Annotated in this window: 44 protein-coding genes, 1 tRNA gene and 1 pseudogene (2 of these 46 cut by a window edge); 31 read left to right on the top strand and 15 right to left on the bottom strand. The window is 72.0% G+C overall.

Annotation, left to right across the window (positions count from 1 at the left end; all coding sequences use genetic code 11):
* From ACWCPW_RS33505 to ACWCPW_RS33440, 14 genes are all read left to right on the top strand, one after another.
* Positions 1–93 carry the 3' portion of a hypothetical protein gene (locus tag ACWCPW_RS33505; RefSeq protein WP_395859407.1) on the top strand. It extends 168 nt beyond the left edge of the window, so only the last 93 of its 261 coding nucleotides appear in the window; its start codon lies beyond the left edge, outside the window; it ends in the stop codon at positions 91–93.
* Between the two features lie 166 nt (positions 94–259).
* A complete protein-coding gene (glmS, locus tag ACWCPW_RS33500; protein WP_449765318.1) occupies positions 260–2083 on the top strand; it encodes a glutamine--fructose-6-phosphate transaminase (isomerizing) in 1824 nt (607 codons plus the stop codon).
* A gap of 429 nt (positions 2084–2512) precedes the next feature.
* A complete protein-coding gene (locus ACWCPW_RS33495) occupies positions 2513–4258 on the top strand; it encodes an AMP-binding protein (RefSeq protein WP_449765317.1) in 1746 nt (581 codons plus the stop codon).
* 11 nt (positions 4259–4269) lie between these two features.
* Positions 4270–4749 (top strand): acyl-CoA thioesterase, encoded by a 480-nt coding sequence (locus ACWCPW_RS33490; protein ID WP_449765316.1) that lies wholly within the window; start codon positions 4270–4272, stop codon positions 4747–4749.
* Between the two features lie 126 nt (positions 4750–4875).
* The gene (locus ACWCPW_RS33485; RefSeq protein ID WP_449765315.1) at positions 4876–7266 is read left to right on the top strand and encodes an oxidoreductase; all 2391 of its coding nucleotides are present in this window, start codon (positions 4876–4878) and stop codon (positions 7264–7266) included.
* 21 nt (positions 7267–7287) lie between these two features.
* Positions 7288–8337, top strand: coding sequence for a carbon-nitrogen hydrolase family protein (locus ACWCPW_RS33480; protein WP_449765314.1), 1050 nt, complete (start codon positions 7288–7290; stop codon positions 8335–8337).
* On the top strand, positions 8334–9443 hold the full coding sequence (locus tag ACWCPW_RS33475; RefSeq protein ID WP_449765313.1) for a cupin domain-containing protein: 1110 nt from the start codon (positions 8334–8336) through the stop codon (positions 9441–9443). Before ACWCPW_RS33480 ends, ACWCPW_RS33475 begins: the two co-directional genes overlap by 4 nt.
* 122 nt (positions 9444–9565) lie before the next feature.
* Positions 9566–10471, top strand: a complete 906-nt coding sequence (locus ACWCPW_RS33470; RefSeq protein WP_449765312.1) for a fumarylacetoacetate hydrolase family protein — start codon at positions 9566–9568, stop codon at positions 10469–10471.
* 117 nt (positions 10472–10588) lie between these two features.
* Positions 10589–11338: a maleate cis-trans isomerase family protein gene (locus tag ACWCPW_RS33465; protein WP_449765333.1), complete on the top strand. Its 750-nt coding sequence runs from the start codon at positions 10589–10591 to the stop codon at positions 11336–11338.
* On the top strand, positions 11335–12876 hold the full coding sequence (locus tag ACWCPW_RS33460; RefSeq protein WP_449765311.1) for a carboxylesterase/lipase family protein: 1542 nt from the start codon (positions 11335–11337) through the stop codon (positions 12874–12876). The genes ACWCPW_RS33465 and ACWCPW_RS33460 overlap by 4 nt, the downstream gene beginning before the upstream one ends.
* A 202-nt stretch (positions 12877–13078) precedes the next feature.
* The gene (locus tag ACWCPW_RS33455) at positions 13079–14584 is read left to right on the top strand and encodes a helix-turn-helix transcriptional regulator (protein WP_449765310.1); all 1506 of its coding nucleotides are present in this window, start codon (positions 13079–13081) and stop codon (positions 14582–14584) included.
* Between the two features lie 118 nt (positions 14585–14702).
* On the top strand, positions 14703–16034 hold the full coding sequence (locus tag ACWCPW_RS33450) for a serine hydrolase domain-containing protein (RefSeq protein WP_449765309.1): 1332 nt from the start codon (positions 14703–14705) through the stop codon (positions 16032–16034).
* A 364-nt stretch (positions 16035–16398) separates the two neighbouring features.
* The gene (locus ACWCPW_RS33445; protein ID WP_449765308.1) at positions 16399–17949 is read left to right on the top strand and encodes an MFS transporter; all 1551 of its coding nucleotides are present in this window, start codon (positions 16399–16401) and stop codon (positions 17947–17949) included.
* A gap of 251 nt (positions 17950–18200) precedes the next feature.
* Entirely contained in the window at positions 18201–18941 is a 741-nt protein-coding gene (locus ACWCPW_RS33440) for a DUF2637 domain-containing protein (protein WP_449765307.1), read from the top strand.
* Positions 18942–19299: 358 nt separating this feature from the next.
* Here the strand turns inward: ACWCPW_RS33440 and ACWCPW_RS33435 are convergent, their stop codons facing one another.
* The 5 genes from ACWCPW_RS33435 to ACWCPW_RS33415 all read right to left on the bottom strand — a co-directional run bounded on the left by ACWCPW_RS33435 (position 19300) and on the right by ACWCPW_RS33415 (position 23160).
* Complete coding sequence (locus tag ACWCPW_RS33435) at positions 19300–19773, bottom strand: Dps family protein (protein ID WP_449765306.1); 474 nt, start codon at positions 19771–19773, stop codon at positions 19300–19302.
* A 125-nt stretch (positions 19774–19898) separates the two neighbouring features.
* On the bottom strand, positions 19899–20528 hold the full coding sequence (locus ACWCPW_RS33430) for an isochorismatase family cysteine hydrolase (RefSeq protein WP_449765305.1): 630 nt from the start codon (positions 20526–20528) through the stop codon (positions 19899–19901).
* A gap of 27 nt (positions 20529–20555) precedes the next feature.
* Complete coding sequence (locus ACWCPW_RS33425; protein ID WP_449765304.1) at positions 20556–21347, bottom strand: MBL fold metallo-hydrolase; 792 nt, start codon at positions 21345–21347, stop codon at positions 20556–20558.
* 82 nt (positions 21348–21429) lie between these two features.
* Entirely contained in the window at positions 21430–22230 is an 801-nt protein-coding gene (locus ACWCPW_RS33420; protein ID WP_449765303.1) for an alpha/beta hydrolase, read from the bottom strand.
* 108 nt (positions 22231–22338) lie between these two features.
* Entirely contained in the window at positions 22339–23160 is an 822-nt protein-coding gene (locus tag ACWCPW_RS33415; protein WP_449765302.1) for an alpha/beta fold hydrolase, read from the bottom strand.
* A gap of 323 nt (positions 23161–23483) precedes the next feature.
* On the opposite strand from ACWCPW_RS33415, the gene ACWCPW_RS33410 reads away from it, so the two are divergent.
* From ACWCPW_RS33410 to ACWCPW_RS33400, 3 genes and pseudogenes are all read left to right on the top strand, one after another.
* Positions 23484–24323, top strand: a complete 840-nt coding sequence (locus ACWCPW_RS33410; protein WP_449765301.1) for an alpha/beta fold hydrolase — start codon at positions 23484–23486, stop codon at positions 24321–24323.
* 112 nt (positions 24324–24435) lie between these two features.
* A pseudogene (locus tag ACWCPW_RS33405) lies at positions 24436–24711 on the top strand (SpoIIE family protein phosphatase); the annotation flags it as partial.
* Between the two features lie 37 nt (positions 24712–24748).
* Positions 24749–25285 carry a PP2C family protein-serine/threonine phosphatase gene (locus ACWCPW_RS33400; RefSeq protein WP_449765300.1) on the top strand — a complete coding sequence of 179 codons (537 nt, stop codon included), beginning with the start codon at positions 24749–24751 and terminating at the stop codon, positions 25283–25285.
* Here the strand turns inward: ACWCPW_RS33400 and ACWCPW_RS33395 are convergent.
* Complete coding sequence (locus ACWCPW_RS33395) at positions 25200–26201, bottom strand: helix-turn-helix domain-containing protein (RefSeq protein ID WP_449765299.1); 1002 nt, start codon at positions 26199–26201, stop codon at positions 25200–25202. The genes ACWCPW_RS33400 and ACWCPW_RS33395 overlap by 86 nt on opposite strands.
* A 344-nt stretch (positions 26202–26545) precedes the next feature.
* Complete coding sequence (locus ACWCPW_RS33390; protein ID WP_449765298.1) at positions 26546–27376, bottom strand: alpha/beta fold hydrolase; 831 nt, start codon at positions 27374–27376, stop codon at positions 26546–26548.
* Between the two features lie 154 nt (positions 27377–27530).
* Here ACWCPW_RS33390 and ACWCPW_RS33385 point away from each other — a divergent pair, with 154 nt between their 5' ends.
* From ACWCPW_RS33385 to ACWCPW_RS33375, 3 genes are all read left to right on the top strand, one after another.
* Positions 27531–30272: an AAA family ATPase gene (locus ACWCPW_RS33385; protein ID WP_449765297.1), complete on the top strand. Its 2742-nt coding sequence runs from the start codon at positions 27531–27533 to the stop codon at positions 30270–30272.
* Positions 30273–30423: 151 nt separating this feature from the next.
* Positions 30424–33180: an AAA family ATPase gene (locus ACWCPW_RS33380; RefSeq protein WP_449765296.1), complete on the top strand. Its 2757-nt coding sequence runs from the start codon at positions 30424–30426 to the stop codon at positions 33178–33180.
* A gap of 294 nt (positions 33181–33474) precedes the next feature.
* Positions 33475–33741, top strand: a complete 267-nt coding sequence (locus tag ACWCPW_RS33375) for an integrase core domain-containing protein (RefSeq protein WP_449765295.1) — start codon at positions 33475–33477, stop codon at positions 33739–33741.
* A gap of 9 nt (positions 33742–33750) precedes the next feature.
* Here ACWCPW_RS33375 and ACWCPW_RS33370 read toward each other — a convergent pair whose 3' ends face one another.
* Entirely contained in the window at positions 33751–34140 is a 390-nt protein-coding gene (locus tag ACWCPW_RS33370; RefSeq protein WP_449765294.1) for a hypothetical protein, read from the bottom strand.
* 49 nt (positions 34141–34189) lie between these two features.
* A tRNA-Leu gene (locus ACWCPW_RS33365) sits at positions 34190–34273 on the bottom strand.
* 33 nt (positions 34274–34306) lie between these two features.
* Between ACWCPW_RS33365 and ACWCPW_RS33360 the strand changes: the two genes are divergently transcribed.
* From ACWCPW_RS33360 to ACWCPW_RS33345, 4 genes are read left to right on the top strand one after another with little or no spacing between them, the layout of a single operon-like run.
* Positions 34307–36226 carry a TIGR02677 family protein gene (locus ACWCPW_RS33360; protein ID WP_449765293.1) on the top strand — a complete coding sequence of 640 codons (1920 nt, stop codon included), beginning with the start codon at positions 34307–34309 and terminating at the stop codon, positions 36224–36226.
* On the top strand, positions 36223–37488 hold the full coding sequence (locus ACWCPW_RS33355; protein ID WP_449765292.1) for a TIGR02678 family protein: 1266 nt from the start codon (positions 36223–36225) through the stop codon (positions 37486–37488). The genes ACWCPW_RS33360 and ACWCPW_RS33355 overlap by 4 nt, the downstream gene beginning before the upstream one ends.
* Positions 37489–37534: 46 nt before the next feature.
* Positions 37535–41662: a TIGR02680 family protein gene (locus tag ACWCPW_RS33350; RefSeq protein ID WP_449765291.1), complete on the top strand. Its 4128-nt coding sequence runs from the start codon at positions 37535–37537 to the stop codon at positions 41660–41662.
* A complete protein-coding gene (locus ACWCPW_RS33345) occupies positions 41659–42915 on the top strand; it encodes a TIGR02679 family protein (protein WP_449765290.1) in 1257 nt (418 codons plus the stop codon). Before ACWCPW_RS33350 ends, ACWCPW_RS33345 begins: the two co-directional genes overlap by 4 nt.
* A gap of 146 nt (positions 42916–43061) precedes the next feature.
* On the opposite strand, the gene ACWCPW_RS33340 is transcribed toward ACWCPW_RS33345, so the two are convergent.
* The gene (locus ACWCPW_RS33340) at positions 43062–44033 is read right to left on the bottom strand and encodes an NAD-dependent epimerase/dehydratase family protein (protein WP_449765289.1); all 972 of its coding nucleotides are present in this window, start codon (positions 44031–44033) and stop codon (positions 43062–43064) included.
* A gap of 151 nt (positions 44034–44184) precedes the next feature.
* Here ACWCPW_RS33340 and ACWCPW_RS33335 point away from each other — a divergent pair, with 151 nt between their 5' ends.
* A complete protein-coding gene (locus tag ACWCPW_RS33335; RefSeq protein ID WP_026218136.1) occupies positions 44185–44394 on the top strand; it encodes a helix-turn-helix domain-containing protein in 210 nt (69 codons plus the stop codon).
* Positions 44394–44966 carry a Clp protease N-terminal domain-containing protein gene (locus ACWCPW_RS33330; RefSeq protein WP_449765288.1) on the top strand — a complete coding sequence of 191 codons (573 nt, stop codon included), beginning with the start codon at positions 44394–44396 and terminating at the stop codon, positions 44964–44966. The genes ACWCPW_RS33335 and ACWCPW_RS33330 overlap by 1 nt, the downstream gene beginning before the upstream one ends.
* A 171-nt stretch (positions 44967–45137) precedes the next feature.
* Here ACWCPW_RS33330 and ACWCPW_RS33325 read toward each other — a convergent pair whose 3' ends face one another.
* Complete coding sequence (locus ACWCPW_RS33325; RefSeq protein ID WP_449765332.1) at positions 45138–47630, bottom strand: Tex family protein; 2493 nt, start codon at positions 47628–47630, stop codon at positions 45138–45140.
* A 415-nt stretch (positions 47631–48045) separates the two neighbouring features.
* The gene (locus ACWCPW_RS33320) at positions 48046–48597 is read right to left on the bottom strand and encodes an Lrp/AsnC family transcriptional regulator (RefSeq protein ID WP_449765287.1); all 552 of its coding nucleotides are present in this window, start codon (positions 48595–48597) and stop codon (positions 48046–48048) included.
* Between the two features lie 200 nt (positions 48598–48797).
* On the opposite strand from ACWCPW_RS33320, the gene hppD reads away from it, so the two are divergent.
* From hppD to fahA, 4 genes are all read left to right on the top strand, one after another.
* Positions 48798–49877 carry a 4-hydroxyphenylpyruvate dioxygenase gene (gene hppD, locus ACWCPW_RS33315; protein ID WP_395859891.1) on the top strand — a complete coding sequence of 360 codons (1080 nt, stop codon included), beginning with the start codon at positions 48798–48800 and terminating at the stop codon, positions 49875–49877.
* Between the two features lie 87 nt (positions 49878–49964).
* The gene (locus ACWCPW_RS33310; RefSeq protein ID WP_449765286.1) at positions 49965–51167 is read left to right on the top strand and encodes a homogentisate 1,2-dioxygenase; all 1203 of its coding nucleotides are present in this window, start codon (positions 49965–49967) and stop codon (positions 51165–51167) included.
* Positions 51164–52036, top strand: a complete 873-nt coding sequence (locus ACWCPW_RS33305; RefSeq protein ID WP_449765285.1) for a hypothetical protein — start codon at positions 51164–51166, stop codon at positions 52034–52036. Before ACWCPW_RS33310 ends, ACWCPW_RS33305 begins: the two co-directional genes overlap by 4 nt.
* A gap of 24 nt (positions 52037–52060) precedes the next feature.
* Complete coding sequence (gene fahA / locus ACWCPW_RS33300) at positions 52061–53281, top strand: fumarylacetoacetase (protein ID WP_449765284.1); 1221 nt, start codon at positions 52061–52063, stop codon at positions 53279–53281.
* Positions 53282–54144: 863 nt separating this feature from the next.
* Here the strand turns inward: fahA and ACWCPW_RS33295 are convergent.
* The 3 genes from ACWCPW_RS33295 to ACWCPW_RS33285 form a co-directional block, all read right to left on the bottom strand.
* Complete coding sequence (locus ACWCPW_RS33295; RefSeq protein ID WP_395859377.1) at positions 54145–54636, bottom strand: hypothetical protein; 492 nt, start codon at positions 54634–54636, stop codon at positions 54145–54147.
* A 196-nt stretch (positions 54637–54832) separates the two neighbouring features.
* Entirely contained in the window at positions 54833–55720 is an 888-nt protein-coding gene (locus ACWCPW_RS33290) for a CAP domain-containing protein (protein WP_449765283.1), read from the bottom strand.
* Positions 55721–55742: 22 nt separating this feature from the next.
* Positions 55743–57380 (bottom strand): ABC-F family ATP-binding cassette domain-containing protein, encoded by a 1638-nt coding sequence (locus ACWCPW_RS33285; protein ID WP_449765282.1) that lies wholly within the window; start codon positions 57378–57380, stop codon positions 55743–55745.
* Positions 57381–57464: 84 nt separating this feature from the next.
* Here ACWCPW_RS33285 and ACWCPW_RS33280 point away from each other — a divergent pair, with 84 nt between their 5' ends.
* A protein-coding gene (locus ACWCPW_RS33280) for a PIG-L deacetylase family protein (RefSeq protein ID WP_449765281.1) crosses the window boundary here: on the top strand, positions 57465–57671 show its start. 540 nt of this gene lie beyond the right edge of the window; 207 of the gene's 747 nt are visible here — the first part of the coding sequence; its start codon is at positions 57465–57467; its stop codon lies off the right edge, out of view.

Raw genomic sequence — 57671 nt, 5'->3', positions numbered from 1 at the left:
ATCTACCGCCTGATCGCCGCCGAACTCGGTGATCGCCTCGTCGCGCCACCGGAGTTGACCGAGCGTCAACTGCGGCGCGTCATCTACGGCTGAGCCGACCGGTCCCCCGGCCCGACCGGGGCCGCCGGGTCGACGGGGTCGCTTCGGCCGACCCGGTCGCCGGCGACCCGCGACGTGCCCGACGGACCGACCCTTCGACCCTTCGACCGCCCGGCGTGGCCGAACGGACCGACCTGCCAAGAGCAAGGAGCGCAGCAGCATGTGTGGAATCGTGGGCTACATCGGCGCGCAGCAAGCCGCCCCCATCCTGCTCGAAGGACTCGCCCGGCTGGAGTACCGAGGCTACGACTCGGCCGGCATCGCGGTGCTGGGCGCGCGCGGCGCGGCCAAGGTGGTGCGTCGGGTGGGCCGCGTACACGCGCTCGCGACCGCCGTACCGGCCAAGACCTCGGGCCGGGTCGGCATCGGGCACACCCGTTGGGCCACCCACGGCGTGCCCTCGGAGACCAACGCGCATCCGCACGCTTCGGCGGACGGCCGGATCCAGGTCGTGCACAACGGGATCATCGACAACGCGGCGGCGTTGCGGGCCCGGCTCACCGCCGAGGGGGTCGAACTGGCCTCCGATACCGACACCGAGGTGCTGGCGCACCTGATCGCCCGGGCGAACGAGGGCACCCTGGAGGCGGCCGTGGTGGCCGCGCTCGCGCAGGTGACCGGGACGTACGCGATCGCCGTCGTGGACGCGGCGACCCCGGACCGGATCGTGGTGGCCCGGAACGGGTCGCCGCTGCTGATCGGGGTCGGCGAGCGGGAGATGTTCGTCGCGAGCGACGCCGCGGCCCTGGTCCGGCACACCAGTTCGGTCGTGCACCTGGAGGACGGCGAGTTGGCGAGCGTCACCGCGACCGGCTTCCGCACCTTCACCCGCGAGCACGCGGACGTCGCCAAGACGCCCACCACGGTCGAACTCACCGTGGAGGAACTCGAACTCGCGGGCCATGAGCACTTCATGCACAAGGAGATCCACGAACAGCCCTCCTCCGTGGAGCGCATGCTGGGCGGGCGGCTCGACGACCGGTTCGGCTCGGCCCGGCTGGACGGACTGCGGATGGAACTGCGCGAGCTGCGCGGGTTCCGTCGGGTCAAGGTGCTCGGATGCGGATCGGCCTACTACGTAGGCCAGTTGGGGGCCGGGCTGATCGAGGACCTGGCCCGGGTGCCGGCCGACGCCGAACCCGCCTCGGAGTTCCGCTACCGCAATCCGGTGATCGAGCCGGACACGCTGTACGTCGCGGTCAGCCAGTCCGGCGAGACCGCGGACACGTTGTTCGCCGTGCGCGAGATCCAGCGCAAGGGTGGTCGGGTGGTCGGCCTGGTCAACGTGGTCGGCTCGTCCATCGCGCGGCAGTGCGACGGCGGCATCTACCTGCACGCGGGGCCCGAGGTCTCGGTCGCCTCGACCAAGGCGCTGACCCACATGTCGGTGGGCTTCGCGCTGTTGGCGCTGGCGCTCGGTCGGGTGCACGACCTGTCGCACGCGGACGGCGCGCGGATCCTGGCCGGCCTCCAGGCGTTGCCCGGCCAGATCGCGGAGATCCTGGCCGACGAGCAGACCATCGCCGAGGCGGGTCGGCGGCTCGCGGACGCGCGCAGCCTGTTCTTCATCGGCCGGGTACGGGGCTTCCCGGTCGCGCGGGAGGCGGCGCAGAAGTTCAAGGAGATCACCTACCGGCACGCCGAGGCGTACCCGAGCAGCGAACTCAAGCACGGTCCGCTCGCGCTGATCGACGCCGACCTGCCGACGGTGGCGATCATCCCGGACGACGGCCTGGTCGGCCGCAATCTCGCGGCGGCACACGAGATCCGCGCGCGCGGCGGCCGGCTGACCGTGATCACCCACCCGGGGGTGGACCTCGGCGACCTCGAAGCCGACCGGATCGACATCCCGCGCAACGAACCCGAACTCGACCCGATCCTGCTGACGATCCCCACCCAACTCCTGGCCTACCACGCGGCCCGAGCCCTTGGTGAGGACATCGACCGCCCCCGCAACCTCGCCAAGTCCGTCACGGTCGAGTAGGCCACTCGGTCCACCCGTCGCCCGTTGCCCACCCGGCCCGCTCGGCCCCTCCGAGCGGGCCGGACGCATGTCCGGGCCCGCCCGCCCAGGTCACACACGACGCCGACACGGCGGAACGGCAACCCGCGAACGCACGTCGGCGACCGATCGCGGGGCGGCCGGATCACCCGGAGAGACGACCTGCGGTGGGCAGCCCGGCCCGCGGCGGGGGAGTCTCGGGTGTGGACACCGCGCCCACCCTCGCAGCCCCGACGGCGCCACACATCTCCCCCGACCCGAGCCCGCCTCGGACCCGACCCGCGCCACCCCCGTCGCCCGCCCGAGGCGCACTCCGCCGACCGAGGGACTATCGCGTTACATTGACTGTCGTCAGGAATGATAGATACTGGCTCCGCGACTCCCGCTGACACCAGGATGAGGTGCGCGCACATGGAGCTGTTTCCCTCCGCTCATGTCGACACGTTCTGTCGTGATCGACTGCCACCGGCCGAGTTGTGGCCCGAACTGCGTTTTGAACTGCCGGAATTGCGCTACCCGACTCGGCTCAACTGTGCCCGGGTCCTGTTGGACGACACCGTGCGGCGACTGGGTCCCGACCGGCGGTGCCTGGTCACGCTCGATGACGAGTGGACCTACGGTGACCTGCTGCTTCGGGCCGATCAGGTGGCCCGGGTACTGACCGAGGACCTCGGCGTGGTGCCGGGCAATCGGGTGTTGTTGCGCGGCCCGAACAACCCGTGGCTGGTCGCCTGCTGGTTCGGCGTACTCAAGGCGGGCGGTGTCGTGGTCACCACGATGCCGCTGCTGAGGGCGCACGAGCTGACCACGCTGTGCGAGATCAGCGCGCCCACGGTCGCGCTGTGCGACCACCGCTTCCTGGAGGAGTTGGACGCGGCCCGGGTGCCGGGACTGACCACCCTCGCCTACGGCGGCGACGCGCCGACCGACCTCGCCCGGCGCTGCGCGGACAAGAGCGGCGGGTTCGAGGCGGTGGACACCTCGGCCGACGACGTCGCGCTGATCGCGTTCACCTCCGGGACCACCGGCCGGCCCAAGGCCACCATGCACTTCCACCGCGACGTGTTGGCCAACTCCGACACCTTCTCGCGGCACATCCTCAAGCCCACCCCGGACGACCTGTTCGCGGGCACCCCGCCGCTGGGCTTCACCTTCGGCCTCGGCGGCCTGGTGGTCTTCCCGCTGCACGTCGGCGCGGCCACCCTGCTGCTCGAACACGCGTCGCCCGAGCGGCTGGCCCGGATCATCGCCGACCACGGCGTCACCGTGTTGTTCACCGCGCCGACCGCCTACCGGGCGATCATGGGCGCGGGCCTGGCCGACCTGCTCAAGGGCGTCCGGCGGTGTGTGTCGGCGGGCGAGGCGCTGCCCGCGGAGACCTGGCACGACCTGCGCGCGGCGACCGGAATCGAGCTGATCGACGGGATCGGTGCGACCGAACTGCTGCACGTGTTCGTCTCCGCCGCCGACCAGGACATCCGCCCCGGCGCGACCGGCCGCGCGGTGCCCGGCTTCGAGGCCGTGGTGCTCGACGCCGACGGTCACCGCGTCCCGGACGGCACACCCGGGCAGCTCGCGGTCAAGGGGCCGACCGGCTGCCGCTACCTCGACGACCCACGCCAGACCAGTTACGTGCGGGACGGCTGGAACATCACCGGCGACACCTACATCCGCGACGCCGACGGCTACCTCTGGTACCAGGCCCGCAGCGACGACATGATCGTCTCCTCCGGCTACAACATCGCCGGTCCCGAGGTCGAACTCGCCCTGGCCGCCCACCCGGACGTCGCCGAGTGCGGCGTGGTCGGCGCACCGGACCCCAGGCGCGGCCTGATCGTCAAGGCGTACGTCGTGCTGCGCGAGGGAGTGGCCGCCGACGCGGACACCGCCACCCGCATCCAGACCTTCGTCAAGCAGGCCATCGCGCCGTACAAGTACCCGCGCGCCGTCGAGTTCGTGGCCGCGCTGCCGCGCACCGGCAACGGCAAGCTGCGGCGCGGCGAGCTGCGCGCCTGGGCCCAGGATGCCGCCGCGCCCGCACCGGCCGGACCGACGCCCCCGGCCCCGAATCCCTCGGCCCCGAATCCCTCGGCCCCGGACCCATCAGCGTCGAATTCATCATCAGCCCCGGACCCCCTTGCCCCGGAAACCTCGTGAAAGGCGACGAGATGCAGGACACCCGCCCGGCACAGACCGACCCGGCCGATCCGGCGGACGACTCGGCCGAGGCGGCGACGCTGCCCTCGGTGGTGATCGAGCGCCGGGTCGAATGGCAGGACACCGACGCCGCCGGCCACTACCACTACTCGGCGGTGCAGCGCTGGGTCGAGGCGGCGGAGGCGGTGCTGATGCGCCGGCTGGGGGTGGCCGACCTGTTCGGCCGGATCCCGCGCGTGCACTTCGAGGCGGACTACCGCGAGCGGCTGTGGTTCGGCGAGTCCGCGCACATCGCGCTGGCGATCGCCCGGGTGGGCACCAGCTCGCTGCACTACACGTTCGAGGTGCGCGGCGAGCACGGCGTCGCCGCGACCGGTCGGGTGTCCGTCGCGCACTGCCCGCCGGACGCGAAGGGCGCCTCGCCCTGGCCGGACGGGATCCGGGCCGCGCTCTCCAGCGGCGGCCCGCAACGACCGGAGTCGTACGCCTGACCGGCGCGCCGGTGCGAGGGCTCACAGGCCCCGCGAGCCCTCGACCCGCACCGGATATCGCGCCCTGTTGACGACCGTGGAATTTATTACATACGCTCGGGTAGGCCGGGAACATTGGAGGACGCTGTGCGCATCGCAGTCATCGGTGGCGGGCCGGGCGGGTTGTACTTCGCCGCCCTCGCCAAGCAGCTCTCGCCGGCTTCGGAGATCACCCTGTGGGAGCGCAACGCACCGGACGACGTGTTCGGCTTCGGCGTGGTCTTCTCCGACGAGACGCTGGACGGCATCGCGCAGGCCGACCCGGAGATCTTCGCCGCGATGTCCGCGGGCTTCGCCCGCTGGACCGACATCGACATCCGCTACGGCGGTCGCACCCTGACCTCCGGCGGGCACGGGTTCGCCGCGCTGGGCCGGGAGCGACTGCTGCGCATCCTCCAGGAGCGGTGCGCCGCGCTCGGCGTGGACCTGCGCTACCGAACCGAGGCACCCGACGTGGACGAACTGGCGCGCAGCCACGACCTGGTGGTCGCCTCGGACGGCGTGCGCTCCGCGGTGCGCGAACGCTACGCCGACACCTTCCGGCCCGATCTCGACGAGCGCGGCTGCCGGTACATGTGGCTGGGCACCGACAAGGTCTTCGACGCGTTCACCTTCATCGTCGACAAGTTCGACTTCGGCGTGGTGCAGGTGCACGCGTACCCGTTCGACGACCGGCGCAGCACCTTCATCGTCGAACTCGCCGAGGACGCCTGGCGGCGCGGCGGGTTCGCCGAGTTCGCCGGTCGCGACCTGCCGCGCGGGGCCAGTGACGACGCGGGCATCGCGCGGTGCGAGGCGCTGCTGGCCGAACACCTGGACGGCCACCGGCTGATCCCGAACAACTCGCGCTGGATCAGGTTCAGCACCGTGCGCAACGCCTCGTGGCACCACGAGAACGTGGTCCTGCTCGGCGACGCCGCCCACACCGCGCACTTCTCCATCGGCTCGGGCACCAAACTCGCGATGGAGGACGCGCTCGCGCTGGCCGCGTGCCTGAACGAGCACGCCGGTATCCCGGCCGCGCTGACCGCCTACGAGGCCGAGCGCAAGCCGGTGGTCGGCTCCACCCAGCGCGCCGCGCAGGCCAGCCTGGAATGGTTCGAGAACATCGACCGCGCGGTCGGCCAGGCGCCCGAACAGTTCGCCTTCAACCTGCTCACCCGCAGCCGCCGGGTCACCCACGCCAACCTGCTCGAGCGCGACCCCGAGTTCGTCGCCCGGGTGGACGCCGCGTTCACCGCCGGGCGGCCGGACCGGGTGGACGCCGCGCCGATGTTCCAGCCCTTCCGGCTCGGCTCGGTCCGGCTGCGCAACCGCGTGCTGGTGCCGCCGATGGCCACCTACGCGGCCCGCGACGGCATCCCGGGCCCGTTCGAGGCCGCGCACCTGGGCGCGCTCGCGCTCGGCGGGGCGAGCCTGGTCTTCGCGGGCATGACGGCCGTACTGCCGAACGGCCGGGCCACCGGGGCCTGTCCGGGCCTGTGGTCGGACGCGCACGAGGCCGCGTGGCGTGACGTGGTCACCCGGGTCAAGGAACAGGCGCCGGACGGACCGCTGTTGGGCATTCAGCTCAGCCACGCCGGGCGCCGCGCGGCGACCACCGTGCCGGACGCCGACGGTCGGAGCGTGCCGCTGGGCCCGAACGGCTGGCCGACGGTGGCGGCGTCGGCGATCGCGTGGGACGCCGCGAACGACTTCCGGCCGCGAGAGGCGGACCGCGCCGACCTGGACGCGATCACCGCCGCGTTCGCCGACGCCGCCGCACGGGCCGACCGGGCGGGCTTCGACGCGCTGGAACTCCAGTACGGCCACGGCCACCTGATCTCCGGCTTCCTGTCCCCGCTGACCAACCTGCGCGAGGACGAGTACGGCGGCCCGCTCGCCGGCCGGCTGCGCTTCCCGATAGAGGTGCTGTCCGCGGTGCGGGCGGTGTGGCCGACGAACAAACCGCTGGTGGTGCGCATCTCGGCGAGCGACTGGGCCGAGGGCGGCACCACCGAGGACGACGCGGTACGCATCGCCCGGGCACTGGCGGCGGCCGGCGCGGACGGGATCGACGTGTCCTCGGGCGAGGTGGTCGCGCACGAGCGGCCCGCCTACGGGCGCGGCTACCAGACCCCGTTCGCCGATCTGATCCGCAACGCGACCGGCGTGCCGACCATCGCGGTCGGCGCGATCTCCACCTATGACGACGTCAACTCGATCCTGCTCGCCGGTCGCGCCGACCTGTGCGCGGTCGGCCGCGCCCACCTGTACGACCCGATGTGGACGCTGCACGCCGCCGCCGAGCAGGGCTACACCGGACCCGGCGCGCCGTGGCCGAGCGCGTGGCGCCCCGGCAGCCGCAAGCCGCCCGGCGCGGGCAGCGACCGGGTGCCGCCGCGACTGCACCTGCTGCGCGAGAGCGTCGAAGCGGTGCCGCGCCGTTGGCGGCCCGAGCCCGATCCGAGCCTGGTGGCCGTACCCGGCCGGCGTTGACCCGGACACGAGGAGCCCGACATGGACAGTCCCACCCCGCCGATCGTGCTGACCGGTGAACAACGCGACAACCCGCCCCGGTTCAAGGCCGCCGCCGTGCAGGCCTCGCCGGTCTACCTGGACGCGGCCGCCACCGTGGCCAAGGCGGTCGCACTGATCCGCGAAGCCGCCGCCAACGGCGCCGCTTTGATCGTCTTCCCCGAGGTGTTCGTGCCGGGGTACCCGTACTGGAACTGGACGATGAACCCGGTCCAGGGCTCACCCTGGTTCGAACGCCTGTACCGCTCCTCGGTGGACGTGCCCGGCCCGCACGTGGAAGCCCTGCGCGCCGCCGCCCGGGCGGCCGGCGCGGTCGTGGTGATCGGCGTCAACGAGCGCGGCCCGCACAGCATGGGCGTGCTCTACAACACGATGCTGACCATCGACGCGGACGGCGAACTGATCGGGGTGCACCGCAAGTTGGTGCCCACCTGGGCGGAGAAGCTGACCTGGACCGGCGGCGACGGCAGCTCGCTGCGGGTGCACCCGACCGGGATCGGCCCGCTCGGCGTGCTCGCGTGCGGCGAGAACACCAACACGCTGGCCCGCTTCACCCTGCTCGCACAGGGCGAACTCGTACACGCCGCGAGCTACATCGCCCTGCCGGTGGCTCCGGCCGACTACGACATGGCGGACGCCATCGCCGTGCGCACCGCCGCGCACAGCTTCGAGGGCAAGGTGTTCTCGGTGGTCGCGTGCTCGACCATCTCGCCCGAGATCGCGGACGCCATCGCCGCCGACGACGACGAGGTGCGCAAGCAGCTCGGCCGCGAACGCAGCGCGCTCTCCGGGATCTTCGGACCCGACGGCCGCCCGGTCACCGAACCGCTGATCGACGACGAGGGCATCGTCTACGCCGACATCGATCTCGCCAAGTGCATCCAGCCCAAGCAGATGCACGACATCGTCGGCCACTACAACCGCTTCGACATCTTCCGACTGAACGTCGACAACCGGCCCAGATCACCGATCACGTTCACCCACGACAGTGCCCCCGCGCCCCTCGCACCTGCCCCCGAGGAGGAGAAATGACCACCCAGGACGACAACATGCTCGGCCGGGCCCGAGTCACCGACACCCCGGAACTGAGCGCCTACTACGCCGAGTTGGCCGACCGCGAGGCCGGCGCGCTGTGGACCGTGGCGAACGAGATCGAGCCGTGGTACCCACAGCCCAAGTCGGTGCCCACGCTGTGGCGCTACGCCGAACTGCGCCCCCTGGTGCGCAAGGCGCTGGACCTGGTCAAGGCGGACGACGCGGGCCGCCGGGTGGTGATGCTGGTCAACCCCGGGCGCCGGGACGTCAGCGCGGCGGCCGGCCTGCTGTACACGGGCCTGCAGATCATGGGCCCGGGCGAGTCGATGACCGCCCACCGACACCAGGCCGCCGCGCTGCGCTTCGTCCTGGAGGGCACCGGCGCGTGGACCATCGTGGACGGCGAGAAGCTCAAGGTCGGCGCCCGCGACTTCGCGATCACCCCGAACGGCACCTGGCACGAGCACGGCAACGAGTCCGACGACGCGCCGGTGATCTGGCAGGACGGCCTGGACATCCCGCTGGTCAACGCGCTGGACGCGGGCTTCTACGAGGTGCACCCCGACGTGTACCAGGTGCCCGGCAAGGTGGTGAACTCCTCGGTCCTGACCTTCGGCGGCAACCTGGTGCCCTACGGCGCCGAGCGCTGGACCCGGCCCTACTCGCCGCTGCTGGCCTGGCCGTGGGAGCCCACCTACCAGGCGCTGCTGGACCTGGCGAAGGCGAGCGAGGGATCGCCGTACGACGGCGTGATCATGGAGTACACCAACCCCGCCACCGGCGGCTCGGTGATGCCGACGATGAGTGCGCACATCCAACTCCTGCGGGCCGGACAGGCGACGAAGGCGCACCGGCACACCGGTTCGGTCGTGTACACCGCGGCCAAGGGCCACGGCGTCTCGGTCGTGGGCGGACAGCGCTTCGAGTGGCACGAGGGCGACGTGTTCGCGGTCCCGGCCTGGGCCTGGCACGAACACGCCAACCTCGACCGGTCCGAGGACGCGGTGCTGTTCTCCTTCAACGACTTCCCGGTGATGCGCTCGCTCGGCTTCCACCGCGAAGAGGCCTACCTCGGCAACGACGGGCACCAGCCGACCCCCTGATCACCGGGTGCCCGATCGCCGCGTGAGCACCGATCGCCGGCCCCGCGACACCCGACCCCCCCACGACGCCCCGGGCGGCGCGACCGCGTCGCCCGGACGGCAAGGACAGTGAGGACACTCCCATGCGCCTGGTCACCTACACCGTCGACGGCACGACGCCCCGCCTGGGCGCCGAGGACGGCGCGCACGTGATCGACCTCGTCGCGCTCGCCGCCGCGGCGGACACCGAACTCCCCGGCGATCTGCTGTCGTTCATCCGCGCGGGCGCCGAGGCGTTCGACGCCGCGCGCGAGCTGCTCGGTGGCGACCCGGCCGACCGGCCCGCCGCCGCCGTGCACGCGAGCGCCGACGTGCGGCTGCTCGCGCCGCTGCGGCCCGGGAAGATCATCGGCATCGGGCTCAACTACGTCGAGCACGTGGCCGAGTCCAGCCGCACCCTGGACACCGCGAAGGAACTCCCGGATCGTCCGGTGCTGTTCGGCAAGCCCGCGACCGCGGTCACCGGCCCCGGCGCGCCGATCCTGCACAACGGCGACCTGACCCGGCAGCTCGACTGGGAGTGCGAACTCGCGGTCGTGATCGGGCGGACCGCGTACAAGGTGAGCGAGGCCGACGCGTGGGACCACGTGTTCGGGTACAGCATCATGAACGACATCAGCGCCCGCGACCAGCGCCGGTCCGGACAGTGGTTCTTCTCCAAGGGCCAGGACTCCTACGCGCCGTTCGGCCCCGCGGTGGTCACCGCCGACGACATCCCGGACGCGCAGGCGCTGGACCTGTCGCTGCGGGTCAACGGCGACATCAAGCAGAAGTCCAACACGCGGCACATGCTCTTCGACATCCCGCGCCTGATCGCCGACATCTCCTCCGGGATGACCCTGGAGCCGGGCGACGTGATCTCCACGGGATCGCCGTCCGGCGTCGGCGCGGCCCAGGTCCCGCCGCAGTACCTGCGCCCGGGCGACGTGGTGGAGGCCACCGTCGAGCGGATCGGCACGCTGTCCAACCCGGTGATCGACGCCCGCTGACCCGCGGCTCGACCCCAACCCCACACTCTCGGCTCGCAGTCGGCATCCAGCAGGAGGACCTCCGTGCGTCAACACCCTTACCGCATCGGCCAGATCGTGCCGAGTTCGAACGTCACGATGGAAACCGAGGTACCCGCGATCCTGCGGGCGCGCGAGGCGGTCGCCCCGGAGCGCTTCACGTTCCACTCCAGTCGGATGCGGATGACGCACGTCACGCCCGAGCAACTCAAGGCGATGGACGCCGACTCCGACCGCTGCGCGGTCGAACTCTCCGACGCGCGGGTGGACGTGCTCGGCTACGCGTGCCTGGTGGCGATCATGAGCATGGGTCTGGGCTACCACCGGGTCTCCGAGGAGCGGCTGCACACCCGGACCGTCGAGAACGGCGCACCCGCGCCGGTGGTCACCAGCGCCGGCGCGCTCGTGCACGGGCTGCACACGATCGGCGCGCGCAAGGTCGCCCTGGTCGCGCCGTACATGCTGCCGCTGACCCGCACCGTGGTGGACTACCTGGGCCACGAGGGCATCGAGGTGCTCGACTTCGAGGCGCTGGAGATCCCGGACAACCTCGACGTGGCCGCGCACGACCCGCTGCGCCTGCCGGGCATCGCGGAGCGGCTCGCGCACGCGGACGCGGACGCGGTGGTGTTGTCCGCGTGCGTGCAGATGCCCTCGCTGGCCGCGATCGAGGAGGCCGAGCAACGGCTGGGCAAGCCGGTCGTCTCCGCCGCGGTGTGCACCGTGCACCAGATGTTGCGCGCCCTCGACCTGCCCGCCTTCGCGCCGGGGGCCGGACACCTGCTGTCCGGGAAGTTCGCCGAGGCGCCCCTGGGCGCCGCCTCCGCCGACGCGGGCTCGGCGACGTGAGCGCCCCGGGCCCGGACCACGCGCCGCTCGTGCGGCTGCCCGTCGGCACGCTGCGCGGGCGGACCGAGAACGGGCTCGCGGTCTTTCGCGGCATTCCGTACGCGGCGCCGCCGGTCGGCGAACTGCGCTGGCGGCCGGCCCGACCGCATCCGGGTTGGGCGGGGGTCCGGGACGCGGGCGAGTACGGACCCGGTGCCCCGCAGGTCGGGCTGGTCGATCCGGTCCTCGGCGGCCACGGCGCGCCGCCGTTCGACGAGGACTGCCTCACGCTGAACGTCTGGACGCCGGGCCCGGACGACGCCCGCCGCCCGGTCCTGGTCTGGATCCACGGCGGCGGCTTCGTCAGCGGCTCCGGCACACTGCCGATCTACGCGGGGGACACCTTCGCGCGCGACGGCGACCTGGTCGTGGTGAGCGTCTCCTACCGGATCGGCGCGCTCGGCTACCTCTACCTCGGGGCCGAGGACGACGCGGACGCCGGCAACTTCTGGTTGACCGACCAGCTCGCCGCGCTGCGCTGGGTCCGGGAGCACATCGCGGCCTTCGGCGGCGACCCGGACGACATCACCGTCGCGGGCCAGTCGGGCGGCGCCTTCTCCACGGCGGCGCTGGCCGTACACCCGCAGGGCCGCGGACTGTTCCACCGCGCGATCCTGCAGAGCCCGCCGCTGGGTGTGCCCACGCCCGACCGCGAGGAGGCGCTGCGGACCACGGCCGCGCTGATGGAGGTGGCCGGCGTCCCCGACGTCGCGCACCTGCGCGCGCTGCCGTGGGAGGCGCTGGTCGAGGCCACCGTCGGGATGTTCGGCGTGCAGGCCCGGTGGGGCCGATGGCCGGTGCCCTTCCTGCCCATGGTCGACGGTTCGACGCTGACCCGGCACCCGTTGGCGGCCCTCCTGGCCGGGGAGAATCCGGACCTGGACATCCTGCTCGGCTGGACCGCCGACGAGGCGGGCTTCGCGTTCGGGGTCGACGAGATGTACGCGAAGGCCACGTTCGAGCAGGTCCGGGCACGTTTCGACGAGGCGTTCGGCGCGCGGGGCGGGGAGGCGTACGAGATCTTCGCCGCCGAGCGCCCGGGTGGCGCTCCACTGGAGCTGTTGACCGACCTGGTCTCCGAGGAGTTGTTCCGGCTGCCGGGCACGGCCCTCGCGGAGGGTCGGGCCGAGCAGGAACGGCCTGTGTGGCTCTACCAGTTCGACTACGCGACGCCCGCGTACGACGGTCGGCTGGGCGCCGCGCACTGCCTGGAGTTGCCGTTCACCTTCCGCAACGCCCACCGGTGGGCGCACGCGCCGTTCCTGGCCGGGGTCGAAGCCAAGACCCTGGACGGGCTGGGCGCGGCGATGCACGACGCGTGGATCGCGTTCGTCCGGACCGGCGACCCCAACCACGCCGGGCTGCCCGCGTGGGAGCGGTACACGACGCCGACCCGGGCGACGATGCGCTTCGCGGCGGCCTGCGAGCCGGGAACCGACCCGGTCGGCGCGGCCAAGCGCGGGTTGTACGGGGCCGGCGTGGGCGACGGGAGGAGCTGAGCGCGGGCGGCGGGCCGGTGTCGGCCGGCCCCAGGGGGTGGGGAGCGGGGGGTTTCGAGGGGCCGCCGAACGGTTCGCGAGCGCGGCCGGGGTGTCGACGACCGGGTGGTTCGCGCGGTTCGCGCGTTTCGGCCGAATGATCGTCGCGGTGGAATACTGGCCGCCGCTCCGCATGGAGGCTCCCCACGGAAGGAGGCCCTGGATGGGCTTCGGCCCCAAGTCCATGGCCACGCTCGGCAAGGCGATCACCGGCCGTGACCTGATCGCCACGGACACCCCCGCGGGGTTCGGGTCGGCCGCCGCGCGCCGGACCCTCCCGGCGCGTACCCGCTCGGACCTCCTGGTCGCGCTCGTGGCGATGGCCGTCGACCTGCTCGGCTACGTGGTCACCGTCCGCGGCGACGGCGCCGGGGAGACCGTGACCTGCGTCGCGTTCCTGGTCGCCTCGGCGCTGTGCCTGGTGGCGCGCCGGCGCGCCCCGTTCCCGGTGCTGCTCGCGGTTCTGGTGCTTCAGGTGGGGTTGAACCTGTCGACCGACATCGGGCAGCGGTTCGGCATCTCGTTGGCGGTCGCGCTGTACACCGTCGGCCTGGCCTGCCGGCCCCGGACGATCGCGGTGGCCGCGGCGCTGACCATGGCCGCCCAGACCTCCGGCTACCGCAACGCCGACGAGTCGTTCTTCTGGGTGTTCAGCGGCGACCTGGTCGCGACCGCGCTGGTGCTGGGGGCGAGCGCGGCGGTGCGGCACTGGCAGGGGCAGGTCGAGGTCAACCGGGTCCTGCTGGCCGAGCGCGCGCTGACCGAGGAGCGCCGACGGATTGCCCGGGAACTGCACGACATCGTGGCGCACCACATCACCACCATGCATCTGATGTCCGGCGGCGCCCGGGCCAGTCTGGAACGCGACGTGGACGGCGCACGCGGCGCGCTGCTCACCCTGGAGGCGTCCGGTCGGGTCGCGCTGGACGAGATGCGGCAGTTGCTCGGCGTGCTGCGCAGCGACAAGGACCCGGAGACCGCGCCGTCGAGCCCGCAGCCCGGCGTCGACGACCTCGACCGGCTGATCGCCGAATCCTGCCTGGCCGGCCTGCCGACCGAGCTCCAGGTGCTCGGCACGCGCCGCGAACTGCCGCTGCCGGTCGGCCTCGCGCTGTACCGGATCACCCAGGAGGCGCTCACCAACGCCCGCAAGCACGCCGGCAGCGCGGCCATGGCCCGGGTGCTGCTGGAATACCTGCCGGACGCGGTCGCCATCGAGATCCGCGACGACGGCGGCGGCGACAAGGCCGGAGGCGGGTACGCGACGACCGGCGGTGGTCACGGGCTGCTCGGCATGCGGGAGCGGGTGGCGGTGCACGGCGGGTCGTTCCGGGCCGAGCACGTCGCGGGCGGCGGGTTCCTGGTCGCGGCGAGCATCCCGGTGACGGCGGCGACCGGGCCGGCCACCGAGCCCACGACGCCGTCGACGACCCCGGTTCCCGACGTCCTCGCGCGGCTGACCCCGGCCGAGATCGAGGTGCTGCGCCTGGTCGCGGCGGGCAAGGACAGCGGCGAGATCGCCGGGGCCATGCGGGTCGAGGACGCCACCGTGGAGCGGTACGAGAGCGACCTGCTGGGCAAGCTCGACCTGCGCGATCGTGCCCAGGCCGTGGTGGTGGCGTACGAATCCGGCCTGGTCCGGGTCGGCCACACCACGGTGCCGCGCTGACCGGTTGTGCGTTCGCACCAAGGGTTGCCCTCGGGTTCGTCGTCACGGCCATGAGCGGGAGCGGTTCGTCCGCGTAGCGTGCCGGTACGCCGCCGAGCCCACTCGCGAAAGAGGTCCCATGGCCGCAACCGTCGACTCCGCCCACTGGAATGCCCGTCTCGCCGAGCTGATCACCCGATACGACGTGCCGGGCGCGAGCCTGGCGTTCGCGCACGAGGGTGAGGTCCACACCTTTGTCGCCGGGGTGCTGAACAAGGACACGGGCACTCCCGTCTCGACCGATTCGCTGTTCCAGATCGGCTCGGTGAGCAAGGTGTGGACGGCCACTCAGCTCATGCTGCTGGCCGAGCAGGGCCGGCTCACCCTGGACACGCCGGTCGTCGACCTGCTGCCCGAGTTCAAGGTCGCCGACGCGCAGGTGACCAAGACGGTGACGGTGCGGCACCTGCTGACGCACACCTCCGGTATCGACGGCGACCTGTTCCTGGACTCCGGGCGCGGCGACGACTGTCTGGAGAAGTACGTCGCGGCCTGCGCCGAGCTGACCCAGAACCACCCGATCGGCGAGTCGTTCTCGTATTGCAACTCCGGCTTCGTGATCGCCGGACGGATCATCGAGCGGCTCACCGGCAAGACCTGGGACGCGGCACTGCGCGAGCAGATCTGCGAACCCCTGGGCCTGACGCACACCTGGACGCTGCCGGAGGACGTGCTGCGGTTCAGCGCGGCGACGGGGCACGTCGAGGACGGCAACCCCACCCCGGTATGGGGCCTGACCCGGGCGATGGGGCCGGCCGGGCTGATCTGCGCGCGCGCGAGCGACGTGGTCGCGTTCGGCCTGGCCCACCTGGGCACCGAACTGCTGGCCGAGCCGGGCGCGATGACCGAGCCGCAGGTGCGCCTGCCGAACCCGTACACGCTCGCGCCGGAGTGGGGGATCGGCTGGATCCTCGACGAGTGGTCCGGGCACCGGGTGATCCTGCACGCGGGCAACACCATCGGCCAGTCCGCGATGCTCTGGGTCCTGCCCGACACCGGCACGGTGGTCTGCCTGCTGGCCAACGGCGGTGAGACGTCCGCGCTGCAACGCACCCTGGGCGCCGAGCTGTTCGCCGTGCTCGCGGACGTCGAGATGCCCGAGCTGCTCGGCCCGCCCGACACGCCGGTGGAGGTGGACGTCGCGCGCTACGCCGGGACGTACGAGCGGGTGGGCTGCCTCGCCACGGTGACCGTCGAGGACGACGCCAAGCTGCACCTGAACATCCGGGTCACCGGCGCGCTGGCCGACATCTCGCCGCCGATGGACTGGGATCTGATACCCGTCGACGAGACCACGTTCGTGGGCCGCCGCGAGGGCAGCCCGCTGTGGGACAGCATGGTGTTCTACGAACTCGCCGACGGCTCGCGGTACATACACATGGGCGTACGGGCCACGCCGAAGACCGCCTGACCCGCGGCCGGGCCGCTTCGGGGAGCAGCGGAGCAGCGGGGAGCACCGGGGAGCACCGTCCGGTGGGCCCGGATCCGGTCCGCCGGTGGGCCCGGATCCGGTCCGCGTCATCCGGCGGGTGGCAGGCCGCCCGGGTGGTGCCGGTTCGGGTCCGGGCTTACGGTCGAACGAGTGAGCGCACCCCGTGCGATCGGGCGCACCATTGCCGGATCGCCGGGGTGGTCGACGCACACCGGATCGTCGGGACCGCCGAACCGCACCGGATCGGTCGCAGCCCGTCGATTCCCGCCGGACGGCGCCGCGTGGCGCGGCCTTCGGCAACCGGCCGCGTGGCGCGGCCTTCGGCAACCGCGGGACCCCCATCATGGCGAATCCTCACGCGAAACCCTCGCAGACCGCCGCCGGACCGAAACGAAGCGGCGGCAATGGCGCCGCGCTCGCGGTGATCGCCTCGTGCCAGCTCATGGTGGTGCTGGACATCACCATCGTGAACATCGCGCTGCCGCACATCCAGCGCTCGTTGGAGTTCTCCACCACCAGCCTGTCCTGGGTGCTCAACGCGTACACGCTCACCTTCGGCGGTCTGCTGCTGCTCGGTGGGCGCGCGGGCGACATCCTGGGCCGCCGGCGGGTGTTCATCTTCGGCGTGTTGCTGTTCGTGATCGCCTCGCTACTCGGTGGACTGGCGCAGACCGCGCCGCAACTGCTCGCCGCCCGGGCGCTGCAAGGCGTCGGCGGCGCCATCGCGTCCCCGACCGCGCTCGCCCTGATCACCACGACCTTTCCGGAAGGCCCGGCCCGCAACCGGGCCTTCGGCGTCTTCGCGGCGGTCTCCGCGGGCGGCGGCGCGATCGGGCTGCTGGCCGGCGGAATCCTGGTCGAATGGCTGGACTGGCGGTGGGTGTTCTTCGTCAACGTGCCGATCGGCGTGCTGATCGCGCTGGCCACGCCGCGCTACATCAGGGAGTCCGAGCGACATCCCGGCCACTTCGACCTGCTCGGCGCGCTCACCTCCACGCTGGGCATCGGCTCGCTCGTGTACGGCTTCATCCGGGCCGCCCAGGAGGGCTGGCGGGACAGCCTGACCCTCGCGGCGTTCGCGGCGGCCGTCGTCCTGCTCGCCGTCTTCCTCTCCATCGAGCGCAGATCCAGGCAGCCGATCACCCCGCTGGGGATGTTCGCGGACCGCAACCGGTCGGGCACGTACGGCATCATGTTGTGCCTGGCGGCGGCGATCTTCGGGATGTTCTTCTTCCTGACCCTGTTCGTCCAGGACGTCCTGGGCTTCAGCCCGATCGAGGCCGGTCTGGCCTTCCTCCCGATCAGCGCGGTGATCGCGATCGGCGCCGGCTTCGCGTCGCAACTGCTGCCGCGCTACGGACCCAAACCCTTCATGGTCGTCGGCGCCCTCCTGGCGGCGGCCGGCCTCGCCTGGCTGACCCGTACCGACGTGCACAGCACCTACGCCGGCAGCATCCTGGGCCCGACGCTGGTCTTCGGCGTCGGCATGGGCATGCAGTTCGTGTCGCTGACCCTGATGGCCGTCTCCGGCGTCGCCGCCCGCGAAACGGGCGCCGCCTCGGGTCTGCTCAACGCGACCCAGCAGGTGGGCGGTTCGCTCGGCCTGTCCATCCTGGTGACCGTCTTCGGCACCGCCAACCGCAACGAGGCCAAGGACCAGGTCCCGGAATTCCTCGCCCAGGCCACCCCGGCCGAACGCGCCGCCTTCGAGCGCACCGGCGACCTGCCCCCGCCCTGGAGCCACGAAGTGCTGACCACGGGCATCTCCGCCGCCTTCGTGACGGCCGCGATCTTCGCGGTGATCGCCGCCGTGATCGCGATGTTCGTCATCCAGGTCCGCGCCTCCGACCTGGAACGCCTCCGCGGCGACGGCCCCCCGAAGCCGGGAGGCTGACCAGACGCGGCCCGGCTCGCCGGAGAGCCGAGATCGGCCACCGCCCGGGGACGCTCGGGCTGCGTGTCCAGAGGGTGTGCCCAACAGACGCGTTCGGGCTGCAGCCCACGTACGGTCCCGGAACGCAAAAAGCGCGGGTCGAGGGAAGCCTCGACCCGCGCTTGTTGGAGTTGTGTTCTGTGTCCGAGGGTCGGACAAAACCACTACGCCCGCACCATGACCCAGCCCCTGCAGAAGCTGGTGGTGCTGTCGTGACCAGGCACTATGCCGTCACCAGCGCCTCGTCGAGCCACGATCCGGTCGTCCGCGCGGTCACCGGCCTGACGGGTGCCGTCGTGGGGCTCACGTTCCTGTTCGGCTTCGGAAACGTGTGGGCGCTCGCCCTACGCCTCGGTGTCTTCCCCTGGGTGGCCCCGCTGGTGGCGCCGGCCGTCGACCTGTCGATCCTTGGGCTGCTGCTCGCCATCCGACGTCTGGTGATCCAGGGCGCCGAAAGCTCCGTCATCGCTCCAGCCCGGCGCTTGCTCGTCTTCTCCAGCCCGATGACCCTCGGCCTCAACGTCGCCGAGCCACTGATCACCCACCACTACGGCCGTGCGGAGTTCGACGCTGTCGGCCCGCTCCTCCTGATCGGGTGGGCTGAGGTCGCCCCCGGGGGCCTCGAAGCTCTGCAGCGAACGGACCCGGCCCGGCCACAGGGCCTGTTGCCTACGGAAAGCCGAGTTGATGAGACCAACGTTGACAAGGATCGGCCAAGGACCGCTCAGCAAGCGACCAAGGCCTTGGAGGCGCCTGCTGTGGTGAGGGTTGCTCAGGGACACGACGATCTGATCACCCGAGCGCGCGAAGCCGACGCGCCGCACTGGCGGCAACATCGCCGCCCCATCTCGGCGGAGTCACTCCGCAAAGAGCTCAAGGTCGGCGCGACACGATCGCGGGAGCTGGTGACGCAACTCCGGGGTGCCGTGGATCGGCCCGGCCACGGCATGTGAGCTGGTCACGACCTGTCCGCTGTGCCCGCGCCGGAGTGTCCGCGGGCGGAGGGCGCGTACATGGTCAGCGTGGTGCGGGCCGTCTCCGCCTTCAGCCCCCAGGCGTCGGTCTGCGCGACCGAGCGGACCAGCAGCGCGGGCGAACCGTACGGTGTCCGATCAGGGTCGATGCCAAAAGGCTATGTCGGCAGGGGCAAGGGCCGTCCTTGGCAGCGGCGGGGGCCTGAGGTCTGCGCACAACGAGCAGCGTGGGGCCGGGTCTACGGCTCCGGCCCCACGCTGGGACGGGGGGTTGTGCGACCGGGCGTGGGCTTGTCCGGGCGGTGCGGCCGGGGGCGGTCGGGCGTGGCGGTGGTGGTCAGACGGTGTTTTCGGCGCGGAGCATCCAGTGGTGCTTCTCCAGGGCCGCGGTGGTCGCGATCAGGAGGTCCTGGGAGACCGCGTCCAGGCCCTCGGTGTCGGCGATGCGTCGGCGCATGCGCACGGACAGGTCCGCGACTGCGGTGGTGAAGGTGTCGACGACGTCGGTGTCGGACAGGGGGCCGGCCGGCACGTCTGCCGAGAAGCCCGCCTTGGCGGTGGCGTCCGGGCGGCCGTCCGGGGCGACTCCGATGGTGGCGGAGCGTTCGGCGACGGTGTCCGCGAAGGTCCGTGCCGTTTCGACGATTTCGTCGAGTTCGAGGTGTACGGATCGGAAGCGCGGGCCGTAGAGGTTCCAGTGGGCCTGCTTGGCGGTCGCGGCGAGGTGGAGCAGGTCCACCAACGTCTCCTGGAGTGCGGTGCCGACGACGTCGCGGTCGGCGGTCGGGAGGAGTGCGGAGGTGCCGGGCATTGAGTTTCTCCTGGGGGTGGGGGTCGGGAGCCGGGCAGGTCGGCCGGGGGCCGCGGGCCGGTCAGTTGGTAGCCGGGGCCGGTCGGCCGGGCACCGGGGCGGGTGGGGTCGTGCCGGCCACCAGATCAGCCCTGGTGCGACGGCAGCGCGTCAAGGAGCTCGCGGGTGTCCGGGATGGCGTGCGCGTAGGTGGGGGCGTTGAGTTCGACCGTCGCGTGCATCTCGTCGGGGTGGAAGGCGGCGATGGCGTCCTTGACGAGGGTTACGTGGTAGCCGAGTTCCTGTGCGAAGCGCGCTGTGGTGTCGATGCACGTGTTGGCGCGCATCCCGATCAGCACCACATGGCTGATGCCGCGCTGCTTGAGCTGCAGGTCGAGGTCGGTGTTGGCGAACCCGCTTGCGGACCAGTGCTCGTGCACCACGATGTCGTCGTCGGCGGGCTGGAAGTCGGGGTGGAAGGTGCCGCCCCAGGAGCCCTGTTCGAAGATCCGCGCGTCGCGGGTGGCGGCCTGGGAGGCGGACAGCCGGGCCCAGCCCTCGTAGTCGCCGGGGGCGGTGCGCCGGTGCGGGACGAAGAACACCCGGATGCCCGCGGCTCGGGCCGCGGCGAGGATGCGTCGCATGTGCTCGTGCAGGTCCACGCTCTTGGCGACGGCCTCGGCGTGCGGCCAGAGTTTGCCGCCCTCGGACAGGAAGTCGTTGTACGGGTCGACGATGAGCAGTGCGGTGGTGGCGGGGTCGTAGACAGTGGTCATGGCCGTGCCTCCTGGCTCAGCGGGGTGTCAGGCTTCGTGGTCGTGCGGCGCGCCGAGGGGCAGCCAGCGGATCCGGTCACGGGTCTCGGACGGGGCTGCCGCGAGCGCCCGTTCGATGCCGGCGCGGCCCTCGGCGAAGTGCCGCCAGCCCTCGTAGTGCACGGGAAAGGCGGTGTGCGGACGCATTTCGGTGCAGAGCCGCAGCGCTTGGCGGGCCGTCATGGTGTAGCGGACCGGGCCGGTGAGGGGGAACCGGACGCCGCCCAGGTGCAGCAGCGCGGTGCCCACGGTGAACCGCCGGGCGACCTCGCGTACGCCGCCGAACAGGACGGTGTCGCCGGAGATCCACAGCGCTCCGTGGCGCTGGCCCTCCCATGCGAGCGCGAATCCGGAGACCTGCCCCACGACCGGCCCGGAGAGCGGCGGGCCGTGGCGGGCGGGGGTCGCGGTGATCTCGATGTCCGGGCGGCCGGGTGCGCTCAGCCGGGTGGTCTGCCATGGCCGCAGCGCCCGGGCGTGCGCGCCGAGGCGGCGGGCCCCGGAAGGGGTGGTCACGAGCGTTCCCGCGGCGGCGGCGACAGTACGGCCGGCGTCGTCGAGGTTGTCCCCGTGGTGGTCGTGGGTCAGCAGCACGGCGTCGATGTCCGGGAGGTCGCCCGGGCGGAGGGCGGGGCCGGCCACCTTGCGGGACGAGGTGCCCCACCCGAACGCGTAGCGGCGGCCGGGCGGATCGAATGTCGGGTCGGTCAGCAGGGTCCAGCCCTCGGCTTCGATCAGCACGGTCGGGCCGCCGATGTGCGTGACGCGCACGTCGCTCACAGCAGTCTCCTCGGATGGTCCGGCCCGGGACGCGCACCCTGTGCAGGCGCCCCGGGCCCGGTGTGCGGCGAAGAGCCGGTCGTCAGGCGTGCGCCAGCGCCCAGTCCAGGGCGCGGTCGGCTACCTCTTCCCAGCCGTCCTCCGCGGGCATCAGGTGCGCGCGGCCGGGGATCACGACGTGTTCGGTGACGGTGCCGGGGGCCTTGTAGTGCTTGGCGTTGGACGCCTGGACCTTGGGCGGCATCAGGTTGTCGTTCTCGCCGGAGAGGAAGAGCAGGGGCTTGCGGTCCGCGTTGTGGTAGTCCACGTACGTGTCCCCGTGTCCGGGACGGACGTTGGCCAGGGCGCTGCCGAAGAACACGTGCCCCGAGGCGGGCACGTGGTAGCGCTCGTAGGTGGCCTTGGCCTGGTCCTCGGGGAAGGTGTTGGTGAAGGCGTAGCGCCACTGGTCGTAGGTCAGACCCACGGCCTTGTGCCGGTTGGCGGGGTTGCGCAGAATCGGGAACGTCGCCCGGATCTGGGACAGCGGGGTGACGACGACGCCTTCGGTGGGTGCCGAGTTGATCGCGACCCCGCAGGCACCGTAGCCGCGGTCGAGCAGGAGCTGCGTGAACACCCCGCCGGCCGAGTGCCCCATGAGGATCGGCGGCTTGTCCAGGTCGTGGATGAGGCCCTGCAACGAGGCGAGGATCTCCGCCACTTCGAGGTGCTCGACCGCGCTGGGGTCGGCGTTGAGCGCCTCGACCTCGATGTCGAAACCGGGGTAGGCAGGAGCCAGGACCCGGAAGCCCTTGGCCTTGTAGCGGGTGATCCAGTGCTCCCAGCTGCGGGGGGTGACCCAGAAGCCGTGGATGAGGACGATCGTGTCCGGCGTGCTGCTCATGTGGAATCCTCGCGAGTGGCGGTGGCGGAGCTGCGGTCTGGTGGACGGCGCCGGGGGATGCCGGGTGATGCCGTGCCGGTTGGTGCCGGTTGCTGCGGTGCGGGGGGTTCAGGAGGCGAGGAACGCCAGCAGGTCGGCGTTGAACTCGTCCTTGAAGTCGCCGTACAGGCCGTGCGGTCGGCCGGGGTAGACCTTGAGCGTCGCGTTCTTGACGAGTTCGGCCGACTTCAGGGCCGAGGCGCCGATCGGCACGATCTGGTCGTCGTCGCCGTGCGCGATGAGGGTGGGGACGTCGATGCGCTTCAGGTCCTCGGTCAGGTCGGTCTCTGAGAAGGCCTTGATGCAGTCCAGCGCGCCCTTGATCCCGACCTGCATGGACTGCGCCCAGAACGCGCGGGAGATCCCCTCGGACACCGGGGCGCCGTCCCGGTTGAAGCCGTAGAAGGGGAAGCTGAGGTCGTAGTAGAACTGCGAGCGGTCGGCGGCCACCCCGGCGCGGATGGCGTCGAACGCCTCGATCGGGAGGCCGTTGGGGTTGGCGTCGGTCTTGAGCATGAGGGGCGGGACCGCCCCGAGCAGGACCGCCTTGGCGACCCGGCCGGTGCCGTGCCGGCCCATGTAGCGGGTGACCTCGCCGCCGCCGGTGGAGTGGCCGACGAGCACGATGTCGCGCAGGTCCAGGTCTTCGATCAGCCGGGCGAGGTCATCGGCGTAGGTGTCCATGTCGTTGCCGGCCCACGGCTGCGCGGAACGCCCGTGGCCACGGCGGTCGTGCGCGATGGCGCGGTAGCCGTGCGACGCCACCAGGTTGAGCTGCTCGTCCCAGGCGTCGGCGTTCAGCGGCCAGCCGTGGCTGAACACGACGGGCTGCCCTTGGCCCCAGTCCTTGTAGAAGATCTCGGTGCCGTCGTTCGTCGTGATGAAGGGCATGGCTGTTTCCTCTCACGAGTGGCCTGGAGTGATCCGGCGTGTGGTGGTTCGCGGACCGCGGTGGTCCCCCGACGGCGTTCCGGCCGATCGGGCACGGAACGCAACGAGCGGTGAGGAGCTCGGTGCGGGGCGTCCGCTGCGCACCTCATCTCCTCCCGACTGACGCTAAGTCAGCCACGCGCGTTCTGCCATCGGACAGATGACTGCACCTGGGCCCGGGATCGGCGCCGCCGAAGTGCAGTAAGACGACAGAAGCGGAGTCGTGTCCCCGACCAGCAGTCTCGAAGCACGCCATCCGAGCTCGCCGACGTCAGGAGTACGACATGAAGCTCCCCCGCCGCTCCCACCGGACTCTGGCCGTGGTCACCACCTCGGTCGCGCTCCTCGCCGGGTCTGCCGGCGCCATCGCCTACGGTGCCCCGGACTTCTCCGAGCGCCACGGCGACTCCGCACCGAAGCCGACCGTCGTCCTCGTCCACGGCGTGTTCGCGGACGCCTCGGGATTCGACGAGGTGATCGGGAAGCTGCGGCGCGCGGGCTACCAGGTGATCGCGCCGGCCAACCCGCTGCGCGATCTCCCCGGAGACGCGGCGTACATCTCCAGCGTCATCGACAGCATCAGCGGTCCGGTCATCCTGGCCGGCCACTCGTACGGCGGCGCGGTCATCACGAACGCGGCTCGCGGCCACGCCAATGTCAAGGCCCTGGTCTACCTGGGCGCGTTCGCCCTCGATGAAGGCGAGACGCCGCTGGGCATCGCGCAGCAGTTCCCCGGCAGTGAACTCGGCGCGGCGCTGGAGGTCAGGCAATACCCGCTGGGCGACGAAAAGTACGGGCACGACGGCTACATCAAGGACGACAAGTTCCGAGCTGTCTTCGCCGCCGACCTGCCCGCGTCCCAGACCCGGGTCATGGCCGCGAGCCAGCGTCCGGGCAGCATCGAGGGGTTGTCCACCGGCAGCGGCGTGCCGGCCTGGAAGGCCGTGCCGTCCTGGTACCTGATCCCGCGCCAGGACAAGGTCATCCCGGCCGACGCGCAGCGCTTCATGGCCAAGCGCGCGAACAGCACAGTGCGGGAGGTCGATTCCTCGCACGTGGTGATGATGTCGCACCCCGACGCGGCGTACCGGATCATCGTCGACGCGGCCCGCGCGACCGACTGACGCGGTCGGCGGCTCCGGCGATTCCGCGGCGACACCGTGAACTGCAGCTTGTGATTCCGCTCTCTGGCCGGGCGCGCCGGAGCGCGCCCGGCCAGAGAGCGTAGGAGCGACCATGACTGCGCTCGATGCGTCCGCGGACCGCGCCGTCGCCGGCGGCGCCCTCGCCGGCATGCTGCGCCCGCCGGCGATGCCTGCCGTCCCAGGCGTCGAATTCGCGGCCTTCAGCAGCCCGTTCAGCGCAGCGGGGGTGGGCGGGGGCTTCTACTGTGTGTTCGGCCCGGGCCGCGGCCGATGGGCGGTCCTGCTCGGGGATGTGTGCGGGAAAGGTGCCGAAGCCGCGGCACTCAGCGTCCTGTGCCGCTCCGCGCTGCGGCTCGCCTTCGTCCGCAGCGGCGACCCCGCTGACGCACTTCGGGCGCTCAACCGTGTTCTCCTCCGGCAATTCGCAGGGCCGGACGAACCTGTGCACCGCCGTGTGCGCCCTGATCGAACCGACCGCGCAGGGCGCCTCGGCCACTCTTGTGGCGGCCGGGCACCCCGCCCCCTTGCTGCCGGCCTCCGCGCCGGCCCGCCGTCCGCAGCCGGTGAGGCTTGCCCCGGGCATGATGCCGGGGGTCTGCGACGACCTGGAATTGACCGCTTCCACGGTCGCCTTGGCCCCCGGCGACACACTCCTCCTCTACACCGACGGCGTCACCGACGTCCGGGCGGCGGACGGCTCGTACCTCGGCGGCGAGGAGTGGTTCATCCGCTCACTGGCCGCGGCCGCCCCGACCGGTGCCACCGAAGCCGCGGACGCCGTCGCGGAGTTGCTGCACCTTCCCGGCCACGTCGTCACCGACGACGCGGCGCTCCTGGCCTGCTCGGTCCCGCGCCCTACTCCGTCGGCGCCGGCGGCGGCTCCGACACCGGCCCCCGCATCGACGCCGTCCCGGCCACGGCGCGGCACACGCGCGGTGTGACGCCGTACGCGTCCCGGAAGCGGCGGGCGAAGTGGGACGGGCCGGCGAAGCCCCACGACCGCGCGATCGCGTCGATGGTCCGGTGTGCCTGCCCGGGATCCACGAGGTCCCGGCGGGCGGCCTCCAGGCGCCGCCGGATGATCCACTGCTCGAGGCCGACGCCGCCCGCCTCGCATGCCCGGTACAGCGACCGCAGCGAGACGTTGTGCACCGCGGCGACCCTGGCCGGCGTCAGCCCGGGATCGCCCAAGTGCGCCCGGACGTAGGCCAGGATGCGGACGAGCAGCGTCTCCTCCGCCACCGAGCGCCGCACCGGGCGTTCCGCCAGGGACGCCACCATGGCCCGGGTCAGCGCCAACGTCGACGCACCGATCTCGGCGGCCGCCGCGGTGTCCACCAGCCGGTCCGCATCGAGGCGCAGCGCGCGCAGGTGCGACAGCAGCAACGGGGTGACCGGGCTGTGCGCGATCAGCGGGACGGCGCTGTGGATCATCCGCTCGGGCAGCCCCACCTGTTCGGCGTCCACCATGAACGCGATGCTGGTGCCCGTTCCGGACCAGCGGGTCTCCCAGTAGCCGGCGCTCTTGGAGGTCAGCACGAGGTCGTCAGCGGTGACGACCTGCTGGTGGTCGTTCCAGATGAAGCCGCCCCGCCCGGCTGCCTGGGTGATGACCGAGACGGTGTTCCACGAGTCCATCCGCAGGTGTCGGGCGGTCTGCCAGTACCGCATGCCCGACCCGGTGGTCGCGAACAGCACCACGGGTCCGAACGTCCACGCCTCGACCCGCTTGCGGAAGTCGCCGCGCTGGTCCAGCTCGTGTTCGGCCGAACTTGCCCCTGTCGCACCGGTCGCCACCGCGTGGAACGCCTCGATCCGGTCCGCCGGCGGCACGTGTTCAGTGTCCAGGAGCAGCAAGCCGCCCCCTCGGACGGCTCCCGGCGGGGAGCGCGCTGCCTGCACTGACGAACGGCATGGACGTGCTCCCGCCTGCCGAGGAGATACCGACCGTCCGATGCTCCTCCTGCAGGTTGCCCGCGCAAACCACGTACGGCACGTAGTGGAGGACTCGGGTCGGACCGCCGTTCCCCGCCGGCACCGTGCGCGACGCGGGTGACGTGCCCGGATCGTTCCGCCGGGCGGCGGATGGCACGCAGGGTCGCGAACCTGGCAGCCAGGGGCAAGCGTGCGCACGCCCCGGCTTGCGACGATCTTGGGACGGTCCGGGACGCGGCTGCGGCCGCGCCTGCCGGCCGACCGGGTCACTCCGCCTCGGAGGCGCCTTCCGGCCCGGCCGGGGCACCGAGGAAGTCCATGACCGCCGAATCGAATTCGCGCTGATGAGTAAGGGGCATCGCGTGGGGGGCATTGCCGATCACGATCGACATCGCGCGCGGGGCCGCGGTGGCTGCCCTGGCCCCGGTCGTCGCGTAGGGCATGAACGCGTCGGCGCCCCCGTGCACGACCAGCACTGGCTGGACGACACGGGCCAGGTCGGCGAGAAGGTCCTCGGCGGACCAGCCGGCCAGCGCGTCCAGTGTGCTCTGCGCGGACGACGACGCCGCCTCGTGCACCAGGTGCCGCAGGGTCGGTTCGTCCAGCACCCGTTCCCCGTCGACCGAGAAACACCGGCCGATCAGGTCGTCGAGCATCGCGATCCGGTGCCGGCGCGCCGCGCCGGCCAGATCCTGGATCCGGCCGCCCGCAGCGGAGGCCACCACGGCCCCGGCCAAGACCAGCCGGTCGAAGCGCTCCGGCGCCAGCACCGCGGCGCGGGCGGTCTCGGCGGCCGCCGACCCGAAGGCCACCACCGAGACGCGGCCGACGTCCAAGTGGTCCAGGAGCGCGAGCAGATCGCCGGCCATCGTCTGCGGGTCGTGCCCGGTCCACGGGTGAGCGGATCCGCCGGTACCGCGCCGGTCGTAGCGGATGGCTCGGCAGCCGGCCTCGACAAGAGTGCGCATCTGCCCGTCCCAGAACCGCGATGTGAACGGCCAGCCGTGCACCAGGACCACCGCGGGCCCGGCGCCGACCGCCTCGTAGGCAAGGACGACTTCATCAGGGGCGCCGGGGTGGACGCGGACGATCGGCATCGCTGTGGCTCCTTCGCAGACTCGACCAGTCTGCTGCGGGGCCTCGGCGGTGCCATCAGTCATCTGACTGCATACAGCGGCGCGCGACCGATCACCGTGCCGCCACGTTGTCCAAGGACCGGTTTCCGCACCGGACGGGGGAAGGAGCGCACGCGTGCGCATCATCGGTCGTGAGCAGGAAATGGCGGCCATCCGGGCGACCGTGGACCGGGTGCCTTCGGCACCGCTCAACCTGACCCTGCACGGGGACCCGGGAGTCGGGAAATCGGTGCTGCTGCGCGAGGCGGTGGCCCACGCCCGGCAACAGGGCATGCGCGTCCTGGGCGGTACCGGCTACGAGACCGAGGCCCAGATGGCCTGGGCCGGCCTGCACCAGCTATTCGCCCCGGTGCTCGGCCACTTCGACCGGATCGAGCCGTTCCACCGCGACACGCTGCTCCGGGTGATGGGCTTCCAGGACGGTCCGACGCCCGACCGCCTGGCCGTGTCCATCGCCTCCTTGTCGGTGATGGCCGCGGTCGCCGAGGACGGCCCGGTGCTGATCGCGGTCGAGGACGCGCACTGGGTGGACCACCCGACGCGCGAAGTCATGATGTTCCTGATCCTGCGCCTGGAGCAGTACGACATCCGCGCCCTGTTCGCCCGCCGGCCGCTGACCGCGACCGAACGGGTGTCCCCCGGCATCGGCATGCTCGAGGTCCAGCCGCTGGCCCACGACGCCGCGCACGAACTCCTCGGCGAACTCCATCCAGACCTGCCTCCCGCCGTACGGGACCGGGTGCTCGCCGACGCCGCGGGCAACCCGCTCGCGATCGCCGAACTCCCGCACGCCTTCGGCACCGAAGCCGCCGACAGCCTGGACCTGCTGCCCTCCGGCGCACCGCTGCGCAGCCGCCTGGAGACCGGGTACGCCAGCCGCGCCCTGACGCTGCCCGCCCCGCAGCGCGCCGCGCTGCTGCGCACCGCGCTGGACGGCGACGGGCTGGAGAACGCCACCGACCTGCGCCGCCCCAGCGGTCTGACCGCGCACGACATCCTCGACATCGAGCGCCAGGGCCTGATCTCCCGCGACTCCACCCCCTCGGGCCTGCGGTTCCGCCACCCGCTCGTGCGCTCGGCGATCATCGCCACCGCCTCGCCCGACGAAGTCCGCGAGGCACACGCGACGCTGGCGGAGCAGTACCGGCGCGACCCGGAACGCAGGATGTGGCACCTCGCGGCCGCCACCGTCGAACCGGACGAGAACGTCGCCGCGGAGATCGAGAGCGCCGCCGACGCCCTGTCCACCCGCGGCGGCGCCGGGCTCGCGGTCACCGCGCTGCGCCGCGCCGCCGCACTCACCCCGGAACCCGGTCCCACCGCGCGCCGGCTCCAACGCGCCGCCGAACTGGCCAGCGAATCCGGGCAGATGGACATCGCGCAGCGCCTCGTGGACGAAGCCCGCCGCACCGTCGACCGGCCCGACCACCTGGCCCGCGGCCTGACCACCCGTGCCCGGGTCCTGCTACTGCGGGACGGCGACCTCGCCGCCGTCCGGCGGCTGCTCGACCGTGCCTCGGCCGCCGACGACGAACCCGCCCAGATCCTCCAAGTCCGGCTGGTCGCGGCCTCCTACGCCCAGGATCCGGCCGAATGGGATCGCCTGCACGGCATGGTGAAGCACCCGGCGGGCAGTCCCGACACGCTGACGGCCTTGCTCTACGACGTGCTCGCCGACTTGCCGCGCACCGCGCAAGGCCTAGCCGACCGCATCGGTTCACGACTCGCCGACGCGACCGGGAGCACGCCGCCCGGCCACATCGCGGAGCTGTGCCGGGCCGCCGCCTGGATCGACCAACTGCACGACTGCCGCCACCACTTCGCCCGGCTGGTCGAGCACGAGACCGGCCGAGGGGCACTCACGTACGCGGCCAGCGGATACTGGTTCCAGGCCCACGACCACACCCTCTCCGGGGAATGGGACGAGGCCGAGGCGGCCGCGAACGCCGGCTTGGACCTGTGTTTGCGGCACGATCTGGAACTGATCGCGCAGGACCTGCGCTGCGCGCTCGGCTGGGTCGCGGCGGGCCGCGGCGACGTGGACAGCGCCCGCGCCTACAGCCGCACCATCGAGCAGTGGGCGGAACCGCGCGGCAGCCGGTTCCACCTGGCCCTGTCGACCCGGAACCTCGCCCTGGCCGAACTGTCACAGGGCGACTACGAAGCCGCGTACGCGCAGTGCCTGCGCGGCGGCGTGCCGGACAGCGCAAGCGGCCCGGGCTACGGCCCCTGGATGCTGCTGGACCTGGTGGAGGCGGCGCTGCGCAGCGGACGTACCGCAGAGGCCGCGGCCCAGATCGCCGCCGCCGACGCCGCCCGGGTCGCGGACCGCACGCCGCGGTTGCGGCTGCACATGGCCGCGGCGCATGCACTGCTGGACACCAGCCCCGCCTCCGAGGCGGCTGCGGCACGACTGCGCGCCGCGCTCGCGCTGCCGGCGGCCGAGCAGTGGCCGTTCGACCACGCGCGGCTCCGGCTGCTGCTGGGCGAGCTGTACCGGCGCAACCACCGCCCCGGCGATGCCAGACCGGAACTCCAGCGCGCCGCCGACATGTTCCGCCGCATCGGCGCGACCGCATGGTGCCGCCGAGCCGAACAGGAACTGCGGGCCTCCGGCGTGGCCGTGCAGCGCGAACCCGGCAGCACACCGTCCACCGGCGGTGAACTGCTGACCGCGCAGCAGATGGAGGTCGCCCAACTCGCCGCGACGGGGCTGAGCAACAAGGAGATCGGCGAGCGCCTCTACCTGTCGCCGCGCACCGTCAGCGCCCACCTCTACCGAGTCTTCCCGAAACTGGGCATCACCTCCCGCTCCGCGCTGCGCGACGCCTTGGAGTCGCTGGACACCCGGCCCTGACGCCGGACCGCCCGCACCCACCATGAAGACGGCGGCTTTCCAGCCTGTTGGTACGCGTTGCTGCAGCGGCGCAGTTCGTGCTGCTTGAATGACCCACTGCGCGCGGATGCTCGGCACGGCACCGCGTACCTCCGTTCCGAGGGGTGACTGCATGGTCCTCAAAGGGCGTGCCCGCGAGACGGAGCTCCTCGACGGGTTCGTCGCCGAAGTACGCAGCGGAATGAGCCGGTCCGCCCTGCTGCTCGGCGACCCGGGGATCGGCAAGACCGCCCTTCTGGACCACGCGACACGGACCGCCGCCGATCTGCGCGTCCTGCGCGCCGCAGGAGTCGAGTCGGAGTCGGGGCTCCCGTTCGCGGGGCTGCATCGGCTCCTGCTCCCCGTCCTCGACGGCCTCAAGGAGCCCGGTGCCCTGCCCGCATCGCATCACGAGGCGCTGCGCGTGGCCTGCGGCCTGGCCGACGGCGCCCCGCCCGACGGGTTCCTGGTCGGCCTGGCCACGCTCACGTTCCTCGCCGACACCGCACGCGGGCGCCCGCTGCTGGTCTGCGCGGACGACGCCCAGTGGCTGGACGACGAATCACTCGGCGTCCTGGCCTTCGTCGCCCGCCGCCTGCAGGCCGAGGGGGTCGGCCTGCTGTTCGCCGCGCGCCCCGGGTTCGACGCACCGGCCGGCGTCCCCCTCGTGGAAATCACCGGTCTCACCGCCTCGTTCGCCCTCGAACTGCTGCACGAATCAGTGGCGGACGGGCCCCTCGACGCGCAAGTAGCCGCGCAGATCGTGGCCGCCACGGTCGGGAACCCTCTGGCTCTGGCGGATCTCGGCCGGTCGCTGTCGGCCGAGCAATTGTCGGGCGCCGTCGCCCTGCCCGACCCCCTTCCGGTCGGCGACCGGCTGGAGCGGCACTACCTGGAACAGGTCCGCCAACTGCCGCCCGCGACCCGGACCTGGCTGCTCCTCGCCGCCGCCGCGCCCGGCGGCGACCTGGCCTACATCTCCGCGGCGGCACGCATGTTCGGCATCGGCATGGACGCCGCAGCCCCTGCCGAGGCGGCACGCCTCGTCGTCCTGCGCAGCACTGCCGAGTTCCGGCACCCCCTGGTACGTTCCGCCGTCTACGGAGGCGCCACCGGCACCGCCCGCAGGCAGGCGCACCAAGCCCTGGCCGAGGTCACCGACCGCCCCGCGGACACCGACCGGCGGGCTTGGCACCTGGCCGCGGCCGCCCTCGCCCCGGACGCCGCGGTCGCCGACGAGGTCGAGCGCTGCGCCGACCGGGCCGGGGCCCGCGGCGGGCATGCGGCGCGCGCCACGTTCCTCACCCGCGCCGCCGAGCTGACCCCCGAAGGGGACGTACGCGCAAAGCGGTTGCTCGCCGCGGCCGAATCGGCGCTGACCGCGGGCGCACCGGTGCGCGCCGAGTCGCTGCTCGACGCGGTCGACGACGGCGCAAGTCCGCTCGACGACGTGGGCCGGGGCCGCGCCCTGCTGGTCAGAGCGCAGGCCGCCGCGCTGCAGGGCGGCGCCGGGTCGTTCGGCCAAGCCCCCGCCCTCTGCCTGCAGGCCGCACGCCTGCTCGCCGCCGAAGAGCCGGACCTGGCCCGGGTGGCGCTCGTCCGGGCGATCGACCGGGCCATCAGCGCAGAACACCTCATCCGCGGCACGACCGTGGCCGACATCGCCGCCGCCGTCGACGGCCTCCTGCCGCGCTCCCTGCCGGTCGCCGGCACCGACCTGATCCTGCGGGCGTTCGCCGTGCTGGCCACCGACGGATACGTAGCGGCTGTGCCGCACATCCGGGCCGCCTGCGCGATGCTGCTCGACCCGGCCACCGTCGACGACGCCGTTCTTCGCGCGTACGTGCCCGTCGTCACCCTGTCCATGGTCCTGTGGGACGAACCGACCCAGACCGCGGTCATGACCCGAGCCGCCGACGTCGCCCGCCGCGCCGGCGCGCTCCTGCAACTCGACACCGCCTTGTACTGCCTGGTGCTGAGCGAGACCAACCTGGGCCAACTCGCCCGCGCCGACGAACTCTCCGCTCAGGGAAACCAGTTGCGGGCGGCCATCGGCGCCACCGACGACATGTGGGCCCTGTACCGCCACCCCGAGTTGCTCGCCTGGCACGCCGACGCGGACGGCCTCGAAGCCGTCCTGCGCGACTCGCGGCAGGCGAGCACGTGGCTGGGCAACGGCGCGGTCGAATCGATCGCCCGCATCGGCATGGCCGTCCTGGCCCTGAGCAGCGGAGAGTACGCCACGGCCCGGGCGATCACCGAGGAACTGGTCGGCCACGACGTCTTCGCCTACCACTCGCGGCTGCTGCCGTACCTGATCGAGTCGGCGCTGCGCAGCGGCGACCGCATCGCCGCCGCGGCGGCCCTGCGCACCCTCGAAACCCGGGCGACCGCGGCGGACACCCCCTGGGCCCGGGGCGTGCTGCTGCGCTGCCGGGCCCTGATGGCCACCGGGGACGACGCGGACGTGCTGTACCGGGAAGCGATAGCGACCCTGGAGCAGACGCGGGCGCACGCCGACCTCGCGGTGGCGTACCTGCACCACGGGGAATGGCTCCGCCGCCGGCGACGCCGCAAGGACGCCCGCGATCCGCTTCGGAGCGCGCTGCAGATGTTCGACACCATGCAGGCCACCGCCTTCGCCTCCCGCGCCGCACAGGAATTGGCCGCCACCGGCGAGACACCGCAGCGCGGCGGGCCCGGCCCGGTGAACGTCCTGACCACGCAGGAATCGGCGATCGCCAGGCTCGCCCAAGCCGGCGCCACCAACGCCGAAATCGCCGAGAAGATGTTCATCAGTGCCAGTACGGTCGACTACCACCTGCGCAAGATCTTCCGAAAGCTGGGCCTGACCTCCCGCCGGCAACTGCAGAAGACGACGGACCTGTAAAGCCACAGCACCCGGTTTCGACGGGGATGTTCGCCGGATCGGATCATCGTCGGCCGTGGCTGTTCGGATGCGTCACTTGGCGGCCGAAGTGTCGACAAGGCCCAAAGCGCCTCTCGCCGGTCCGAGTCCCTGCTCCGCAATGGTGACAGCCATGCGCGCGACCGCCTCCGGCGGTAGCTGGTGTCGGTGTTCGCGTGGGCGCCGAGGCCATCAAGGACGACGATGATCTGAAGGGTCGTCACGTACGGGTCGTCCGTCCGGAACTCCCCGCGCGCCACGCCCTCGCGGACGCGGATGAACGCGTTCGCGGAACGCTGGATCGCCTCCGTCCGGCGTGAGTGCACCGACCGGCTCCTCATCACCGGCGAACACCACCTGAGTACGGTCCTCGATGCCTGCGTCGAGCACTACAACACCGGCCGCAACCACCAAGGCGACGGACCGCACCTGCACGCCCCGAACGACGACCCGAACGTGCTCACGTTCCCAGCCCAGCCCGGCCGAATACGCCGCCGCCAAGTACTCGGCGGCCTCCTCAACGAGTACCAGTCAGCAGCATGAAACCGCAGGTCAAACCCGGTAGCCGAGTTTTTGACCAGCACAGCCCTCGAGCACGTACCGCCCGAGAACGACCTGCAGGCCGACGCCGTACGCCAAACGATCGCCGAATGCGACCGGAAGCCGGCTCGTCATCGCGCCACGCTGGAGGCCGGAGCCGACGCGGCCCTCGTCGCCGGCTGGACCTGTGAGGTCCAGGGCCGGCGGACCACGGCGCAGCTCCAGCCGACTCGGATGACTGGAGGCAGCGGCGGGCAGGGGCGCATGAGCCGGGAAGAGATCCGGGCCCTCGTCGAGGCACTCGGCGGAATGCTGCAGATCCTCAAGAAGGCGGACCCGGATGGTAAGCGGGAGGTCTACGAGGCACTCGGCCTGCACCTGGTCTTCGATGACAAAACACAAACGGTGATGGTCGAAACTCGACCATCACCGACTGCAGGCGTACTGATTGTGTCCGAGGGGGGACTTGAACCCCCAAGCCCTTTCGGGCACTAGCACCTCAAGCTAGCGCGTCTGCCAATTCCGCCACCCGGACCGGGTGGTCTCCGCTGGTGTTTCGTGCGGCGACGTGGAGAACCATATCAAAGATCCTGAGGGGTGTCGGACCGGGATCAGGGGGGTTGACCTGGGGCTTGGCGCGGGTGGTCGGTTCGGGGGTGGGCGGGGCGAGCACGGTGGGCGGGGCGAGTGCGGTGGAGTTCGCGGTATCCCGTCGCCGGCTGGATGGGGTGCGGCAGAATGGTTGGCGATGTCGAGGGACAACGGGCTCGTGAGTCATAGGCCCTTCAGCTACCCGACTGCGCCGAACAGTTCCTTGTATCGGGCCGTCATGAGTGTCTTCGTCGAGGCCAAGCAGCGGTTTCTCGTGCATTTGCGGCCCGAGGACGTGCAGGCGGCGCTGGCGGAGCGGGTCGAGCTCCCGGTCGTGGCCACGGCGCTCGAGCGTCTTGCGGATTGGGGGAATCTGCGGGCGGACGCGGACACCGGGCGGGTCACGTCCGTCGAGGATTTCTATCGGCATCGGTACCTCTACCAACTGACGCGTGAGGGCGAGGCGGTCGAGGAGGCGCTCAGCGCGTACGACGCCGCGCTCGGCAGGAGGGGTGCGCTCCAGGCGGTGGCCTTGGAGGACATCGCGACGCAGTTGCGGGCGCTGATCGAATTCGGCGCGGCCGATCGGCTCGACGAGGGCAAGGTCCATCTCGCGCTCATCACCCTGGTGCATCGGTTCACCGACCTGGCCGACAATGCTCGTGCCTTCATGGGCTCGCTGCAGCGGACGATCGACCTGCACGATGCCGACGTCGAGATCTTCCTCGCCTATAAGGATCGGCTGATCGACTACCTGGAACGGTTCATCGCCGATCTGGTCACGCGCGGCGCGCGGATCGCCGGCCTGCTGGACGAACTGGGTGACCCGCGTCGGGCCGACGGTGACCTGGGGCGGCTTCTGAGCAGCGCCGCGGAGCGCGAGTCGGGTGATGCCGCGCCGGATCCGACGGAGATAGCTGCGAAGGGAGCCGACGCGGAGACCGCCGTCCGGCTCGCTCTGTATGAGACGTGGGTCGGGCGCTGGCAAGGGCTGCGTGCCTGGTTCATCGCCGAGGGCGGGCACGAGTCGCAGGCCCGGCTGCTGCGCGGCCGTGCGCGCAGTGCGATTCCGCAGTTGCTCACCGTGGTCGCGGTGCTCAACGAGCGCCGAGCCGGCCGTTCCGATCGCTCGGCCGATTTTCGTGCCCTCGCGGTGTGGTTTGCCCAAGCCCCCGACGATGCCGCCCGGCATCGGTTGTGGCGGTCGGCGTTCGGGTTGCACGCGTCCAGGCACCTGACCGTGGACGCGGAGACGTTGCAGGCTCGGGAGCAGGATCCGCCTGCCGCCACGACCTCATGGCACGATGCCCCGCCCATCCACATCAGCCCGCAGCTGCGCAAGACCGGGTCGTACGAGCGACGCGGCAAGCCGAACCGCATCGCGGATCGATCCGAGGCGCGCCGGTTCCTCGCCGAGCACGCGCGACGCGAACGCCTCCAACTCGCGGCGGCCCGGGCCCTGCTCGCCACGCGCGGGGTGACCCGGCTCGGGCGACTGCCGGAACTGGATCCCGTCACCTTCGGCCTGTTTCTGCAGCTTCTCGGCGACGCGCTCGCGCTCTGGCGTCCCGAGACCACCCACGTGGTGGCGACCGGCCACGACGGCTCGATGGAGATTCACCTCACCTTGCCCGATGACGACGCCCGCGCCGAAGTGCGCACCACCGTCGGGGTGTTCAGCGGCCCCGACTTTTTGATCGAGATCATCGACCTCGGGGAGACCGGGGAGACCGGGGAGACCATCGACCTCGGGGAGACCAGGGAGACCAGGGAGACCGCGGAGACCGATCCCGCAGGCCCGACCGGAGACGTCGGGCACACCGGCCAGGGCCGGCAACCCGTGGAGGATGCAGGCATGGCGGAGCCCGCCGGCACCGCGGAAGGGATCGGCGCGTGACGCGCGCGCTGGGATCGGCTCTCGACGAGGACCGCCAGGTCAAGCGGCGTCGGGCCGCGCGAGCGCTCCTGCGTGCTCCCCTGCTCCGCGCACGGGGAGAGGAGGGCGGGGAGTTCCGTCTCGTTCAGCAGTTCGCCGCCGAGTTGCGGCGCTGGTTCGAGCGCAACACCGGATGGCGGCTGTACGTCGACGCCGAGGTCGCACGCCTGTACAAGGTGCCCGCCGACGCGGACTCGGCCACCCATCCGGCACGTGATCCGCGTACGAAGCTGCCTTTCGGGGCCCGAAGGTACGTGCTCGCCTGCCTCGCGCTTGCCGCGTTGGAGCGTTCGGATCATCAGATCGCGCTCGGGCGCCTGGCCGAGCAGATCGTGATCGGTGCGGCCGATCCGGCTCTGAGCGAGGCCGGCGTCGAGTTCACGCTGGAGAACCGCGAGGAACGTGCCGACCTGGTGGCCGTGGTTCGCCTGATGATCCGACTCGGAGTGCTGACCCTGGTGGCCGGTGACGAGGAGGCTTACCTCAAAGCCACCGGGGATGCGCTGTACGACGTCGATCGTCGGGTACTCGCCGGGCTGCTCACCTCCAGGCGAGGTCCCTCCACGATCACCGCGGCCGGTTTCGAGGAGCGGCTCGCCGGGCTGGCCGACGATCCCGTGCTCGACAACGACGACCTGCGCAATCAGCGCATTCGGCACCACCTCACCCGCGCGCTCCTGGACGATCCGGTCGTGTACTACGCGAACCTGTCCGACACGGAATTCGCCTATCTCCAGAAGCAGCGGCCCCACATCACCGGAGCGATCACGGAGCTGACCGGATTGGTTCCGGAGGTGCGTGCCGAGGGCATCGCCATGGTGGATCCCGACGATGAGCTGACCGACGTCAAGATGCCCGACACCGGTACCGACGGGCACGTGACGTTGCTGCTTGCCGAACGGCTGGCCGCCGAACCGGCCACAGTGGTCACCGTCGCGGAATTGCGGGTGCGCGTGCGGGAGTTCGCGCGTGAGCACGGTGGATTCTGGCGCAAGGCCGCGAGTGAACCGGGCGCGGAGGACGAACTCGTCGAGCAGGCCGTGAGCCGACTGACCGCGCTGGGCCTCCTCGTTCGAATCGACGACCACGAGGCAGCGCCCGCCGTCGTCGCGCTGCCGGCACTCGCACGCTACGCCGTCGGGGAGCCCATCCTCCTCGAACCCGGGGCAAAGCCGCCGGCCCGGCGCGCCCGGCGAACACCGGCCAAGGGCACCCGCCGATGACCCCGACCCCGCGCACCCGGCGAACCGGACCGAAGGACAGCCGCCGATGAGCCCTTTCCTGCCGCAGCCCGCCCGCGAGCGCTGGCAGCCGTTGCGCACCGGCCTGGTGGACCTGTTCCACTACGACGCGGAGGAGTTCCACTTCCGGGACGGGCGCCTGCTGCTGCGGGGCAACAACGGCACCGGTAAATCCAAGGTGCTCGCGCTGACCCTGCCCTTCCTCCTCGACGGCGACCTGTCCGCGCACCGGGTCGAACCCGACGGCGATCCACGCAAGCGGATGGAATGGAATCTGCTTCTGGGCGGCGAACACCCGCACAACGAGCGACTCGGCTACACGTGGATCGAATTCGGCAGGCGTGCCGGGGACGGCACCGTCGAGTACCGCACGCTGGGTTGCGGGCTCAAGGCGGTGGCGGGTAGAGGGATCGTTCGGCACTGGTACTTCCTGACCACGCAGCGCGTCGGCGCCGGCCTGTCCCTGATCGACGGCACCCGCACGGCGCTGACCCGGGATCGGCTGACCGAGGCATTGGCCGGTCACGGGCTGGTCTACGACCAGGCGGGCAGCTACCGCCGGGCCGTGGACGACGCGCTGTTCGGCCTCGGTGAACAGCGCTACGCCGCGCTCGTCGACCTGCTCATCCAACTGCGTCAGCCTCAACTGTCCAAACGACCCAGCGAGAAGACGCTCTCCAGAGCGCTAACCGAGGCCCTCACGCCGATGGACCAGGCAGTGGTCGCGGACGTCGCGGAAGCCTTCCGCAGTCTGGACGAGGATCAGGCCCGGCTCGCCGCGATGGCCGAGACCGAGCAGGCGGCAACCGCGTTCCTGACTCACTATCAGCGTTACGCCCGGGTTGCCTCTCGCCGCCGTGCCCGGCTCCCGCGCAGTGAACAGGCCCGCTACGACGGGCTGCGCGCCGAGTTGACCCGGGCGCAGACGGAGGAATCCGAGGCCGAACTCCGGGTCGCGGCGGCCGAGGAACTGATCGCCGGGCACGCCGCCGAGGCGACTCGGCTCCAGGCCCAGGACGAAGCTCTGCGAGCCGGCCCGGAGATGCGCAGCGCCCGCGAACTGGACCGGGCCGCCGAGACCGCGCGCTCCGCCCGAGCGGATGCGGCCCGCGCCGAAGCGGACGCACGGCGCGCGGACGAGGACGAACGGCGCGCGGGCGACCGAGCGGCCGGCGCTGCCGCCCGGTCGGCGGCAGCCGTCGACGATGTCGCCACCGTGCGCGGCATGGCCGCCGCCGCGGCCGGGCAGGCCATACTGACCGCCGCACACGCCGAACACGTGGCCGGCGCCCTGGTCGACGAACCTCGGGTGCGCCGGGCAGCCGACGATCTGGTCGACCGCCGTCGGCGCACCGTCGAGCTGCTTGCCGAGCTGCACCGCGAGGCCGATCGTCTCGCCGGTGTCCGCGCGGCGGCTCGCCAACGACTCACCGACATCGAGGGTGAACTGGCGGCCCAGGCCGAGGAACACGAGCACAGCGCCGAAGCGGTCCGGGTCCAGACGCGCGCCCTTGTCGCGGCCGTGCGCGAGTACCTGGCCGCGTGTACCGAACTGCGACCTGCGGATCCGGTCGGCCTACTCGACGAACTCACCGTGTGGGCGGACACGTTGGCGGGCCCCGACCCGGTCCACGCGGCCACCGCCGCGGCGGTTCGCGAACGGCACGCGGTGCTCGCGGCGCAGGCGGCCGGCCTGGCCGCGGAACGGCGGGAAACCGAAGCCCGGGCCGAACGGTTGCGCGCCGAGCTGGCCGAGCTGCACGCGGGTGGGACCCGCCCGCCACGGCCGCCGCACACCCGCGACGACGCCGCCCGCACGTCGCGCCCGGGCGCGCCCCTGTGGCGCCTGGTCGACTTCACCGACGCGGTGCCCGACGGCGCCGTCCGAGCCGGGATCGAAGCGGCCCTGGAGGCTTCCGGGTTGCTCGACGCCTGGATCGACCCGGACGGTACGGCGACCTCGGCGAGGACCGGCGATCTGCTCGCCCGGCCCGGGCCGGACGTTGCCGGACACACCCTCGGCGACGTGCTGCGTCCCGCGGTCGACCGAGGTGACGAACGGGCCACGGCCGTGCCGGACGCGACGGTGAGTCGGTTGCTCGCCTCGATCGGCTGGGGTTCGGGCAGCCGAGCGGTCACCCGGGTGGCGGCGGACGGCAGCTTCACCATCGGTGCGTTGACCGGCCGCTGGACCAAACCGAGCGCGGAATATCTGGGCGCGGGTGCCCGGGAGAGTGCCCGCCGGACCCGGATCGAGGTACTGACCGCCGAACTCACCGAGCTCGACGCCCGGTGGGTCGAACTCGAGGACCGGTCCGAGGCGGTGGCGACACGTCAGCATCGGCTCGACGAGGAGTCCGCGGCGCGACCGGGTGACGAGGCGCTGCGCCGGGCGCACGCGCAGTTCGCGGCCTCCGGTACCCACCTGGCGGCCCTGAGCACACGGCGCGCCGAACAGGAGCGGCTTGTGGCCGACGCGGCGACTCGCGCGGCCTCGGCCGAGGCCGAGGTCCGGCGCACTGCCGTCGACACCGGCCTGCCCGCCGAACCCGACGAGCTCGTCTCGGTCTCGGCCGGCCTGGCCCGATACCGCGAGGCACTGGCCGCGCTGTGGCCGGCGCTACGCGAGCACACCGCTGCCTCGACCGCTGCCGCCAACGAACTCGTCGAGGCCGAACGGGCGGCGGTGCACGCAAGCGAATTGCGCGAGCGGGCCGAGACGGCACAGCGCGCGGCCCTGGCCGCCGAGAGTGGGTACGAAACCCTGGCCGCCACCGTCGGCGCGGCCGTCGCCGAGCTGCAACGCAGGCTCACCGAGACGCGAACGGCCGTGCGTGCGTGCGAGGAGGCCGGCCGACGGGCCCACCGCGAGCACACGGACGCGGTCAAGGCCGCAGGCGTCGCCCAGGGGCGTCGTGGGCAACTGGAGCGCGACGTCGTCGAGTCCGCGCGCACCAGGGACGAAGCGGTCGCCGCACTGCGCCGGTTCGCGGGCACCGGCCTGCTGACCGTGGCCCTGCCGGAACTGGACGTACCCGCACCGGACTCCGGCTGGGCCCCCGATCCCTCGGTGCGCTTCGCGCGTCGCATCGAGCGCGAGTTGGAGCAGACCGAGGACTCGGACCAGGCGTGGGAGCGGGTACAGCGGCGGGTGGCGGAGGAACTGAAGAACCTCCAGGACGCCCTCGGGCGCCATGGACACACCGCCTCGGGCCACATGCTCGAGGACGGCGTGGTCGTCGACATCGTCTTTCAGGGCCGTACCTCGACGGTGGCCGATCTCGCAGCTTCCCTGGCGGCGGAGGTCGAGGCCCGGCGTCGGTTGCTCTCGGCCCGGGAGCGGGAGATCCTGGAAAATCATCTGATCTCCGAAGTGGCGGGCACGCTCCAGGAGTTGATCGGAGCGGCGGAACGCCGGGTGGCGGTGATGAACAGCGAGCTGGCGGCCCGCCCGACCAGCACCGGTATGCGGCTGCGACTGGTGTGGCGCCCGGCGCGGGAGGCTCCGACCGGCTTGGCCGCCGCGCGCAGTCGGCTGTTGCGTCAGACCGCCGACGCCTGGACGGCCGAGGACCGCGCGGCAGTGGGCGACTTCCTGCAGGCCGAGATCGCGCGCGTGCGCAGCCGGGACACCGGCGGCACCTGGGTCGAACAACTCACCACGGCCCTCGACTACCGCTCCTGGCACGAGTTCGGGATCGAGCGGCATCAGCACGGCCAGTGGAGTACAGCGACCGGTCCGGCCTCCGGCGGCGAACGGGTGCTCGCGGCCTCGGTGCCGCTGTTCGCGGCGGCGTCCTCGCACTACGCCTCGGCGGCGAACCCGTACGCGCCCCGGCTGGTCACGTTGGACGAGGCGTTCGCGGGTGTCGACGACGACTCGCGGGCCAAGTGCCTGGGTCTGTTGGCGGCCTTCGACCTGGACGTGGTGATGACCAGCGAGCGCGAATGGGGCTGCTATCCCGAGGTCCCAGGCTTGGCCATCGCCCAGTTGTCGCGTGTGGACGAGATCGCGGCGGTATTGGTGACCCGCTGGGAATGGAATGGCGAACATCGTTTCCGCGGCGTTGATCCCGGGCCGATGGTGACCGGTCCGGTGCCGACGCCGAGGTCGGGCGGCTCTGCCGATGCCGCGCAGGACGAGCTGTGGTCATGACCGGGACGCACCTCGAACGGCTGCTCGGCGGGGCGGACCTCGCGTGGTTGGTCGCTCGAACGCGACAGCGCCTCGAACGTGCCCGCGCACTCGACGGGTCGGTCACCCTCAAGGAGCCGACTGTGGCCCAACGAGCGGCAGTGGAACGGTTGTTGGGCCGACCGGCTCGCGCCGCCGGGTCGTTGTCGGTCGCGCTGTCGGCAGTCGATCGTATTCTTCGCGAATCGGGTGCGTGCCCGGCCGGCCTCGCGGCGGCCGTGGAGATCCTGGGTGGACCGGTGTCGGTCCGCCGGGAGTTGGCCTCGGCGCAGCGCAGCGCCTGGGACCAGGCCTTTCGGCCGGTGGAGGATCTGCTCGACACGCGGCCCGAGTTGTCGGAATGGGCGGCGGAGATCCGCGCGTCCGGACTGGTGCGACGGCTGTGCGGCACCCCGGAAGGCGCCGGACGCGTGTTGGCGGATGTCGCGAGCGTGCTCGGCGGGTTGCCGGTCGAGGGGGAGCCGATCGGTGTCTTCGCGGCGCGCGTCTGCGCCGACGCGCACGCACTCGACGAGGATCGTCCGGTGGCCACGCTGGTGTTCGGCGCGGCGCGGGTGCTGGCGGGGGCGCCGGCCGGAAGCGGCGCGGCGTGGCGGCGACGGGTCTGGGCAGGCGTCGGACTGCTCAAGGACGACCTGTCGAGCACGGTGCTCACCCTCGGACTGCCTGGTGACGACAGCTCGCCCACGGGGCGGGCGCTCGCGATCCTGACCGCGGCCGGGCAGCCGGCGGTGTTGACCCTGCGCCAGATCGTCGGCGATCCGCCCGCGGCGCTGACCGCGGGAACCGCCGTGTTCGTGTGCGAGAACCCGGCCGTGGTCGCGGCGGCCGCACACCGGATCGGGGCGGAGTGCCCGCCTCTGGTGTGTGTGTCCGGTCAGCCCGGCACGGCCGCCGTGGGGCTGTTGACGGCACTGACCGCCGCGGGAGCGGTGGTGCGGGCACACGGCGACTTCGACTGGGGCGGTCTGCGGATCGTGGCCGGCCTCGCCGCGCGGCTCACCGTCGAGCCGTGGCGCTACGGTGCCCGGGACTACCGGGCGGCCGTGGCCGCACGGCCCGGCACCGTGCTGACGGGCACCGCGACGGTGGCCGCGTGGGACCCGGACTTGGCGCCGGCGATGAAGGCGGCCGGCCGCCGGGTCGAGGAGGAGGCGGTCCTCGATCACCTCCTGGCCGATCTCCGGTCGACGGGGCGAGCCGGAACACGGTGAAGCCGACGGGGTGAGGGTTGTCCGGCCGGCGACGTGGTCCCGATCCGGTGAACGAGTCCGGGCCCGCGCGAGGTCGAAGTCGGCCGGCCGACCCGACAGGTCCGCAGACAACGCCCCTGTCCGGGAGGGCTGTTCCGGGTCGCTGGTCAGCCCGTGGGTGCTTGGCCCCGCCTCAGGAGGCGGGTTTCCTCGTCCGCCGGCAACTCCCCAGGCAGTGGGGGTTCGCCCCGGGCGCGGTCCCAGGCCAGGACGTCGGCGGCGGTGACCGACAGCGGTGTGGTCGGGAGGCCGGCGGCTCGGGCGCGGGTGGCGCTGCGTTGGCGGGCGGGCCATTGGGCCTCGGGGGTGACCAGGGGGAAGGGGCCGGGGACGGCGTCGGGGGAGACGGGGACGATTTCCACCTCGGTGCCGGCGGCCTGTGCGCAGGTGTGGATGAGGTCGCCCAGGGTGGTCGGTTCGGCGGGCCCCACGGCGTGGAAGGCGCCGGGGCGGTTGTCGATCAGGAGTCGGTTGACCAGGCCGGCCAGGTCGCGGGAGTCGACCACTTGGATCGGCTGTTCGGGCCGGCCAGGGAGGGCGACGCGGCCGCCGCGGGCGGCTCGGCGGCTCCAGTACGTGAAGGTTTCCTGGACGTCGTGGGGGCCGGCGACCTTGCCCGGTCGCACGATGGTGGCGCGGTCGCCGTAGCGGGCGAGCACGTCGTCCTCGCAGGCGACCTTGCAGGGGCCGTAGGTGTCGTTGTCGAGTACCTCGGTGTCGCGGACGGGTGCGCGGCGAGGGGTGTCCTCGTCCGAGCCCGGGCCGACTCCGGACTGTACGTAGACGGCGTGGCTGGAGACGAACAGGTAGCGGCCGACCCGGTCGCCGAGTACCGCCATCGCCTGCCCGACGTGGCGCGGTACGTATCCGCTGACGTCCACCACCGCGTCCCACTCGCCCACGCGCAGCGCCGTGTAGTCGCCGGTGTCGCGGTCGCCGATCCGCCGGGAGGCCTGCGGGAAGAGGTCGGCGCCGGTTCTGCCTCGGCCGAAGAGGGTCACCTCGGCGCCCCGGGCCAGTGCGTCCTCGACGATCGCCCGGCCCACGAACGCGGTGCCTCCGAGTACAAGAATGCGCATGGTTCGCGACCGTATCGGGTCGGTGGGATCGGCGCTCGCGTGTTTTCGACGGCTTCCTGAAGGCCTGTCCCATGGCCTTTCGAAGGCGTTTCGGCGACGGATGTGTCAACCGTGATTGACAGGTGGTGGGTGTCAACGTAGGTTGACGAGCATGACCGAAGCAACCGACCTCGCCAGTCGTGCGGGGGACCGGGATCCACGGGTGGGCCTACGGGCCGTGGCCGCGCTGCGCCGGCTGCTCGAGCAATTGGAGGCCGTGCAGGTGCGCAGTGCGCGCGTGCAGGGGTGGTCGTGGCAGGAGATCGCGGCCGAGCTCGGGGTGAGCCGCCAGGCGGTGCACAAGAAGCACGGGAGGAACTGATGTTCGAGAGGTTCACGGACAGTGCCCGGGGCGTCGTGTACGGGGCCATCGAGCACTCGCGGCGGGCCGGGGACGCCGGCGTGGAGGAGGAGCACATGCTCGCGGCGCTGCTGGACGCGCAGGGTACGCAGGCCTCGGTCGCGCTGGCGGCGCTCGGGTTCGTGGCGAGTCGGGACGAGTTCGAACGCGGACTGGCCCGGGCCCGGCGGCGCGGCGGTATGTCGCAGGCCGACGAGGCCGCGCTCGCCGACCTGGGGATCGACGTGGGGGAGATCGTCGCGCGCGTCGAACAGGCGCACGGCGAGGGCGCGTTGGCGGTGGGCCGACAGCGGCGCCGGTTGTGGCCCTTCGGTGGGCGTACGGGGCACGTTCCGTTCACGCCCGGCGCCAAGAAGGTGCTGGAGCAGTCGCTGCGCGAGTCGGTCGCGCGCGGTCAGCGGCATATCGGCGACGAGCACATTCTGCTCGCGCTCACCGCCCGATCGGGGGTGGTCGCGGACCTGCTCGCGGAGCACGGTGTCACCCACACGGCGGTACTGCGGGCGCTGGCGCCGACGGCACAGGCGGGCTGAGCACGCGCTCACGCGCTCACGCGCTCACGCGCGATGGGGGACGGGGACATCCGAAAGGGCCCGGGAAGGCTCGAGTTCGCTTGAGACTTCCCGGGCCCATACGCTCACGCCGCCGTGAACACCGACCGTGAACACCGACCGTGAACACCGGCCTCGCGCTGCGGCCGGTCCCTACTCCACCAAGCCGGCCCGCCGGAGGGCGTCCGCGATGGCGCCGCCGCCTCCGGCCGGGCCCTGCGGGCCTCGGCTCTGCTTCGGGGGAGTCGCGCGTCGGCCCTGACCGCCGCCCTGGGCGCCCGAGCCGCCGGTGCCTTGGCGTGCTCCGCCCTGTCGTCCGTCGCCCTGCCGGCCGCCGCCCTGTCGCCCGTCACCCTGTGGCCGACCCTCGCGAGCCCCGCGCTCCGGCCGAGGGCCGCGAGGGCCGCGGTCACCGCGGTCGGCCCGGTCGCCCCGTGCCCCGCGCTGCTCCGGCTCGTCCTCCAGCCGCAGCGTCAGCGAGATCCGCTTGCGCGGGATGTCCACGTCGAGCACCTTGACCCGGACCACGTCGCCCGACTTGACCACGTCGTGCGGATCGCTCACGAACGTCTTCGACATCGCCGAGACGTGCACGAGGCCGTCCTGGTGCACGCCGACGTCCACGAACGCGCCGAACGCGGCCACGTTGGTGACCACACCCTCCAGGAGCATGCCGGGTTGCAGGTCGGACAGCTTCTCGACACCCTCCCTGAAGGTCGCCGTCTTGAACGCCGGCCGCGGGTCACGCCCCGGCTTCTCCAACTCGCGCAGGATGTCGGTCACCGTCGGCAGGCCGAACTTCTCGTCCGTGAACGCCTTCGGGTCCAGCGCGCGCAGCCTCGGCGCCGCGCCGATCAGGGTCCGGACGTCGCCACCCGCCGCCGCGGCGATCTTGCGGACGACCGGGTACGCCTCCGGGTGTACCGAGGACGCGTCCAGCGGGTCGTCCCCGGCCGGGATTCGCAGGAAGCCCGCCGCCTGCTCGAACGCCTTCGGGCCCAGTCGCGCGACGTTCTTCAGGTCGCGCCGGGTCTTGAACGGGCCGTTCGCGTCCCGGTGTTGCACGATGTTGTCGGCCAGCGTCGCGCCGATCCCGGACACCCGCGTCAGCAGCGGCGCGGACGCGGTGTTGACGTCCACGCCGACCGCGTTCACGCAGTCCTCGACCACCGCGTCCAGCGAGCGGGACAACTTCAGCTCGGACAGGTCGTGCTGGTACTGGCCGACGCCGATCGACTTCGGGTCGATCTTGACCAACTCGGCCAACGGGTCCTGGAGTCGGCGGGCGATGGAGACCGCGCCGCGCAACGACACGTCCAGGTCCGGGAGTTCCTGTGAGGCGAAGGCCGAGGCGCTGTACACCGACGCGCCCGCCTCGGACACCATCACCTTGGTCAGGCCCAACTCGGGGTGCTTGGCGATCAGTTCGGCGGCCAGCTTGTCCGTCTCGCGGGAAGCGGTGCCGTTGCCGATCGCGATCAGGTCCACCCGGTGCGCGGCGGCCAGTTTGGCGAGGGTGGCGATCGACTCGTCCCAGCGGCGGCGCGGCTCGTGCGGGTAGATGGTCTCGGTGGCGACCACCTTGCCGGTGTCGTCGGTCACCGCGACCTTGACCCCGGTACGCAGGCCCGGGTCCAGGCCCATCGTGGCGCGGGTGCCGGCCGGCGCGGCGAGCAACAGGTCGCGCAGGTTGGCCGCGAACACCCGGACCGCCTCGTCCTCGGCCTCCTGCCGCAGCCGACCGCGCAGGTCGATGCCCAGGTGCACCAGGATCCGGGTACGCCAGGCCCAGCGCACGGTGTCCGCGAGCCACTTGTCGGCCGGGCGGTCGCGGTTGACGATGCCGAACGTGTGCGCGATCGAGCGCTCGTAGTCGGTCGGGCCGTCGACCTCCTCGTCCGTCGAGGGCGCCAGGGTCAGGTCGAGTACGTCCTCCTTCTCGCCCCGGAACATGGCCAGGATCCGGTGCGAGGGCAGCCGGGTGAACGGCTCGGCGAAGTCGAAGTAGTCGGCGAACTTGGCGCCGGCCTCCTCCTTGCCCTCGCGCACCTTGGCCACCACGCGCCCGCGCGTCCACATCCGCTCGCGCAGCGCGCCGATCAGGTCGGCGTCCTCGGCGAACCGCTCGACCAGGATCGAGCGCGCGCCGTCCAACGCCGCCTGCGCGTCCGCGACGCCCTTGTCCGCGTCGACGAACGCCTCGGCCGCGGCGGCCGGGTCGCGCGAGGGGTCGGCCAGCAGGCCGAGCGCGAGCGGTTCCAGGCCGGCCTCGCGGGCGATCTGCGCCTTGGTCCGCCGCTTCGTCTTGTACGGGAGGTAGATGTCCTCCAGCCGGGCCTTGGAGTCCGCCGCCAGGATCTGCGCCCGCAGCGGGTCGTCCAACTTGCCCTGCGCCTCGATCGCGGCGAGCACGGCGGTACGGCGCTCGTCCAGCTCCCGCAGGTAGCGCAGCCGTTCCTCCAGGTTGCGCAACTGCGTGTCGTCCAGGGTCCCGGTCACCTCCTTGCGGTACCGGGCGATGAACGGCACGGTGGCGCCGCCGTCGAGCAACTCGACCGCCGCTTTGACCTGCCCCTCCCGAACCCCGAGCTCCTCGGCGATCCGCCGATGCACATCCTGCCGCGCGCCCTGCTCCGTACCCTGCATCGTCACGTCCCGATCCACCTCATCACCAAGCCTGCCCCCGGCATTCTCTCGGGCCGCACCCCCCGTTGTCGCCCTGCCCCACCGCCACCACCCCGGATTCCCGGTCCGGCCGCCCGCGCGGGCCGCTCGGGCGCGGGCCGCTCGGGCGGGGGGTGACAGGGCGGGGTGGCGGAGGGAGCGTCGGCTGGGAGGCGGTGGCGAGGGTGGTCGCCGCTGTCTACCAGGGCGCCCGGGTTCCCGACCGGGGCGCGGGTCGCTCGGGCGTGGATGACGGATGTCGGGCTTGGGAGGTGGTGGGTGGGGGTGATGGCGCCCGCCCGCCGGCCGCCCGGGCGCCGGTTCGGGTCGCGGTGTCGCGCTCCGTCCGCCGCGCCGTGTCCCCGCGTCCTGTCCGCCGCGCCGGATCGAGGTTGGTTCAGCCTTCCGGGGGTGGGGGCGTGTTGGTGTCGCGCAGGGACGGGACGCGGCTCGGGCGGCGGCGTTCCTGGGCTTCGAGGAGGGGGAGGGTGCGCATCGGGACGACCTCGGACAGGACGATGACGCTGGTGGAGCGGACCACCTCGGGGATGCGGTTGATGTCGATCAGGATCTGTTGCAGGTCCTGATTCGAGGTGGCGGCGATCCGGCAGTGCACGTCGCCGATGCCGGTCGTCCCGTACGCCTCCAGCACCTGCGGGACCGCGCTCAGTGCGGTGGCCACGCCGGACAGGCCGCCCTGGGCGATCTCCAGTGTGACGAAGGCCAGAACCGGGTACCCGGCGGCGACCAGATCGACCTCGGGGCCGTAGCCGGTGATCACCCCCGCCGCCTCCATCCGCTCCAGGCGGGCCTGGACCGTGGCGCGGGAGACACCGATCACCCGGGACAGTTCCAACATGCCCGCCCGCGGGTGTTGGCGGCCGGCCCGGATGAGACGCACGTCCAATTCGTCGAGCGTGCTGCGCGAATCCTGTAGATCATCCCGCATATGAGGCACCCATCTAGGCAAATTGCATAGCTCGCAGATCGAACCTTGTCAGATGTTGCATTCGGAAGTGTACTTCCGGCATCCGTTCCTTTCCGAGGGGATCGCGCGTCATGAGCACCTTCACCACCCTTGAAGACACCGACGCCCTCGTCGGCGCCGTCGAGCACGACCCGGCGGGAGACCCCTTCCCGGTCGTCGCGATGGACCATGTTCGTTTCTTCGTCGGCAACGCCAAGCAGGCCGCGCACTACTACTCGACGGCGTTCGGGATGACCTGCGTCGCCTATCGCGGTCCCGAGACCGGGAGCCGCGACGTCGCCGAGTACGTGCTCGTGTCCGGCAAGGCACGTTTCCGCATCACCGGCGAGGTTCACGCCGGCACCGAGGTCGGCGTCGCGACCGCCGCCCACGGTGACGGCGTGTCCGACATCGCCATCGAGGTCCCCGACGTCGACAAGGCCATCGCCTTCGCCCGGGAGAACGGCGCGACCGTGCTGGTCGAGCCGCACGACGACACCGACGAGCACGGCACGGTGCGTACCGCGGTGCTGGCCACGTACGGCCAGACCCGGCACACGCTGGTGGACCGGTCCGGCTACAAGGGCCCGTTCCTGCCCGGCTTCGTCGCCGCCGAGCCGCTGTTCCGCGGCAAGCCCGCCGCCCACCCCAAGCGCTACTTCCAGGCCATCGACCACTGCGTGGGCAACGTCGAGCTCGGCCGGATGGACGAGTGGGTCGCCTTCTACAACCGCGTCATGGGCTTCACCAACATGAAGGAGTTCGTCGGCGACGACATCGCCACCGAGTACTCCGCGCTGATGTCCAAGGTGGTCACCAGCGGCAACCACCGGGTGAAGTTCCCGCTCAACGAGCCCGCCGTCAGCCGCAAGAAGTCGCAGATCGACGAGTACCTCGAGTTCTACGGCGGCCCCGGCGTCCAGCACATCGCGCTGGCCACCGGCGACATCGTGGCCTCGGTGCGCGCGATGGCCGAGATGGGCGTCGAGTTCCTGTCCACCCCGGACAGCTACTACGACACGCTCGGGGAATGGGCCGGCGAGACCCGGGTACCCGTCGAGACGTTGCGCGAACTGAAGATCCTGGTCGACCGCGACGAGGACGGCTACCTGCTCCAGATCTTCACCAAGCCCGTGCAGGACCGGCCGACGGTGTTCTTCGAGCTGATCGAGCGGCACGGTTCGCTCGGTTTCGGCAAGGGGAACTTCAAGGCGCTGTTCGAAGCGATCGAGCGCGAGCAGGAGCGCCGCGGCAACCTCTAGGCCGAGGGGCCGGCCGTCGGGTACGGCGGCGGCCGGCGGGACACGGGCCGACAGGGCAGCGGGAGCGGACGGAGGAGTCGGGCAGTCATGGCGTACTACCGCAGCGTGGGCGAGGTGCCGCCGAAGCGGCACACCCAGCACCGCCGCCCTGACGGCGGCCTCTACTACGAGGAGCTGATGGGCGAGGAGGGCTTCACCTCCGACTCCTCGCTGCTCTATCACCGCGCGATCCCGTCGGCGATCGCCGACGCGAGCGTGTGGGAGGTCCCCGACCAGAGCGTCACCGCCAACCATCCGCTCAAGCCGCGCCACCTCAAGTTGCACGAGCTGTTCGCGGACAACGAGTGGAAGGCCGTCGACGCGGTCACCGGTCGGCGGCTGGTGCTGGGCAACGGCGACGTACGAATCTCCTACGTGGTCGCGGGCAGCCCCTCCCCGCTGTACCGCAACGCGCTCGGCGACGAGTGCGTGTACATCGAGTCCGGCTCCGGGACGGTGGAGACCGTGTTCGGCGCGCTCACCGTCGGACCCGGCGACTACGTGATCCTGCCGCGCGCCACCACCCACCGCTGGGTGCCCGGCACCGAGGAGCCGCTGCGCGCGTACTGCATCGAGGCCAACTCGCACATCACGCCCGCCAAGCGCTACCTCTCCCGGTTCGGCCAACTGCTCGAGCACGCGCCGTTCTGCGAGCGGGACCTGTGCGGGCCGGTCCAACCGCTGCTGGCCGAGGGCACCGACGTCGAGGTGCTGGTCAAGCACCGCGGCCTGGGCGGGGAGATCGCCGGCACCCGCTACGTCTACCCCACCCACCCGTTCGACGTGGTCGGCTGGGACGGGTGCCTGTACCCGTACGTGTTCAACATCTCCGACTTCGAGCCGATCACCGGCCGGATCCACCAACCGCCGCCCGCGCACCAGGTGTTCGAGGGGCGGGGGTTCGTGATCTGCAACTTCGTGCCGCGCAAGGTGGACTACCACCCGCTGTCGATCCCGGTGCCGTACTACCACTCCAACGTGGACTCGGACGAGGTCATGTTCTACTGCGGCGGCAACTACGAGGCCCGCAAGGGGTCCGGGATCGGCCAGGGCTCGATCTCGCTGCACCCGGGCGGGCACGCGCACGGGCCGCAGCCCGGCGCCTACGAGCGCAGCATCGGCATCGAGTTCTTCGACGAGCTCGCGGTCATGGTGGACACCTTCAGCCCGCTGGGTGTCGGCGAGGGCGGCATCGCGAGCGAGGATCCCGGTTACGCGTGGACCTGGGCCGGGAAGGCGCCAGGACCATGAGCGCATCCACCGACGCCCCCGAGACCCTGCACCAGGCGTTGTTCACCGGATTGTGGGACGACGCCGCGTTGTTCCCGCCCGGCAACGCCCCGATGGCCGAGGCGGTGCCCGCGCACCGGGTGTACCGCGACGAGTGGTTCGCGCCGTTCGTGCGCAACTTCCTGGTCGGCGCGGCACACGTGCCCGACCTGCTCGCGCTCGCCGATCCCGGCGCGCCGCTGCGCGTGGTGCTCGTGGCCCCCGGCGGCCCCGCCTCGGTGGGTTCCGCCGTACACACCATCCTGAACACCCCCGGGTTGTTCCTGGAGGGCATCGAGGTCGCCGGCGACGGCGAGATCGGCAAGGCGGTCGCGGCGCTGCACGAACACCTGCCGGAGATGACGGCGGGCTACGTCGAGGTCCTCAAAGGCGCGGGCCTCGACGCAGACCTGGACAATCTCGCCGGCACGTACGGGCGGCCCAAGTTCCGCACCGGCGGTACCGCCGCGCACGCGTTCCCGGACGAGGCCGAACTGGCCGCGTTCCTCCACGCGTGCCGGATCCGCGAACTGCCGTTCAAGGTCACGGCCGGGCTGCACAACGCCGTGCGGCACACCGACCCGACCACGGGTTTCGAGCACCACGGGTACCTCAACCTGATGCTCGCCACCCACCACGCCGTCGCCGGCGCCGAACCGGACGCGGTCGCCGACGTGCTCGCGATCCGCGACAGCGCCGAACTCACCCGGATGGCGCACGACCTGACGCTGACCGAGCGCACCCGCCTGCGCGGATACCTGACCTCGTACGGCACCTGTAGCGTCGCCGAGCCGCTCCAGGACGCACTCACCCTGGGTCTGCTCGGCGAACCCCCGCACCAGCGCGACTGATCCGATCGAGGAGCCCGACGTCTCATGCCCACCACCTGGGTCCCGCTGCCGACCGACACGGTGTACGGCATCGACAACCTGCCCTACGGCGTGTTCGCCACCGACCGCGAGCCGGACCGGCCGCGGGTGGGGGTGGCGATCGGCGACTTCGTGCTGGACGCCGGCGCGGCGGCGCACGCGGTCGGGGCGCCGGCCGACGTGCTGGACGCGCCGAGCCTGACCGAGTTGATGGCGGCCGGCCGGGCGACCTGGACCGCGGTGCGTGCCTCGCTCACCACCTGGCTGACCGATCCCGAGCTGCGGGCGAGCGTCGAACCGCACCTGATCCCGCGTCGGGAGGTGGTGCTGCGGCTGCCGTTCGAGGTCGCGGACTACGTCGACTTCTACGCCTCCGAGCACCACGCGAGCAACCTCGGTCGGATCTTCCGGCCCGGCTCCGAGCCGTTGACCCCGAACTGGAAGCACCTGCCCATCGGCTACCACGGCCGCGCCGGCACCGTGGTGGTCTCGCACACGCCGATCGTGCGCCCCAGCGGGCAGCGCAAGGCGCCCACCGACGCGGTGCCCTCGTTCGGACCCACCCGCCGGCTGGACATCGAGGCCGAGGTCGGCTTCGTCGTGGGCGCCGGTTCCGAACTCGGCACGCCGGTCGGGCTCGCCGACTTCGCCGACCACGTGTTCGGCGTGTGCCTGGTCAACGACTGGTCCGCCCGGGACATCCAGGCCTGGGAGTACGTCCCGCTCGGCCCGTTCCTGGGCAAGTCGTTCGCCACCTCGGTGTCGCCGTGGATCGTCCCCCTCGAAGCACTCGGCGTCGCACGCGTGGCACCCCCCGCGCGCGACGTCGAGCCACTGCCCTACCTGGACGACCGTACCGGCGAACCGTGGGGCCTGGACCTGGCCCTGGAGGTCCGGCTCAACGGCCACCTGATCTCCCGGCCGCCGTTCGCCGCGATGTACTGGACGGCCGCGCAACAGCTCGCGCACATGACCGTCAACGGCGCGGCGCTGCGCCCGGGCGACCTGTTCGCCTCCGGCACGGTCAGCGGCCCGGAGGCCGACCAGCGCGGCGCGCTGATCGAGATCACCTGGAACGGCGAGAATCCCCTCAAACTCCCGGACGGGTCCACCCGGACCTATCTGGAGGACGGCGACGAGGTCACGATCACCGCTACCGCCCCCGGTCCGAACGGCACTCGTATCGGATTCGGCGAGGTAAGCGGGCGAATCCTGGCAGCGCGCTGACCTGATGCCGGCTCCCGCAGCTTGCGGGAGCCGGCATATCGCCGGAGGCGGACGCTTCGAGGCGATCGGCCCGAGGCGATCGGCCCAAGGCGGATGGGCCGGGGTGATCGGCCCGAGACGGACATTTCACGGCGCGGTCCGACGCGAGCCCCCGGCGCGACCGCGAGAGGTCGCCTTGCGACGCCGACGGCATCGTGCCGCGCGTCGGCGAAGCCCCGCCGCTCGGTGAGGGTGATCGAGCGTGCCCACCACATCCGCACGACGGCGGACGGTACGTCCGCGCCCACCGCGATCGCGGCGGGATACGCGCTGCACGGCGACCGGATCACCGGGCCGGCCGACCGTCCGAAAACGACCGCTCCAGGATTCTCGGGCTCCCGAACTCCCCGACTTCCGGGGCCCTTGAGGCTCCCGGACATCCACCGTCGCCGCGTGGGCGGCCTCCAGGCCCTTCCGGGTGCTTCGGCGCGCTCCGGTCGACCCGATGCCGCGTCCGGCCCGCCACACAAGGCCGTGGCGGCCTCGTGGGCCTCGATCGTGACGCAAGCCCCCGGCCGACCCTCCGGCCCGCCCCCCGATGCCGCGTCCGGCCCGCCCGCGAGGCGCCGAGCGATGGAATCCGGCCGGCCGTTCGACCCGTTCGACGACGCCGTGGACCTCGCCGAGCATGCCCTCGGCGGCGATCCACGGCTCTCGTCCGTCGACGCGCCACGACGCGGTCTCGCGCACCGAGACAGGCCCCCGCCTCGATCCCGGTCGCGATCCCTCCGGACTCCACCCGCTCGGCGAATGCCTCGCCGGACGAGCGGACAGGTCACACACCCGGGCGGCAGGGCCGCCCGGTTCGGTTCATGGGGTACCGGTCATCCGATGTGGATCGCCCGGTGTTGCCCGCTTTTGTCGTAGTAGCCGGGACCGGCCACCAGAGCGGTGCGGAAGTACAGGCCCTCGCCGACGACGCCGTTGTTGTTGCCGTGCCCGGGCACGAACGGCTGCCACAGGGCCACCAGCAGGTCGGGGGCCACCAACGAGGCCCCCTCGGTCTCCACCCGGACGGGTGTCAGTTCACCGAGCAGCCGGGTGACGTCGACGGCCGGCGTACCGAAGACGTCGACGCCCAGACACAACACCGTGTCCGCGAAGTCGTCCTCGGACCGGTGCACCTCGATCGCCTCGACCAGTCCGTCCTTGTCGCTCACCACATGAATCGAGAGGTCCGCACCGAAGTGGGCGAACCCACGAGTGCGTCCCGACAGATCTCCTCCGAGTTCGCGCAGAGCCGCCTCTGCCTCGTCCATGGACATGCCGATCTTGATCGGCCCTACGCCGTAAGGCGGATCCAACTCAAGCTGCACGTGATCTCCCTCGCCTCGAACAACCGAGTATGGCGCACCGTCATCGGGCGTCCCCGCACCCGGTTGCCGGTTCGGCGCGGGAGGGCGTCCGGGTGCCCGTACCCGGACGGCAACGCTCCCGTCGGGGCCGGCGTCGGCTTCGGCTTTGTACCCGTTCGGGCCAATCCGGGAAACGCCGACACCGGCTCCGGGAGCGCTACCGCGGGGTGCCGAAGACCTGCGTCCACGAGGTGCCGTAGGTGCCGCCGGTGACATACCCGACACCGATCTCGGTGAACTCCGGAGTGAGGATGTTCTTGCGGTGGCCGGGACTGTCCATCCAGCCCTGCACCACCTCGGCCGGCGTGCGCTGCCCGCACGCGATGTTCTCCCCTATCCGGCTGTAGAGGTAGCCCGCCGCGATCGCCCGGTCCCATGGCTCGCGGCCGTCCGGATCGGTGTGTGAGAAGAACGCGCGGCTGATCATGTCCGCGCTGAACGCCTGTGCGCACGCGGTCAATTGTGGCTGCGGGGCGAGCGCGCGCAGGCCGTGCCGGGCCCGCTCGACATTGGTCAACTCGACCACCCCGCGCTGGAACTCGGAGAGCCCCGAGGGGGTTTGGGTCTGCTCCTCGACCTCGACGCCGAAGTCCCGGGCGATCCCGGCCAGCCCGTCCGCGTAGCCCTGGCCCAGCGCGCGCACCTTCCAGTCCGCACCGCGCCGGTAGATCTCGGCCAGCAACAACACCGTCTCGGCACGTGGCCGGGGCGGGGTGAACCGCGCCAGCAGCGTGCCGCTCGCACCGGTGAGCGTCATCGCCGGCGGCGGCAACTCGCCCAGCGTGTGCGTGGTGTCGGCGGGACTGATCACCACCGTCACGCGCGTGGCGCCCGCCCGCAGGCCGGTCGGGTCCACCGTGACGGTGTCCCCGCCCAGCCGTACCCCCGGCGCGGAGACCTGGTTGAAGAAGACGAAGTCCGCGTCGCCGGACACCCGTCGGTCCTCACCCGTGATCAGGGCGGAGATGTCGAAGGGGCCGGGCACGCGTACGCGCACGACGCCGCCCGGTAAGGATTGGTTCGCACCCGGCGGCAGTTCGTTCATGACCTCGGATTCTAACGACGGATCACAGCTCGGTGACCCGGCCGTCCGCGACTTCGATCCGGCGGGTGGTGCGCACCGCCTCCAGCATCCGCCGGTCGTGGGTGACCAGGAGCAGCGTGCCCTGGTAGGACTCCAACGCCGACTCCAACTGCTCGATCGCGGGCAGGTCCAGGTGGTTCGTCGGCTCGTCCAGTACCAGCAGGTTGACCCCCTCGGCCTGGAGCAGGGCCAGGGCGGCGCGGGTGCGCTCACCCGGGGACAGGGTCGCCGCCGGGCGCAGCACGTGCGCCGCCTTGAGCCCGAACTTGGCCAGCAGCGTGCGCACATCGGCCGGAAGCAGGTCCGGGACCACCGCGCAGAACGCCTCCAGGAGCGGCAGATCACCCAGGAACAACCCGCGCGCCTGGTCCACCTCGCCGACCACGACACCCGAACCCAGCGAGCCCCGACCGCCGGTCAACTCGGCCCGCCCGAGCAGCACCGCCAGCAGCGTCGACTTGCCCGCGCCGTTCGCGCCGGTGATCGCGACCCGATCCGCCCAGTCGATCTGCAACGTCACCGGACCCAGTGTGAAGCCGCCGCGCTCGACCACCGCGCCGTGCAGCGCGGCCACCACCGCGCCCGCGCGCGGCGCCGCGGCGATCTCCATCCGCAGCTCCCACTCCTTGCGGGGCTCCTCGACCACCTCCAGGCGCTCGATCATCCGCTCGGTCTGGCGGGCCTTGGACGCCTGCTTCTCGCTCGCCTCGGACCGGGTCTTGCGGCTGATCTTGTCGTTGTCGGTGGACTTGCGGCGCGCGTTGCGGGTGCCCTTGTCCATCCACCCGCGCTGCATCCGGGCCCGGGCCTCCAGATCGCCGCGCTTGTCGGCGTACTCGTCGAACTCCTCGCGCGCGTGCCGGCGGGCCACTTCGCGCTCGGTCAGGTACGCGTCGTAGCCGCCGCCGTAGCTGCGGATCCGCTGCTGGGCCAAGTCCAGTTCGACCACCCGGTCCACCGTCCGGGCCAGGAACTCGCGGTCGTGGCTGATCACCACGGTGCCCGCGCGCAACCCGGTGACGAACCGCTCCAACCGGTCCAGCCCGTCCAGGTCCAGGTCGTTGGTCGGCTCGTCGAGCAGGAACACGTCGTACCGGCTGAGCAGCAGCGACATCAGCCCCGCGCGCGCGGCCTGACCGCCGGACAGCGCGGTCATCTCGCGATCCAGGTCCACCGCCAGGCCCAGGTCCGCCGCGACCTCCTCGGCCCGCTCCTCCAGGTCCGCGCCGCCCAGGTCCAGCCAGCGATCCAGCGCGATGGCGTACTCGTCGTCGGCGCCCGCGCGGCCCTCGACCAGGCCCTCGGTCGCGGTGTCGAGCGCGGCCTGCGCGGCGGCGACCCCGGTGCGCCGGGCCAGGAACGCGCGCACGGTCTCGCCCGGGCGCCGCTCCGGCTCCTGGGGCAGATGGCCCACCGACGCGGTCGGCGGGCTCACCTGGATCGCTCCCGCCTCCGGCTCGGCCAGCCCGGCGAGGAGTTTCAACAGGGTGGACTTGCCCGCGCCGTTCACCCCGACCAGACCCACGACGTCGCCGGGGGCGATCACCAGGTCCAATCCGGAGAACAGGACACGGTCACCGTGTCCGGCGGCAAGGTCTTTGACGACGATCGTGGCGCTCATGAGGATACGAATCCTATCGGCCGCTGAAAGGATGACGACGTCCGTGTAGCACCGGCCCGTGCGGCCACCTGGGAAGGACCACGCATGACCACCGAACCTCGGCCCGAACCGTACGAGGCGCTGCCCGAGGACTGGGAGCGCGCCGTCGCCATCGTCGCGCACCCCGACGACCTCGAATACGGCGCCGCCGCCGCGATCGCCCGCTGGACCCGACAGGGCAAGCACATCACCTACGTCATGGTCACCAGCGGCGAGGCCGGCATCGACGGAGTCGACCCGGACGAGTGTCGC

Source organism: Embleya sp. NPDC001921, assembly GCF_053594475.1.
The sequence above is the reverse complement of the archived record's forward strand: the minus strand, read 5'-3'. Positions and strand labels throughout refer to the sequence as shown.

Bases quoted from the DNA above. Each gene is read 5' to 3' on its own strand.
- hppD (WP_395859891.1), top strand. From the start codon at position 48,798: ATGGACCATGTTCGTTTCTTCGTCGGCAACGCCAAGCAGGCCGCGCAC.
- ACWCPW_RS33415 (WP_449765302.1), bottom strand. From the start codon at position 23,160: ATGCCCTTCATCACGACGAACGACGGCACCGAGATCTTCTACAAGGAC.
- ACWCPW_RS33345 (WP_449765290.1), top strand. From the start codon at position 41,659: ATGACCGGGACGCACCTCGAACGGCTGCTCGGCGGGGCGGACCTCGCG.
- ACWCPW_RS33330 (WP_449765288.1), top strand. From the start codon at position 44,394: ATGTTCGAGAGGTTCACGGACAGTGCCCGGGGCGTCGTGTACGGGGCC.
- ACWCPW_RS33310 (WP_449765286.1), top strand. From the start codon at position 49,965: ATGGCGTACTACCGCAGCGTGGGCGAGGTGCCGCCGAAGCGGCACACC.
- ACWCPW_RS33475 (WP_449765313.1), top strand. From the start codon at position 8,334: ATGACCACCCAGGACGACAACATGCTCGGCCGGGCCCGAGTCACCGAC.
- ACWCPW_RS33325 (WP_449765332.1), bottom strand. From the start codon at position 47,630: ATGCAGGGTACGGAGCAGGGCGCGCGGCAGGATGTGCATCGGCGGATC.
- ACWCPW_RS33420 (WP_449765303.1), bottom strand. From the start codon at position 22,230: ATGAGCAGCACGCCGGACACGATCGTCCTCATCCACGGCTTCTGGGTC.
- ACWCPW_RS33480 (WP_449765314.1), top strand. From the start codon at position 7,288: ATGGACAGTCCCACCCCGCCGATCGTGCTGACCGGTGAACAACGCGAC.
- ACWCPW_RS33285 (WP_449765282.1), bottom strand. From the start codon at position 57,380: ATGAGCGCCACGATCGTCGTCAAAGACCTTGCCGCCGGACACGGTGAC.
- ACWCPW_RS33490 (WP_449765316.1), top strand. From the start codon at position 4,270: ATGCAGGACACCCGCCCGGCACAGACCGACCCGGCCGATCCGGCGGAC.
- fahA (WP_449765284.1), top strand. From the start codon at position 52,061: ATGCCCACCACCTGGGTCCCGCTGCCGACCGACACGGTGTACGGCATC.
- ACWCPW_RS33495 (WP_449765317.1), top strand. From the start codon at position 2,513: ATGGAGCTGTTTCCCTCCGCTCATGTCGACACGTTCTGTCGTGATCGA.
- ACWCPW_RS33430 (WP_449765305.1), bottom strand. From the start codon at position 20,528: ATGACCACTGTCTACGACCCCGCCACCACCGCACTGCTCATCGTCGAC.
- ACWCPW_RS33445 (WP_449765308.1), top strand. From the start codon at position 16,399: ATGGCGAATCCTCACGCGAAACCCTCGCAGACCGCCGCCGGACCGAAA.
- ACWCPW_RS33465 (WP_449765333.1), top strand. From the start codon at position 10,589: ATGGAAACCGAGGTACCCGCGATCCTGCGGGCGCGCGAGGCGGTCGCC.
- ACWCPW_RS33305 (WP_449765285.1), top strand. From the start codon at position 51,164: ATGAGCGCATCCACCGACGCCCCCGAGACCCTGCACCAGGCGTTGTTC.
- glmS (WP_449765318.1), top strand. From the start codon at position 260: ATGTGTGGAATCGTGGGCTACATCGGCGCGCAGCAAGCCGCCCCCATC.
- ACWCPW_RS33320 (WP_449765287.1), bottom strand. From the start codon at position 48,597: ATGCGGGATGATCTACAGGATTCGCGCAGCACGCTCGACGAATTGGAC.
- ACWCPW_RS33410 (WP_449765301.1), top strand. From the start codon at position 23,484: ATGAAGCTCCCCCGCCGCTCCCACCGGACTCTGGCCGTGGTCACCACC.
- ACWCPW_RS33290 (WP_449765283.1), bottom strand. From the start codon at position 55,720: ATGAACGAACTGCCGCCGGGTGCGAACCAATCCTTACCGGGCGGCGTC.
- ACWCPW_RS33455 (WP_449765310.1), top strand. From the start codon at position 13,079: ATGGGCTTCGGCCCCAAGTCCATGGCCACGCTCGGCAAGGCGATCACC.
- ACWCPW_RS33375 (WP_449765295.1), top strand. From the start codon at position 33,475: ATGAACGCGTTCGCGGAACGCTGGATCGCCTCCGTCCGGCGTGAGTGC.
- ACWCPW_RS33450 (WP_449765309.1), top strand. From the start codon at position 14,703: ATGGCCGCAACCGTCGACTCCGCCCACTGGAATGCCCGTCTCGCCGAG.
- ACWCPW_RS33470 (WP_449765312.1), top strand. From the start codon at position 9,566: ATGCGCCTGGTCACCTACACCGTCGACGGCACGACGCCCCGCCTGGGC.
- ACWCPW_RS33350 (WP_449765291.1), top strand. From the start codon at position 37,535: ATGAGCCCTTTCCTGCCGCAGCCCGCCCGCGAGCGCTGGCAGCCGTTG.
- ACWCPW_RS33390 (WP_449765298.1), bottom strand. From the start codon at position 27,376: ATGCCGATCGTCCGCGTCCACCCCGGCGCCCCTGATGAAGTCGTCCTT.
- ACWCPW_RS33340 (WP_449765289.1), bottom strand. From the start codon at position 44,033: ATGCGCATTCTTGTACTCGGAGGCACCGCGTTCGTGGGCCGGGCGATC.
- ACWCPW_RS33435 (WP_449765306.1), bottom strand. From the start codon at position 19,773: ATGCCCGGCACCTCCGCACTCCTCCCGACCGCCGACCGCGACGTCGTC.
- ACWCPW_RS33380 (WP_449765296.1), top strand. From the start codon at position 30,424: ATGGTCCTCAAAGGGCGTGCCCGCGAGACGGAGCTCCTCGACGGGTTC.
- ACWCPW_RS33335 (WP_026218136.1), top strand. From the start codon at position 44,185: ATGACCGAAGCAACCGACCTCGCCAGTCGTGCGGGGGACCGGGATCCA.